69 protein-coding genes, 1 tRNA gene and 1 riboswitch (2 of these 71 cut by a window edge) are annotated in these 55520 nt (G+C 40.3%); of the genes, 14 read left to right on the forward strand and 56 right to left on the reverse strand.

The genetic code is table 11. The features are described 5' to 3' along the window. The 8 genes from WA338_RS05300 to WA338_RS05335 form a co-directional block, all read left to right on the forward strand. A protein-coding gene (locus WA338_RS05300) for an ABC transporter permease (RefSeq protein ID WP_336092768.1) crosses the window boundary here: on the forward strand, positions 1–272 show its end. Its footprint begins 805 nt before the window's first position; only the last 272 of its 1077 coding nucleotides appear in the window; its start codon lies beyond the left edge, outside the window; the stop codon is at positions 270–272. A 55-nt stretch (positions 273–327) separates the two neighbouring features. Continuing rightward, the gene (locus tag WA338_RS05305; RefSeq protein ID WP_336092451.1) at positions 328–810 is read left to right on the forward strand and encodes a TlpA family protein disulfide reductase; all 483 of its coding nucleotides are present in this window, start codon (positions 328–330) and stop codon (positions 808–810) included. Further along, a complete protein-coding gene (gene tpiA, locus WA338_RS05310) occupies positions 807–1556 on the forward strand; it encodes a triose-phosphate isomerase (protein WP_009779278.1) in 750 nt (249 codons plus the stop codon). Before WA338_RS05305 ends, tpiA begins: the two co-directional genes overlap by 4 nt. An 8-nt stretch (positions 1557–1564) precedes the next feature. Then, positions 1565–2401 (forward strand): 50S ribosomal protein L11 methyltransferase, encoded by an 837-nt coding sequence (gene prmA / locus WA338_RS05315; RefSeq protein WP_009779277.1) that lies wholly within the window; start codon positions 1565–1567, stop codon positions 2399–2401. Between the two features lie 25 nt (positions 2402–2426). After that, positions 2427–2702 (forward strand): ATP-dependent Clp protease adaptor ClpS, encoded by a 276-nt coding sequence (locus tag WA338_RS05320; protein ID WP_009779276.1) that lies wholly within the window; start codon positions 2427–2429, stop codon positions 2700–2702. Positions 2703–2876: 174 nt separating this feature from the next. Next, complete coding sequence (locus tag WA338_RS05325; protein ID WP_336092456.1) at positions 2877–3746, forward strand: M57 family metalloprotease; 870 nt, start codon at positions 2877–2879, stop codon at positions 3744–3746. Between the two features lie 137 nt (positions 3747–3883). Beyond that, positions 3884–3957 (forward strand) — tRNA-Arg (locus tag WA338_RS05330). A gap of 97 nt (positions 3958–4054) precedes the next feature. Then, a complete protein-coding gene (locus WA338_RS05335) occupies positions 4055–5260 on the forward strand; it encodes a site-specific integrase (RefSeq protein WP_336092459.1) in 1206 nt (401 codons plus the stop codon). Here the strand turns inward: WA338_RS05335 and WA338_RS05340 are convergent. The 25 genes from WA338_RS05340 to WA338_RS05460 all read right to left on the reverse strand — a co-directional run bounded on the left by WA338_RS05340 (position 5250) and on the right by WA338_RS05460 (position 24781). Next, the gene (locus WA338_RS05340) at positions 5250–7157 is read right to left on the reverse strand and encodes a hypothetical protein (RefSeq protein ID WP_336092462.1); all 1908 of its coding nucleotides are present in this window, start codon (positions 7155–7157) and stop codon (positions 5250–5252) included. The two genes, WA338_RS05335 and WA338_RS05340, sit on opposite strands and share 11 nt — an antisense overlap. Beyond that, entirely contained in the window at positions 7154–8212 is a 1059-nt protein-coding gene (locus WA338_RS05345; RefSeq protein WP_336092464.1) for a hypothetical protein, read from the reverse strand. Before WA338_RS05345 ends, WA338_RS05340 begins: the two co-directional genes overlap by 4 nt. Then, positions 8209–11121 (reverse strand): hypothetical protein, encoded by a 2913-nt coding sequence (locus WA338_RS05350; protein ID WP_336092467.1) that lies wholly within the window; start codon positions 11119–11121, stop codon positions 8209–8211. Before WA338_RS05350 ends, WA338_RS05345 begins: the two co-directional genes overlap by 4 nt. Then, positions 11114–11494, reverse strand: coding sequence for a hypothetical protein (locus WA338_RS05355; RefSeq protein ID WP_336092470.1), 381 nt, complete (start codon positions 11492–11494; stop codon positions 11114–11116). The genes WA338_RS05350 and WA338_RS05355 overlap by 8 nt, the downstream gene beginning before the upstream one ends. A 111-nt stretch (positions 11495–11605) precedes the next feature. Then, positions 11606–12028: a retropepsin-like aspartic protease gene (locus WA338_RS05360; protein WP_336092472.1), complete on the reverse strand. Its 423-nt coding sequence runs from the start codon at positions 12026–12028 to the stop codon at positions 11606–11608. Beyond that, the gene (locus tag WA338_RS05365) at positions 12025–12204 is read right to left on the reverse strand and encodes a hypothetical protein (RefSeq protein WP_336092475.1); all 180 of its coding nucleotides are present in this window, start codon (positions 12202–12204) and stop codon (positions 12025–12027) included. Before WA338_RS05365 ends, WA338_RS05360 begins: the two co-directional genes overlap by 4 nt. Positions 12205–12417: 213 nt before the next feature. Beyond that, entirely contained in the window at positions 12418–12726 is a 309-nt protein-coding gene (locus WA338_RS05370; RefSeq protein WP_336092477.1) for a hypothetical protein, read from the reverse strand. A gap of 24 nt (positions 12727–12750) precedes the next feature. Further along, the gene (locus WA338_RS05375; protein ID WP_336092480.1) at positions 12751–13005 is read right to left on the reverse strand and encodes a hypothetical protein; all 255 of its coding nucleotides are present in this window, start codon (positions 13003–13005) and stop codon (positions 12751–12753) included. A gap of 239 nt (positions 13006–13244) precedes the next feature. Continuing rightward, on the reverse strand, positions 13245–13775 hold the full coding sequence (locus WA338_RS05380; protein WP_336092483.1) for a hypothetical protein: 531 nt from the start codon (positions 13773–13775) through the stop codon (positions 13245–13247). Between the two features lie 21 nt (positions 13776–13796). Next, positions 13797–14339 carry a DUF4468 domain-containing protein gene (locus WA338_RS05385; protein WP_336092486.1) on the reverse strand — a complete coding sequence of 181 codons (543 nt, stop codon included), beginning with the start codon at positions 14337–14339 and terminating at the stop codon, positions 13797–13799. Further along, positions 14336–14593, reverse strand: coding sequence for a hypothetical protein (locus WA338_RS05390; RefSeq protein ID WP_336092487.1), 258 nt, complete (start codon positions 14591–14593; stop codon positions 14336–14338). The genes WA338_RS05385 and WA338_RS05390 overlap by 4 nt, the downstream gene beginning before the upstream one ends. A 148-nt stretch (positions 14594–14741) precedes the next feature. Then, positions 14742–14957 carry a hypothetical protein gene (locus tag WA338_RS05395; RefSeq protein ID WP_336092489.1) on the reverse strand — a complete coding sequence of 72 codons (216 nt, stop codon included), beginning with the start codon at positions 14955–14957 and terminating at the stop codon, positions 14742–14744. Positions 14958–15232: 275 nt separating this feature from the next. Beyond that, positions 15233–15604 carry a hypothetical protein gene (locus WA338_RS05400; RefSeq protein ID WP_336092492.1) on the reverse strand — a complete coding sequence of 124 codons (372 nt, stop codon included), beginning with the start codon at positions 15602–15604 and terminating at the stop codon, positions 15233–15235. A 114-nt stretch (positions 15605–15718) separates the two neighbouring features. Continuing rightward, on the reverse strand, positions 15719–16186 hold the full coding sequence (locus WA338_RS05405) for a hypothetical protein (RefSeq protein ID WP_336092494.1): 468 nt from the start codon (positions 16184–16186) through the stop codon (positions 15719–15721). Then, the gene (locus WA338_RS05410) at positions 16152–17033 is read right to left on the reverse strand and encodes a hypothetical protein (RefSeq protein ID WP_336092497.1); all 882 of its coding nucleotides are present in this window, start codon (positions 17031–17033) and stop codon (positions 16152–16154) included. The genes WA338_RS05405 and WA338_RS05410 overlap by 35 nt, the downstream gene beginning before the upstream one ends. Beyond that, positions 17026–17406, reverse strand: coding sequence for a hypothetical protein (locus WA338_RS05415; RefSeq protein WP_336092500.1), 381 nt, complete (start codon positions 17404–17406; stop codon positions 17026–17028). The genes WA338_RS05410 and WA338_RS05415 overlap by 8 nt, the downstream gene beginning before the upstream one ends. Before the next feature lie 13 nt (positions 17407–17419). Continuing rightward, positions 17420–17650 carry a hypothetical protein gene (locus tag WA338_RS05420; protein WP_336092503.1) on the reverse strand — a complete coding sequence of 77 codons (231 nt, stop codon included), beginning with the start codon at positions 17648–17650 and terminating at the stop codon, positions 17420–17422. A 17-nt stretch (positions 17651–17667) separates the two neighbouring features. Then, entirely contained in the window at positions 17668–18657 is a 990-nt protein-coding gene (locus WA338_RS05425) for a DUF6712 family protein (RefSeq protein WP_336092506.1), read from the reverse strand. Beyond that, positions 18654–20030, reverse strand: a complete 1377-nt coding sequence (locus tag WA338_RS05430) for a hypothetical protein (RefSeq protein ID WP_336092508.1) — start codon at positions 20028–20030, stop codon at positions 18654–18656. Before WA338_RS05430 ends, WA338_RS05425 begins: the two co-directional genes overlap by 4 nt. Then, positions 20027–20293, reverse strand: a complete 267-nt coding sequence (locus WA338_RS05435; protein WP_336092510.1) for a hypothetical protein — start codon at positions 20291–20293, stop codon at positions 20027–20029. The genes WA338_RS05430 and WA338_RS05435 overlap by 4 nt, the downstream gene beginning before the upstream one ends. A 293-nt stretch (positions 20294–20586) precedes the next feature. Further along, on the reverse strand, positions 20587–22311 hold the full coding sequence (locus tag WA338_RS05440) for a hypothetical protein (RefSeq protein WP_336092513.1): 1725 nt from the start codon (positions 22309–22311) through the stop codon (positions 20587–20589). Further along, the gene (locus tag WA338_RS05445) at positions 22286–22930 is read right to left on the reverse strand and encodes a hypothetical protein (protein ID WP_336092515.1); all 645 of its coding nucleotides are present in this window, start codon (positions 22928–22930) and stop codon (positions 22286–22288) included. Before WA338_RS05445 ends, WA338_RS05440 begins: the two co-directional genes overlap by 26 nt. Further along, on the reverse strand, positions 22927–23256 hold the full coding sequence (locus WA338_RS05450) for a hypothetical protein (RefSeq protein WP_336092518.1): 330 nt from the start codon (positions 23254–23256) through the stop codon (positions 22927–22929). Before WA338_RS05450 ends, WA338_RS05445 begins: the two co-directional genes overlap by 4 nt. Continuing rightward, complete coding sequence (locus WA338_RS05455) at positions 23257–23565, reverse strand: hypothetical protein (RefSeq protein ID WP_336092521.1); 309 nt, start codon at positions 23563–23565, stop codon at positions 23257–23259. Positions 23566–23692: 127 nt separating this feature from the next. Then, entirely contained in the window at positions 23693–24781 is a 1089-nt protein-coding gene (locus WA338_RS05460; protein ID WP_336092523.1) for a hypothetical protein, read from the reverse strand. A gap of 139 nt (positions 24782–24920) precedes the next feature. Between WA338_RS05460 and WA338_RS05465 the strand changes: the two genes are divergently transcribed. Both WA338_RS05465 and WA338_RS05470 read left to right on the forward strand, forming a co-directional pair. Continuing rightward, positions 24921–25232, forward strand: a complete 312-nt coding sequence (locus WA338_RS05465; RefSeq protein WP_336092525.1) for a hypothetical protein — start codon at positions 24921–24923, stop codon at positions 25230–25232. Between the two features lie 5 nt (positions 25233–25237). Then, positions 25238–25450, forward strand: a complete 213-nt coding sequence (locus tag WA338_RS05470; protein WP_336092528.1) for a hypothetical protein — start codon at positions 25238–25240, stop codon at positions 25448–25450. 266 nt (positions 25451–25716) lie between these two features. On the opposite strand, the gene WA338_RS05475 is transcribed toward WA338_RS05470, so the two are convergent. The 30 genes from WA338_RS05475 to WA338_RS05620 all read right to left on the reverse strand — a co-directional run bounded on the left by WA338_RS05475 (position 25717) and on the right by WA338_RS05620 (position 49435). Next, complete coding sequence (locus tag WA338_RS05475; RefSeq protein WP_336092532.1) at positions 25717–26541, reverse strand: hypothetical protein; 825 nt, start codon at positions 26539–26541, stop codon at positions 25717–25719. 54 nt (positions 26542–26595) lie between these two features. Continuing rightward, on the reverse strand, positions 26596–28791 hold the full coding sequence (locus WA338_RS05480; protein WP_336092535.1) for a hypothetical protein: 2196 nt from the start codon (positions 28789–28791) through the stop codon (positions 26596–26598). A gap of 22 nt (positions 28792–28813) precedes the next feature. Next, positions 28814–29701 (reverse strand): S49 family peptidase, encoded by an 888-nt coding sequence (locus tag WA338_RS05485; RefSeq protein ID WP_336092537.1) that lies wholly within the window; start codon positions 29699–29701, stop codon positions 28814–28816. Positions 29702–29852: 151 nt separating this feature from the next. After that, entirely contained in the window at positions 29853–30392 is a 540-nt protein-coding gene (locus WA338_RS05490; RefSeq protein ID WP_336092540.1) for a hypothetical protein, read from the reverse strand. A gap of 46 nt (positions 30393–30438) precedes the next feature. After that, positions 30439–30618: a hypothetical protein gene (locus WA338_RS05495; RefSeq protein ID WP_336092542.1), complete on the reverse strand. Its 180-nt coding sequence runs from the start codon at positions 30616–30618 to the stop codon at positions 30439–30441. A gap of 95 nt (positions 30619–30713) precedes the next feature. Beyond that, a complete protein-coding gene (locus WA338_RS05500; protein ID WP_336092545.1) occupies positions 30714–31322 on the reverse strand; it encodes a hypothetical protein in 609 nt (202 codons plus the stop codon). 175 nt (positions 31323–31497) lie between these two features. Further along, positions 31498–32091 carry an N-acetylmuramidase family protein gene (locus WA338_RS05505; protein WP_336092548.1) on the reverse strand — a complete coding sequence of 198 codons (594 nt, stop codon included), beginning with the start codon at positions 32089–32091 and terminating at the stop codon, positions 31498–31500. Then, on the reverse strand, positions 32088–32456 hold the full coding sequence (locus tag WA338_RS05510; RefSeq protein ID WP_336092550.1) for a hypothetical protein: 369 nt from the start codon (positions 32454–32456) through the stop codon (positions 32088–32090). The genes WA338_RS05505 and WA338_RS05510 overlap by 4 nt, the downstream gene beginning before the upstream one ends. Beyond that, on the reverse strand, positions 32453–32866 hold the full coding sequence (locus WA338_RS05515; RefSeq protein ID WP_336092552.1) for a hypothetical protein: 414 nt from the start codon (positions 32864–32866) through the stop codon (positions 32453–32455). The genes WA338_RS05510 and WA338_RS05515 overlap by 4 nt, the downstream gene beginning before the upstream one ends. A gap of 110 nt (positions 32867–32976) precedes the next feature. After that, positions 32977–35532 (reverse strand): hypothetical protein, encoded by a 2556-nt coding sequence (locus tag WA338_RS05520; protein ID WP_336092555.1) that lies wholly within the window; start codon positions 35530–35532, stop codon positions 32977–32979. Continuing rightward, positions 35529–35981, reverse strand: a complete 453-nt coding sequence (locus tag WA338_RS05525) for a hypothetical protein (RefSeq protein WP_336092558.1) — start codon at positions 35979–35981, stop codon at positions 35529–35531. Before WA338_RS05525 ends, WA338_RS05520 begins: the two co-directional genes overlap by 4 nt. Positions 35982–36707: 726 nt before the next feature. After that, on the reverse strand, positions 36708–37118 hold the full coding sequence (locus tag WA338_RS05530; protein ID WP_336092561.1) for a hypothetical protein: 411 nt from the start codon (positions 37116–37118) through the stop codon (positions 36708–36710). Between the two features lie 174 nt (positions 37119–37292). Then, positions 37293–37532: a hypothetical protein gene (locus WA338_RS05535; protein WP_336092564.1), complete on the reverse strand. Its 240-nt coding sequence runs from the start codon at positions 37530–37532 to the stop codon at positions 37293–37295. A 183-nt stretch (positions 37533–37715) separates the two neighbouring features. After that, positions 37716–37952 carry a hypothetical protein gene (locus tag WA338_RS05540; RefSeq protein WP_336092567.1) on the reverse strand — a complete coding sequence of 79 codons (237 nt, stop codon included), beginning with the start codon at positions 37950–37952 and terminating at the stop codon, positions 37716–37718. Positions 37953–38342: 390 nt separating this feature from the next. Beyond that, positions 38343–38633 (reverse strand): hypothetical protein, encoded by a 291-nt coding sequence (locus tag WA338_RS05545; RefSeq protein WP_336092569.1) that lies wholly within the window; start codon positions 38631–38633, stop codon positions 38343–38345. After that, a complete protein-coding gene (locus WA338_RS05550) occupies positions 38630–39121 on the reverse strand; it encodes a hypothetical protein (RefSeq protein WP_336092572.1) in 492 nt (163 codons plus the stop codon). The genes WA338_RS05545 and WA338_RS05550 overlap by 4 nt, the downstream gene beginning before the upstream one ends. Next, on the reverse strand, positions 39111–39386 hold the full coding sequence (locus WA338_RS05555) for a hypothetical protein (protein ID WP_336092573.1): 276 nt from the start codon (positions 39384–39386) through the stop codon (positions 39111–39113). Before WA338_RS05555 ends, WA338_RS05550 begins: the two co-directional genes overlap by 11 nt. Beyond that, positions 39386–39775, reverse strand: a complete 390-nt coding sequence (locus WA338_RS05560) for a hypothetical protein (RefSeq protein ID WP_336092575.1) — start codon at positions 39773–39775, stop codon at positions 39386–39388. Before WA338_RS05560 ends, WA338_RS05555 begins: the two co-directional genes overlap by 1 nt. Before the next feature lies 1 nt (position 39776). Beyond that, positions 39777–40049: a hypothetical protein gene (locus tag WA338_RS05565; RefSeq protein ID WP_336092578.1), complete on the reverse strand. Its 273-nt coding sequence runs from the start codon at positions 40047–40049 to the stop codon at positions 39777–39779. Between the two features lie 12 nt (positions 40050–40061). Then, a complete protein-coding gene (locus WA338_RS05570) occupies positions 40062–41258 on the reverse strand; it encodes a phosphoadenosine phosphosulfate reductase domain-containing protein (protein WP_336092580.1) in 1197 nt (398 codons plus the stop codon). 11 nt (positions 41259–41269) lie between these two features. Next, positions 41270–44377 (reverse strand): CHC2 zinc finger domain-containing protein, encoded by a 3108-nt coding sequence (locus WA338_RS05575; protein ID WP_336092582.1) that lies wholly within the window; start codon positions 44375–44377, stop codon positions 41270–41272. A 2-nt stretch (positions 44378–44379) separates the two neighbouring features. Beyond that, positions 44380–46275, reverse strand: a complete 1896-nt coding sequence (locus tag WA338_RS05580; protein ID WP_336092586.1) for a DNA cytosine methyltransferase — start codon at positions 46273–46275, stop codon at positions 44380–44382. A gap of 6 nt (positions 46276–46281) precedes the next feature. Then, positions 46282–46431: a hypothetical protein gene (locus tag WA338_RS05585; protein WP_336092588.1), complete on the reverse strand. Its 150-nt coding sequence runs from the start codon at positions 46429–46431 to the stop codon at positions 46282–46284. Positions 46432–46433: 2 nt separating this feature from the next. Next, positions 46434–46694: a hypothetical protein gene (locus tag WA338_RS05590; RefSeq protein ID WP_336092590.1), complete on the reverse strand. Its 261-nt coding sequence runs from the start codon at positions 46692–46694 to the stop codon at positions 46434–46436. A 38-nt stretch (positions 46695–46732) separates the two neighbouring features. Further along, positions 46733–47386 carry a hypothetical protein gene (locus WA338_RS05595; protein WP_336092591.1) on the reverse strand — a complete coding sequence of 218 codons (654 nt, stop codon included), beginning with the start codon at positions 47384–47386 and terminating at the stop codon, positions 46733–46735. 2 nt (positions 47387–47388) lie between these two features. Next, the gene (locus WA338_RS05600; RefSeq protein WP_336092593.1) at positions 47389–47811 is read right to left on the reverse strand and encodes a hypothetical protein; all 423 of its coding nucleotides are present in this window, start codon (positions 47809–47811) and stop codon (positions 47389–47391) included. An 89-nt stretch (positions 47812–47900) separates the two neighbouring features. Beyond that, complete coding sequence (locus WA338_RS05605; RefSeq protein ID WP_336092595.1) at positions 47901–48056, reverse strand: hypothetical protein; 156 nt, start codon at positions 48054–48056, stop codon at positions 47901–47903. Then, positions 48013–48408 (reverse strand): hypothetical protein, encoded by a 396-nt coding sequence (locus WA338_RS05610; RefSeq protein ID WP_336092597.1) that lies wholly within the window; start codon positions 48406–48408, stop codon positions 48013–48015. Before WA338_RS05610 ends, WA338_RS05605 begins: the two co-directional genes overlap by 44 nt. 10 nt (positions 48409–48418) lie before the next feature. Then, entirely contained in the window at positions 48419–49012 is a 594-nt protein-coding gene (locus WA338_RS05615; protein WP_336092599.1) for a hypothetical protein, read from the reverse strand. A gap of 159 nt (positions 49013–49171) precedes the next feature. Further along, positions 49172–49435 (reverse strand): hypothetical protein, encoded by a 264-nt coding sequence (locus WA338_RS05620; protein WP_336092600.1) that lies wholly within the window; start codon positions 49433–49435, stop codon positions 49172–49174. 137 nt (positions 49436–49572) lie between these two features. On the opposite strand from WA338_RS05620, the gene WA338_RS05625 reads away from it, so the two are divergent. The 3 genes from WA338_RS05625 to WA338_RS05635 all read left to right on the forward strand — a co-directional run bounded on the left by WA338_RS05625 (position 49573) and on the right by WA338_RS05635 (position 52910). Then, positions 49573–49965 carry a hypothetical protein gene (locus WA338_RS05625; RefSeq protein ID WP_336092601.1) on the forward strand — a complete coding sequence of 131 codons (393 nt, stop codon included), beginning with the start codon at positions 49573–49575 and terminating at the stop codon, positions 49963–49965. A gap of 220 nt (positions 49966–50185) precedes the next feature. After that, a complete protein-coding gene (locus WA338_RS05630) occupies positions 50186–50413 on the forward strand; it encodes a hypothetical protein (protein WP_273016641.1) in 228 nt (75 codons plus the stop codon). A gap of 70 nt (positions 50414–50483) precedes the next feature. Further along, positions 50484–52910 carry a DUF4982 domain-containing protein gene (locus tag WA338_RS05635; protein ID WP_336092604.1) on the forward strand — a complete coding sequence of 809 codons (2427 nt, stop codon included), beginning with the start codon at positions 50484–50486 and terminating at the stop codon, positions 52908–52910. Here WA338_RS05635 and WA338_RS05640 read toward each other — a convergent pair. Beyond that, positions 52907–54805: a tetratricopeptide repeat-containing sensor histidine kinase gene (locus tag WA338_RS05640; RefSeq protein WP_273016639.1), complete on the reverse strand. Its 1899-nt coding sequence runs from the start codon at positions 54803–54805 to the stop codon at positions 52907–52909. The two genes, WA338_RS05635 and WA338_RS05640, sit on opposite strands and share 4 nt — an antisense overlap. A gap of 110 nt (positions 54806–54915) precedes the next feature. Here WA338_RS05640 and WA338_RS05645 point away from each other — a divergent pair, with 110 nt between their 5' ends. Then, positions 54916–55389 (forward strand): Na(+)-translocating NADH-quinone reductase subunit F, encoded by a 474-nt coding sequence (locus WA338_RS05645; protein ID WP_273016637.1) that lies wholly within the window; start codon positions 54916–54918, stop codon positions 55387–55389. Positions 55390–55438: 49 nt separating this feature from the next. Further along, a riboswitch (TPP riboswitch) is annotated at positions 55439–55520 on the forward strand; it runs 12 nt beyond the window's last position.

Here is a 55520-nt window from a genome sequence, read left to right on the forward strand (position 1 = left end):
AGATCGTATGGCGCCACGCGCTAAAAAATGCACTAAACCCTGTAGTAACGGCTGTTTCGGGATGGTTTGCTTCTATGCTTGCCGGCGCCGTTTTTGTAGAATATATTTTTGGGTGGAATGGTCTTGGCAAAGAAGTCGTAGATGCGCTCAACACCTTAGACCTACCAATAATTATGGGAGCGGTTTTAGTAATTGCCACCACTTTCATTCTCATCAATATTCTCGTAGACATTATTTACGGAATTCTTGACCCCAAAGTGCGTATTAGATAGTCCAAATGTTGTAGAATACGCCGACTAATCCTAATTTTATGTTTTATTTCATTTTATGAAAAATACGCTTACAATTTTAGCAATCCTGTTTATTTCGGTTGCCTTTTCACAAAAAAAATCATTTTCAGCTGAAGCTTTACAAGATCATCTACTGAATTTAGATGGAACTGAAATTACCTTTCAAGAAATACTTGAGCAACATAAAGGAAAACCTGTTCTTATAGACATCTGGGCTTCCTGGTGTAAAGATTGCATCGCAGGATTCCCTGATCTCAAAAAACTTCAACAAGATAATCCTGAAATTGATTATGTATTTCTTTCGCTAGATAAGGAAGAAGCCCGCTGGAAAGCAGGAATCGAAAAATATAAACTTGAAGGAGCACATTACTATATCAAATCAGGCTGGAACGGTCCGCTTTGCAGCAGTATCGATCTTGACTGGATTCCGCGTTACATTTTGCTCGATGCATCCGGAACGATAAAAGTTTACAGAGCAATAACCACAAAAGACAATCAACTACTAAATCAAATACAATGAGAAAAAATATCGTAGCCGGTAACTGGAAAATGAATACCGATCTTGCAGACACGCAAGAACTCATCGGCGGTCTTAAGAAAATAGCAAAAACTTCTGATGCAGAAGTGATTATCGCTCCTCCGTTCACCAATCTTTATACAGCTTTTGAGACCCTTAAAGATTCTGATATTGAGGTAGCAGCACAAAACATGCACCAATCTTCTTCGGGCGCATTTACCGGTGAGATCAGCGCATCAATGCTTAAAGGCGTAGGAATTAAAACGGTAATTCTTGGGCACAGTGAGCGCAGAGCGTACTTTGGTGAGAAAGAAGATCTACTTGCTGAAAAAGTAAATGCTGCTTTAGAAAATGAAATGAAAGTGATCTACTGTTTTGGTGAGGAATTGAAAGACCGAAACTTTGGAGAGCACTTTGAAGTAGTGAATAAGCAAATCAGTCAGGCGCTTTTTCATCTGGACGCCGATGCTTGGAAGCATATTGTATTGGCTTACGAGCCGGTTTGGGCTATTGGGACTGGAGAGACAGCTAGTCCTGAGCAAGCGCAAGAGATGCACGCTTTTATTAGAAAAACCATTGCAGACGAGTATTCTCAAGAGGTTGCAGATAATGTGACCATTCTTTACGGAGGTAGTGTAAAGCCTGCAAATGCAAAAGAGATTTTCTCTAAAGCAGATGTTGACGGTGGCCTTATAGGTGGTGCTTCTTTAAAAGCAGAAGACTTTATGGCTATTGTAAATGCATTTTAAATTTATCTATGGCAGAAATATATGCTGAATATGAGTTTAAGGTAGCGCCGGTAAATCCCGGTGCCGAAATTCTCATTGCAGAGTTGAGCCAACTTGACTTTGAAAGTTTTGACGAGACAGACGAGGGTGTAAAGGCTTACATCCTCGCTTCTTTAAATAAGGAGAATATACTCGACGACGTCAATATTCTCAACAATCCCGAATTTAAAATTTCGTATTCGGTTAATACTATAGAGCCGGTCAACTGGAATGAGGAATGGGAGAAAAATTTTGAACCCATTGAAGTAGACGGCATATGCTCGGTACGCGCGCCATTCCATCCCAAACCTGATATGGAATTTGATATCGTGATCGAGCCCAAAATGTCTTTTGGCACCGGGCATCACGAGACGACTCATTTAATGATTAAGCATCTTATTAAAATAGATGTTCAAGAGAAAAGCACGCTCGATATGGGTTGTGGCACCGGTATTCTAGCAATATTTGCCGCGCTTAAGGGCGCAAAACCTGTAGACGCTATTGATATCGATCCCTGGTGTTATGAAAATACCGTGGAGAATAAAGATCGAAATGATGTAGGGTTTATTAAAGCCTACGAAGGCGACGCTTCAATTTTAGGTGACACACATTACGATTTAATCATTGCAAATATTAATCGCAATATCCTAATCAACGACATCCCAACATACGCTAACTGTCTAAATCACGATGGAATTTTACTTCTTAGTGGTTTTTATACTCAAGATATCCCGGCAATTACGAGTATTTGTAACCAACACGGGCTAAATTTTATCATGAATTTTGAAAAAAATAATTGGGTAGCGTGTAAATTTGTAAAAAATTAATTCCCTGAACCTAAGTTTTTTACCTATGAGCACAAGAGAAAAGTTACAGGAAGAAGTTGATGTCCTCGAAGCTGAAGATCGCAACAATGAGATCGTAGTATATAATGATGATGTAAATACCTTTGATCACGTGATCGATACGTTGATTGAAGTTTGCGACCACACGCCAATTCAAGCAGAGCAATGTTCACTTATAGTACATTACAAAGGCAAATGCACAGTAAAAACCGGAAGCTATGAATATCTGGAACCACGTTGTTCAGCATTACTAGATGCCGGTCTAAGTGCCGAAATAATTTAAAAATTCTGCTAATATAAAATTCAATCAAAGCCTCTATTTTAGAGGCTTTTTTCTTACTCAAAAAAATTATTTAAGAAAATAATTGTCGATTAAAATCATATTTTATCGTTTAAAATTTGATTTATTGATTTTTTATAATAATTTACAAGTATTATTAATACTAACTATTATTATATGTTATCAGAAACATTTAAAAGAGTAGGCTTCTTTAGTCTAGGACTCTCATTGGCGATGACCTCTTGTTCAGAAGATGCTGAGCAAACTACATTGCCAGAAGCACAACCTACTTCCAACCTTGAGGTTTCTTCAGAAATCATCCAGCAAGTTGAAGATTTAGGTATGAACGCTAATTATGTGCGTTGGGATGATTTTTATTTTCCTGATGGTTCTTCTGAACCTCGACTATTTTTAGAAGAAGATGTTGTCGTAACTCCTGAACAATTATCCTCAATGTCCGCTAACGTTGAAGAATCAAAATCAGGAAAAGGTGATTCTAAACAATATCGCACTTCTGCTTTGGTAAGTCAGGGAAGAACGATTTCTATCATTGGTTATACCGGCGGTAGTCAGGCACTAAGCCAAAAAGAGCGTACCGCCTTACAATGGGCTGTTGCAAATTACAATCGGTTAAGCGGTGTAAGCATCAGTTTCAATTTGACATTTGGTACCGACTATCAAAACAAGGACATGGTGGTTTACAACAACACGGTAAATAACCCAAGTGGCGCAGGTGGTAGTGCCGGTTTCCCGAGTAATGGACTTCCGTATAAATTTGTTCAGATCTATGGGCTCGCTAACTACGACACCAATGTTGTTGAACACGTGATGACACACGAGATAGGTCATTCGGTTGGATTTAGACACACAGATTGGTTTAGTAGACAAAGCTGTGGACAGAACGTTTATGAAGGTGGTGACGCAAATCACGTTTCGGGAACTCCAACAGGTTACGACTCGACTTCAATTATGCTAGCTTGTTTTAGTGCCAATGAAGATGGTGAATTTAACGCCAATGATATTACCGCATTAAACAATATGTACTAGATACCGATTAGCCAAGTTAAAAGCCGTTTCTTACCAAAACGGCTTTTTTTCATTTTATATTTGCAGAACTATAAAAAAGGTCTATATTTGCACCCGCAAAATAAGGCAACTCTTAGTTACTCATTTTGATTTAAAAAGGCCTCGTGGCGCAACTGAATAGCGCATCTGATTACGGCTCAGAAGGTTGCAGGTTTGAATCCTGCCGAGGTCACAAAGAACACTACTTATCATTTTAAGACGAAAAGGTTTTGCAAGCGCAAAACCTTTTTACGTCTTGGTTTTAAAGGGCTCGCTTTAAAACTTACAAAATGTACACTTCAGTTGAACTTCGGGATTTTATCCCACAACTTGTCCCAAAGAATATGAGTGGGACAAAGATCATTACCGGAATTCGTATTAAAAAGGATTACGTGAGAAGCGATGGAACATCTGCGCTTTACCTCAGAATCTATGAATCCAGGAAACCGGCCAAGAAAATCGCACTGGATATCTATGTACCGATATCAAAATTTGATGAGAAGCGCCAACGCGTAAAAAAAACGCACCCTTTAAGTGGGGATTACAATTTGATCATCGAGCAAAAGTTGGCAGCGGTCAATGAAATTATGATTGAATACCGGCTTCAGAATGTCACCATTACTCTTGAGCGACTTATTGAAGAATTGAACAACCCTACTTCCCGTCTTGATTTTATTGTCTTCTATGAGCAAGCTTTGAAACTTGAAGAAAACAATTTGGCAAAATCTACCTTCAAACAGCAGGGCAGCTCCTTGAAGAAACTGAAGAAGTTTAGTCCGAAGCTTTCTTTTACTGATATAGACGAGAAATGGCTTAAGGAGTTTACAGGTCACCTGCGAACTAAAGAGAAGAATCAACGTGTCACCATTGATACGTGCCTGAAGAATATTAAAAAGTATCTCAACATCGCACGGAAAAACGGTGTGCGTTTTCCTTTGGATCCTGACACCATCAAAATCAAACAACCACGCAGTAACAGAACCTACTTATCGCTTAAGGAACTGGATAAGATGATGGAGTATATGAACGCCAGCTTCACCAACGAGGTGCATCAGATCATCTGCGCTAAATTTCTATTTTGCTGTTTTACCGGCTTACGCTTGGGTGACTTTATGCGACTCACTAAAGATGACATTATTGGCGAGTACATTTTGAACTACAACCATAAATCTGATTTTAAACAGAAAATTGAAATCACGCCTGTGGTTAAGGAACTCTTAGAACTGCCTTTTCTTTTAGAAAATATCTACACTGAAAAACACCTGAATGAAGAGATCAAAGCAATCGCAAAAGTATTGGGGATTAAAAAGCGTATATCCTGGCACGTAAGCCGTCATACATTTGCGATGAGTTACTTGGCCACCGGAGGAAATATCACGCGCCTACAACAGCTTATGGGCCACAGCGACATTAAAACTACTATGGTGTATTTACACGAGGACCGTGAAGGAACCAAAGAGGATCTGGAACGCTTTCACTCGAGGTTTAAAAGTTGAGAGACTCAGCGGTGATCTCAATGGTGGTGACACTTCCTTCTTCTGAAACGGTGTACTCTTTTGCCACGTAGGTCTGGTTATTAATGTAGAATGATTTGTTCTTTTTAAGATCATTAATTACTGCATCAGTAACCGGACCTTTAAAAATAGCCTCTGAAGCATTTAGACGAAATCGGTTCCAGTTCACCCAGTAGTTTTTATTGATACCATTTTCACCGGTAAAACTTAAGGACCTTCCATCATAGGATGCGATAGCCAACTGCTTTCCATCAACTAAATCAAAAATTGCTAAGCCTATTCCATCCTTATCCTTTAGCTCTTCATTATAACCGCTTATTCTTGTAGTTACCGGAAGGTATTTAAAAGCATTCTCAAACTTCTGAATATAGTTTTCCTCAAGTCCGCTTTCTACCCCTTCCTTCACAACCCGAATTGATTCATCCTCTTCATTAGCATATTTTAAAACCACACCTAAAATCCCTCCTTTACGATAATATTCTGATTTGAAATTATAGGATGACAGATCAATGGGCACATTATTAAGTAGGGCTTCTTGATTTCTTACAATTGATAGCGTCTTTTTGATCTCATCAATTCTGAAGTCAGTGTTGAACAATAGCGAAATCTCATTTAATAATTTAGCAAACGTCCAGTCTGGCACATATCTGGAAGTATCAAAGGTTGGATGAAACTGATAATACGGCTTATTGTTTTTTTTATAATTGATACTGAATTCTATACTTTCCGGAAATGGATAATCAACATCTGTTGTTAGTTGAAACGTTAGGGTTTGACCAACTTTCGATTCATCAGCTTCAAATTCATAGTATGATTCCATCACATTTGTGAGCTCATCATACCCATCGTTTACCTGCAGTAAATAATTTACACCGCCTCCAGTATCTGGAAAGTCCTCTTCAAAAATACCCGCTCCTGATTGAGAAACGTATGGGAAAAGTGAAATGTCTGTAATGGAAGGATCGATCACCATTCTCCCCTTAATTCTATAAGTACCCGCTGCAGGAATCACATAATCATAATCGTGCCAGTAACTTTCACCTGTATTACTAAGCTCTGGAGTTATTGTGGTGAAGTCCACTACGGTAGTATCGAAAACATTGGGGATTTCCACTCCTTGATTCTCATCTGAGAAAAAGAACAACCTTCTGGAAAATGAATCTATAAAATCACCTGTTAACGAATAGCCAAGACTATTTAAGCAACGTTTGATCGGAGTAAGTAAAAACACCTTTGGAAACAGCATGTTGTCATTACGAGGGAGCACGGTGTATTCATCGGCTTCATACAACGTATTTAGGATCGCGTGGTATGGTGTTGTTTCAGATGCGTCATTAACCCGGTTACGGATTTTAAACGCAGCTTTTGAATCGTAATAATCCCGATAAGAATAAATAGGAAAGCACCATTCGCGATTCGGGAAAAACAATGCATTATTTAAAGCCGTGAAGGCTTCCCATCCAGAATCATCGACAACCGTTTCGCTCGTCTCTGCGTAAGGTTCCGGATCTGGATTACCATTCACATCGATTACCGGCATAAAATCACGAATCTTCTTATCAAATAAATCAATCAAATCTGATTCGTAGATTATATCAGCTTTTATCGTATTAGCGTATATCTCACCAATCACGATCTTACCTTTATAGTATACACGGCCTTGAATCACATCACAACTAACAATAGATTTCGCATTTACGTTCTGCAATCTATCAAGCTGTAACTTTTCAATTACTGCAGGCGTTTTAATAATTAGAAAAGGAAATTCATTGTGCGCGATTTTCACACTATTACCAAATGCATTATTCGTTTCCTTAATTTGAAACGTGTCTTTTTTATACGGGATCTCAACACCGTCTATTTCGATGCGTAAACTCATACAACTTCAAATTTTTCTGAATTATCTTCAGGTGTGTTATTCTGAAATGCAAATTCCAAAGTATCACTATACAAAAACTCTCCATCAATAAACCCTGCAGATTTCTTACTAATTACCTGCACCATTTTATAAGTACCCTCATATAACATATACAGATCCAGTGCTTCGTTTATAGCTTTAACCAATGACAATTGCTGCTTGAATAAATGACCGGTATTGACTTTGATTGATGTTTCTGTTTTTACACTGAAGGTCTTATAGCTTTCATCGGCCAATTGATATTCTTCTTTGGTATGGTTGTACTCCACTTCTTGCTGACCGAACAAGGTTGCAGCCAAATAAATACCATTGCGGTTTTTAAAATATAATTGAGTGGGTGAATAAATCGAATTGAAAAAGGGTGTTAGAACCAACTGGTCAAAGTTGGTCGTACCGTCTCCTATTTTCAAATAATTTTTTGCCGTTAGTTCTATGTTGGTCAGATCGATCTGCGCGACATAAATTCCTGATGCAGCATTGCTAAGCGTGCCTGTTTTTAAAACTGCCTCTTTATCTGAAATCAGATTGTATTCTAAATCACTGCTTGTATTGAGGTAAAACGCAAAGGTCACTTTGGAGGTTGCAGAAACGTTAAGCGTTTTAAGTTGCCCTGGTAAGAATTGAAACTTTTGTAAATCATCGAAAACAAATGGAATTGCAGCCTGAATCATATAAAAGGTAGGCGCATCTACAGACTCGATCAAACTATCATCAACCAATAAATATTCATTGATAGTAACATCTACTTTAATTTTAAGACTGTCTAAACGTTGAAAGCCTTCTAGATCAAATGCAGGCAAGATCTCTGCAAACCTATTTTTATAAAAGTCCTTCAAATCAATACGCACTTCGTTATTGAGCTTACTCCAGCTTTCTTCGATCTCAACGGTGTCGTTGACAGTGATCACTACTCTAAAATAATGCGTGGCCCCATTATCTGTAGTTGCTTTAATGGTACACGGGTTTGCATTGAGCAACACGCGATTTTCTTTGGGATATCTGGTAAGTGTTATCATTCTGCTAAGGTTCCATTTTGGGCAGAGCGTTTGCGATCTGCCTCCATTTCTTCAAGTTTTTGTTGATCCCGGTACCCAATTGCCGCCACGGCTTGGATAGGCTGACTAAAGCGCTCCATCAACATTGCAAGTAGTGCGTTGTTCTTTTCAATATTCAATTGCATCGCTTGCTGTTGTTCTGTGACGGGCAGTTGTGAAACTGTAGCCTGTTGTGGGTATTTACCCATCTCATAACCACGCACACCTGAACGTACATTGAGAATGTGACGCACCACCGTAGGATCTAAGCGACGAAATGTAGCATTATCCACAACCAACTCAGGGCCGCGCTCCCCTGCCATGTAATCATCGCTAAAGTGTGTGGGCTTTGATACAATACCCGTGCGGGTGCGACCGCCGTACTTTACATTAAAGGTTTTGCCGTCTGTACGTGTTAAAGGATATAAACCATCTTCGTAGCCGCGTACTCGCCCGGCTTGCTGCCCCTTTTTAGTAGCCGATTTAATGGTCTTTACCAATCCGGCAACTGTTGCCGCAAAACCAATAATCAAGGGAATGTTAGCAGGAAACGGAACTGAAGAAGCTGTTTTCGCAGTACCTTTCGCAATGTCTGTAGCGGCTTCTGCAGCATTAAGATTTGCTTTGGCTGTGAATAATCCTAATGCGATCGCCTGTTCCTTAAGTGCGAAGAGTTGTTTTACGATAAGCAATGCCTGCCCTACTTTTGTTTCTGCACCGGCGGCTTGTATGGCTGCATCTACAGACTCTTGAAACAAGGCTTTTCGTTTTTTTACAACGGCCTCTTCGTCTTTGATCTTCTTTTCACGCCATTTATTCTCAATCTCTGCAATGGCTGCGTTTTGCTGCTCGGTAAGCAGTTTTAAAAGCTCGGTTTTTTGCGCTTCATTAAGTTGCAGGCGTTCCAGTTCCTGCTCCAATTGCAGCTGTGCTTTTTCGTTTTCCTGCTGCTGTTTTAATATTTCTCGCTCCTCTTCGGATGCCGCATTCTCCAACGCAATTTGATTCTCTAGTTCTCGCTTACGATTCTCAAAATCTAATATACCTTGCAACTCTACTTCTTCATCCCTGGCACGAGCTTCATCGATCTTAATTTTATGTTCGTCTTCAATCAATTGCAAAACCTCTTTGTTTGCCTTGAGCGCATTAGCTTCAGCTAAAGCTCGTTCCATTTCAAGCTTTGCGCGTTTCTCGTTAGAATTTGCAAGACGGTTTTCTTTTTCCGTTATATACTTTTCTTCTAACCGTTTTATAGCCTCTTGCCGTTGTTTCTCGGCTTGTTTTGCAGCTTCTATTCTAGCCTTTTCTTCATCTGACAGTGTTGGTGAATCATTATTGGTATTATCAGGCACATCAACTACAGTCTCACCTCCTGCTCTCATAGCGCCACGAAACCCTTTATTAAAAGCTTCACTAGCATTTGCTCCAACTTTTTCAAACTCACTTGACACTGTTTTTAAAGCAGCTGTCACACTAGCCTTAGAACCCGATAGGTCAAAAGGATCAATCTTTATTTCACTTATAGCAGATAATGATTTAACAAATGGAACAAAGTCATTCATTAAACTGCGAACTGCAGCCCCAATGCCTGATAAGCTTGCGCCTATTATTTGCAAAGTGGTGCCAAAGACCTGTATCCCCGGTGTACTAAATATATCTGCGAGTTTTGAGAATAAGGAATTGACTACAGGTATATCTGCAATTAAATCTCTAAAAGGTTGTGTCACGTTTTTCAGTCCAACCCATAGCACCTTTATCCCAGAATTAAGAGTGGTCACGCCTATAGAAATTCTGTCAATTTGATTGGCTAAAAATGAAATCACACTATTGCCAGAGGTTGCAGAACCAAACAATTTACCCAGATTCAATTGTAAATTATCTAAGGCCGCATTCCATCTTGCTGAACCGCTTGCAGCTTCATCCAGGATATCACCAGCCTCTGCAACTTCACGTTTGGCAATATTAGCAACGGCCTGTACAAAATTTGGTGTTTTCTTCAACTCTTCATTGAGCGCTGCTGTTGAAATACCCAGGTTATCAATTCTTAACAAGGATTCTTTGGACAACCCTTCTACTAAACTATCTCTAAGTTTATCTACCGACTCACCAGTCTGCGTTGCTCTAACTATTAAAAACTCAAATAAAGCATCAGCATCATCTAGTGGGATATCAAAGTTTGCTAATTCTACTAAAGAGCGTTTGATGTCAAGATCTGACAACGTACCTCTTGCAGCTTGCTTCACTCTATTAAATGCGTCTTCTCCAGTATCACCTAAAGCTTTAAAGGCAAATTCGATACCTCTTGATTGATCCACAAGCTCAATCCCTTCAGCAATAAAATCTTTTGCCCAAGTTATTGCTCTACGCCCAATCTCTATTGCAGCACCAATACCAGTTGCCATCCCAAGCCAACCTGCTGCATTGTCCAACAGCGATTTTTTTTGAGCGCCCATTGCATTGGTGGTATTGCGCATTTGAGCGTATACCTCACGCTTACGAGCCACAACCTCTTGAAGCTCTTTATTGTATTTATGCCATTGAGGTGTATCCGGGCTAAAGCTACCCATAATAGCTTTAAGGCGTTTTTCTTCCTGCGCGAGCTGTCTGGTGGTTAATGCTGATAGCCCCATTTCTTTGCGCAAGGTATTTTGCTCCTCCCTATTGGCTTTTATGGCTTTGTTGTTTTCAGTGAGTTGTTTGGCCAGATTCTTATATGCTTCAGTTTCCTTTTTACCCTGAGCTACTAGTTTAGCTTTTTGCTTCTGGATCTCTGCATTCTCCTTTTTGAGATTACGCTGTGCTTGCTGTAAATCTCCAAGTTGTTTTTGCGCTTCATTCCCATTGAGCACAATATCCATTCGTAAAGTTTCGTCTGTGAGTCTCTTAGCCATTGATATCGATGTTATATCGCTGGGCGATGGTTTGACGAATGGTTTCTGTAAAGCCGTACGCGATCTTACCGGCTAGAATATTGAACTCTCCCCAGATCTGAGAATTGTAAAGTTGTACCTGACGTAAGTTTTTCCAGCGGGGCTTCATATCGAGAAAGCGCATTTCAATATTATGCGATAATGATAGTTGTCCCGGAGTAACGTGATATTTACGGGTGCGAAGAATATCATCTACATCAACTGTAGAATCTGCTGCAACGCGTTCTTGACGCTCATAGATTTCTTGAGCGGTTTCTTGCAATACCTGATCGATGTACTTCTGCACTATAAAGTTCGCCGGATTGCTGTTTTGTAGTTTTTGCACTGCACTCATACCACAATGATAGCGAGTACAGTTGCTTAGTATGTGGACAGCGGCGCGGCCGCATCGAAATAAAAAAAGCCCCGCAAATTACGAGGCTTTTAATTCAATTTAGATATTAATCTAAAATTCTAATGTAATCATATGTTTAATATAATCTACAGTAAGCTTTGAATGTTCTAAAAAACCTTCTGTACCCAAAATAGGTGGGTATAAATTATTTCGACCATATTTAAACTTAACGGTAAGTGTATGCACTATGTTACGCATCGTGACGTCTAAAACATCTACCTGCAAATCATACTCGTATGTTTCCAAGGCTTTACCCGTTACCCCTTTAATATTGCTATTACTTTTATGAGCATCATCAAAAGGAAGTCCTAAATAATTAGCTAACATCATAGGTAACATACAAACATCTGCTCCAGTATCTATCAAAGCCTTTACCGCTTGTGATTTACCTGTACTTGGATTAGATATTCTAATGTGGGCATCAATTAATCGTTTGCCCTTTCTTTGAAGTATTGGAAGGTTACAAGTTTTCAAAATATGAAGCTATGATTTTCAGGTTGAATGGTTTCAACATAAAAATCAACTCCGGAAGTTTCCGCTTCTTTGAAAACTTCATCATAATCTGTTCCTTTAGAGATAATTTCTCCTGTAAGAATGTTTACAGCAGAAAGGATCGCCTTTTCTTCTACTTGATTGCTGTTTGATTTCATTTTCTGCGGGTTTTATAAGTTGGGTAATTAAGTGCTCAAATGTACTAACTAGCTTTTAATTAATAGTTAACTACGTCCTAAAAACGACGTGTTTCATCGAAATAGACTTGATTTTTAACATATAATCCCACTCAAAGTGTATTTTGTCGAGTTTTTTAACGCTAAAAAGCCCCGCAAATTGCGAGGCTGATGATTAGTAGTGTGATGTTTTTATTAATTCGCTATGCGATGTCGCTCTGGGCTTACGATGATTTCACAATGATCAAGCTTGTCAAAATTAAGGCTCAACTCACGAAGGAGTACTTCTTCTGGTAATTGCTCTGAATCGTAACAGCTACCAAAATGCAAATCTTGATAATACATTATCTCTCCATCTACGATTAAAATAGAGGGTGTAGGCTCTTCTTCTTCGTAAGCCTCTGCGCGGTTAACGTATTCCCACACATCTTTAAGTGTGGCGTTATACATTGCTACGACGGTGTCGTTGTCCCAAACGATTTGAATTTTTTTATAATTTTTCATTGTAACAGGTTTAAAGATTGATGATTAAGATTGCGGGGTAAACACCTCGTTATTGAGTTCTTTAAGTTTTGAGAAGAATTGCATATTCTCTTCGTGGGCCACCATAAAACTGGTGCGCACCTGATGATCATCTGCAATAGGACTCCTTAAAAAAGCATCAAACAAAGTATTGTGATACTCGCGCCAAAATTTAACCCCGCCTTCATCCAGGCGTATTAAATCTTTAAGTGCTGCTACAACGTGCTCGTTGTTCTGGGATTGTGATCTGTTATTGGACATAACTTTTGATTTAAATACCCGCCACGGCCGTCCAATAACAGATCAATGAAGATAGTACCACCGGATTGATTACCGGTGAGCCAATGGCGGGCGTTCTTTAAAATTTTCTTTGAAATATTCATATAATCTGTTTATTGGACATTTCAAATATAGTCAAAAATCCTTAATCACAACAGATTGTAAAAATAAAGCCCTGTGAGATACAGGGCAATAGTATAATTGTATAGGTTTAAAAAAGCCTACCAGTCATCCAAATCAGTTTTACCGTTCAAATAGTTCTCAAACTCCTTCATGTTTTTATTGATAAAATCATCTGCTGCTATACGGATATCTTCAACCCGCTTCCTTGGTTCTCCCCTATTGTTATAAAAACACGAATCAAAAGCACCGCCTTTGTAAAAAATGGGCATTCCAGCAACTAGAACTGTTGCATCTACTATCTCATACTTAACACGCCCCTCTTGAAAACGCCAATCCATAAGCAATTGTATGGACGCTCCCACAAGGCTTCCATTTTGGTAAAACTCGACTTTATTTATATAAATCCCCTGCCAACGTAGAATCTTACCGGGTAATTTATTTTTTATAATTGAATCTGGTTGCTTAAAATTTAAATGCAAATATTCTAAAGATTTATTGTAAAGATCCTCTGCACTTCCAGGAGCTTTTAAAACTGCATATCCATTAAGACCATTTGGAGTGATGTAAAGAGAGTCAACTTCTTGAGCGAAGCATACTGTTGTTAATAGTAAAAAGTAGAGTAGTTTCATATTAGATTTTTTTATGATTATTTACCAATCGTCTTTAGGACTTTCCCCCCAGAGCATCTTTTTAATGGCTCGCAATTCGTTATTAAAATAGTTTTCAATATCCGCTTTTGATTCTTCCAGTCGCAAATCTCCTTTTTTATTATAGATTGGATACCCCTTCCATATACTTCCCGAGAAATACAGTGGTCTACCACCATTTTGCGCTGTCATATTCAAGGAGGTGATCTCATATCTTACACGACCATCCTTAAAACGCATTTCAATAAAGTAACGCGCATCAATATCAAGTTTGAAACCTGCATTATTGACCACAGTTAAGTTAGGTTTAAAGGTTTCTATTTTTAAATATTCTCCTTCAACTTTTCCTTTATAAACTTCCTCAGGGTCTCGGTAATTCATTTCAACATACTTGATCGCTCGATTAAACAATTCGTTAGCTGATATGGTGTCTGCCTCAATAACAAGAAAATCACCATATTCATCGAATTCCAACCCGTCTGGAGTTACTTCAATTTGAGCGAAGCACGCTGTTGTAAAAAGTAAAAAGTAAAGTAGTTTCATCATAGCGACTCTTTAATAATTTTTTCGATTTCTGCTTTTGCTTCTTCACTATCAGTTTCAATTTTTAAATCAAAGTTATGATAGTCCCCAACAACTAAAACAGTTGCATCGTACTTATGAGAAATAACCGACAGATTCTCTTCAAGAATTGGAAAGAGGGTATTAACTGCTAACATTACTTCTTGATTAATATCAACCATTCCAGAAACACCTGTGTCTGGTGACATTTTTTTTAATTTATTTTTTACCGTTATCATTGGGTATTTGATTAGTAGTGAGCTACTAAGATAAGTAAATCTATTTTATAAGTGTTTACGGAATTCCGTATGGAGCAAGACAAAAGAATGCTTATGAAGGGAAGTGGATATAGTTAGCCCCGATTAGGGCGAGGCCTTGTTAAGCAGTTTAACCTAAGTGATCTAGGCTATTAAAGAACTGGATAAGCTCTTCATTTGCTGCAAGCACACGCAGGCGCGTAGGTTTGTGATCTGCAGTGTCATCGCGCAAGAATGCAGCTTCTAATTGCTTAAGGTGTGAGATCCAATAGTGAGCAGCCGTATCGTCTACGGCTATTAATTGGTTAAGGGCTTCTTGGGTTTTGGTGGTTTTGTTAGGTTTCATAAAATAGATTTTAGCCTAAGTTATGAATTAAGCATTTTAGCAGTTAGCCGCTTCCCAGTCGTTGAAGTCAGACATTGAAATCCCCATAGTTCTCAAATTTGTCTGAATGTGAAAGCGTGGAATCTCTTTTTCTGCTCCCCTAAAAATAATAGAGCGTAAGCAATTTGGGCATTTCCACTTATCATGTGAAGCTCTAGTACTGTTGTAAGAGCAGCCTTGAGATTTAAGAAAGTTTTCCCAACATTTTGTTTTTACCGGTTTATTATACTGCGTCATTAAACTGCCATTTCTGCGGTAGAAAGCTCTACATCATCCGGTAAGTTGAATTCCTTTTTAATGTCGTCGTAAGTAGTATCACTTAAATCAACAGAAAGCTTTTTCTTGAAATAGCGGTCTCTGGACCATCCTAACTCGCGCATTGTTTTATAGAATAAATCGGTACCCTTTTTAATATTAAGGCTTTCAAAAAAATCTTGTAGCGTCTCTCGCATCATCAAATGAGCTTCTTTCTCATCTTTGCCATAACTAGACATTTGTAAGCTAGGTATATAAAGTATGAAGAAATCTCCTTCCCAGAAGTTTATAATCTGAAACTTACCATTCACCTTTCCTTCTGAAGGATTCAATTTGATTGTGTCTTTACGCATTTCCCGATACTATTTGACAATTGCACAGTTACAATAACAGTGTAACACAATATTAGATTAAATTTAGAAACTGTACAAATTCTGTACTTTTCCTTAACTATTGATTAGCAAATCTTATGCCGTTCTATATGAAGACTTAAGGCTGATACTTATATCCCAACCGTTAGTCTGGTGAAAATTTTCTACCGGCAGGATCTGGAGGGTGCTCAACTCAAAATACTTAAACACGCAATGCGCCGGGAAGGCTTTGATTTGCTTCACCATAAGATCTACAAACTTAAGCGCCGCATCTTGAGTCACACTAAACGCCTGCTCATACACTTCGTCACCTGCGGTTGTATCCAATTTACGAATGATCATAAACGAGAGTGAATTTGCAAAGCGCAGGTTATCTTCATTATTGCCAATGGGGCGTGCACCAGGTAATAACGCTATGAGATAGACATCATCATCCACGTGGCGTATATCACGGGCGTAACGCACATACCGGTCTTCACTGGCTGTGATTAAATCACCGGTGATCTGGTCATTGTCGGCTTTGGCGAGATTAACGAATTCCCGCAGTTCGCTTACTTTTAGCATCGCGTTTTAGTTTTTCGGCCTCGTGGTGTTTGGTTACCAAAAAGACCAGGATTTCAAATAAGTTATGTGCGGCGGTCTGGTTGAGATCGCCAAAGACTTGGGTTTCGGCCAGATCATAAAGTGTACTCTTAAGACCTATTCCCGGAACGCCAGTAGTGTTGCTTTCTGACTTTTTAAAAAGCACGGTGAGATCTACCAGATGCCCGCCGCCAATATCAAGGGCGTTATTAGTCGCTATCCATTGTTGACAGGCTTGAAAGAATAAACACACGCCATACTTCACGGCTACATCAATCTGCGCAACAGCTTCCAATCGCTGATCTACAAGTTCCGGATTGTAATGCTTCCCTTCTGGGACGTATAAATGGGCAACTAAAAGGTCTAAAAACTCAACGTCCTTGGTACTGTGAAAATCGTGAAACGCATCATTGCCCGCTAAGTATTGCCCAAAGCTGATGTTTGCCAAAGCTGCTTTTGGTCCGCGCCACTTCTGATCACCCACTTCGATAATCTCTAAATGGTTGTCAATATGATCCAGTTGGACCGCACGGGCTTTTTTACCTTTAAAAATCTTCAGCTCATAAAAAGACTCGAGCAATTCACTAATGCGCCAAACATTCTCCGCAACCTGCGCAGCTTCTTCAGATTGCTTCTTTAGGTTCACTTTGCGCTTCATGTCAAGCAGCTTATACAGTAACTGTACTTTCAACTCTGAAAAGTTGATCAATCCGGTAAAGAACTTAAAGTTCAAATCTGTGAACATCAGGTATTGTTCCCGGGTACATTCTGCAATGCTCTCGGGAAATGTAAGCGTAAGGCCCGTTTGTTTGATTTCAAGCTTATGCATGCTCTACGCGCATTTTCTTTTTATTGATCTTGAGCGCACTGCCTTTTAAGGCTTCGCGGTTCTCCCCTTCGACAGCAGTGGCCAACTGGTGGTTGCTGAGTTTACGTTTTGCGATGGAAGCTTTGCGTTTAGGATCAAAGGCGATGATGCGCTTGTTCTTTGACTTCTTATTAGAAGATTCAACCACTTTAAGCGTAGCAGCTGCTTTTTTATCACCAATGTGCTGACCAAGGTTCTGAAGCGATTCTGCAAAAAATTCAGCCTCCTTTTTTTCTTTTCGGCGTTTGATCATTTTTTTAATTCCGCCGATGGTAAACCAACGCTTTAGAAAAATGACACATTGACCGCTGTAGTATTGTAGATAGAATTTCATTGATATATGGGTTTTATAATTTATTAAGTGTGAAATGGCGCAGTACTACTTTGTAGCGTTCTTTCTTAGTTTCAATCGTGTAGATGTATTCAATACCACTATCCCGTACATCTTGCATACTGATTAGTTCATATTTCCCGAAATATTCATCGACCAAATCCTTTGCTTGACCAATACTTTCGGCTACTCCTACGATTACTGATTTATCATCAGCATCAAATGCTTCAGCTACTACTACATTCATTTTATTGCGTTTAAATTTTACATCGACACGAATCCCGTGCCTTCTTTTAATCCACTGAATGGATCGCGTTGCACGGTGTCTTTAGTTTGATTCATTTCGGCTAAATGCTGCTCTAAGTTGCGGGTATGCAATTGCGCTTTCGCACGAAGCTTTTGCACCTTCTCTTCAATGATACCAGCGCCATCCTTGGTGAATTCCTTATAGCTCACCTGATCAGGAAACATCTCTATGGGATGCATCTCATATCCATCTGCCAACGCATTAAATGCAATGGCTTTACGTGCGTAGTTAAGTAAGATCTTGTCAGTGGCGGTAAGCGTACTCTCATCACGAGCAGCGATTGAGGTTTGTAGTACGGTATATTTATCTGCTCCCAAGACTTTTGAAACCACTTCTAGTTCGGCATCTTCCATAAACGGCGTTAGGCGATGGTACAACTGCCCGCTATCGTTGATAGGATAAATCGCGTCAAGAATACTCGTATTATAAATGAGTAAACCTTTAGCCTTCTTATATGCCTCTGATTCGGTCCACGATTCGTGAGCGAGTTCGTCTAACTTTTCAAAAAGAATATCCAGCGCACGGTAAGCGCGTTTCATATGAGCGGCGTTATCGGCTTGAATTTGCCATTCCCAAGCGGTGGTCTGGTTACCTGTCTTATTCTGAAAACGCCCAGCGCTGCTGTGTTCCAGATCACCGCTTTGCATATAGTTAAGCGCGGCCATCGTAAGTATATACAACTGAATGTTTTTTACGATCGCATCCTGAAGCTCGTCCTTATCTGCAGGAATATTTGGATCCTGATAATCATTTGGAAGGGTTGTAGGATCATAATGGTACAACGCTACTTCATACGCCTTTTTACCAATAAATTTGATCAAGAGCGGCGTCTGCAGTTCAATATCTGTAATTAGATTGTCAAAGTCGAATTGCGCATCAAAGTAGCCTAGAAGCTTTTTAAGCTCCTGATGCCCGTTGCTGTTTTTATCGAAAATTAATCCTTTCATATCGTGGGTTCTTGAGATTTAGGCCGCTGTGAAGCTGTCGTAGCTTGAAGGGGTTGCACCAACTTATGGAAGAAACCTATCTTAATATTCTCTCCAAAATGTGCTTTGATCGCATCATTAAAAGGTTTGGTCACGTAATACTCCGGAAGCATCACGCTGGTATTTTGATGATTGAGTACCGCATAGACCAACTCTGCACCGCTATCGCTTTTGCCGTCTGCACCCACATTAGCCAGGGCACTGTGAAGTCCGAGAGCAGTTAATAAGGCGCGATCGGCTTGAGCTGCGACTTCTAATTGGGCGGTAACATACTCTTTAACCTTTTGCTCAATAGGCTTAATCTTCCAGCCTTCTTCGACAGCTTGGCCGCCAATCATACGCACTACATAAGGGTTGTGCCAAAATTTGCCAACATTATCAATCCCTGCGAGTATTTTGGTGAGTTTGCCCAAGATCTCTTCCCGTAGATCATCTAACATCTTTTCAGAATAGACCTCTCCGGGTTTCAGATTCTGCTTGATAGTTTTCTTTTTTTCATCCCAGAATGTAGCGGGAGACTCGATGTGCCAACGAATAGACAGCGAATTATCTGCAAGCTTCGCAATGATCTTTGGGATAGCTGTGGAGTTTTTTATCCAAGGGATCGCACCTAATATTTCAGGAGCAGAATAGTAAGGAACCCCGAAAGAACGGCGCACCGTGTAGTGAATTGATATGGCGTGTTTAAAGGGTTCTTTTGGATCAAAAATGGGATATACTTCAAAAGTCTCATTGCGCTTATTCTTGAAGTCCCCCACAATGATATGTGTGGGTTTAGGCAGATAAGGCCTTGTGAATTGCTTACGATACGCTAAGCGACATTCAGTAGCGCTAAGTGGCTCAACATCTGCAAAGCCGGTCTTACCTCCTATCCTTGCAGCACGATTGCGAGACATCTTAGTGAACTCTAAACTCACGTGATAGAACTCAGCAGCTAAGTAATGTAGCTTTTCTTGATAGCCCAGCTCTTCAAGCCAGTTGGTTATTTCTTCATTGATTACCGGTGTACGCACGAAGTTAGTGCCGTCTGCCTCCTCTTTGTAAAGGTAAGGCCCCTGCTCAATCAGTAACTCGATCTTACGATTCTGAATGCGTGGCGCAAGGTGATTGGGATAAATGTTATCAATGATCTGATTAGGTATGTCATCGGCATCACCAAAAGGAATATACTCGTAATCGCCAATATTGAGCGGGCTATCCTTCCAGTCGGTGAAGTTCTCGCCTGTCTGGGTGGCAGTTTGAGTTTCACCACGTCCTGTGATCTCAAAGAAGTAAGCGTTAGCTTCATCTACTGAGAGGTATTCTTTAGTATTAATTCTAGTTAATGCACTCATCGCTGTAGCTTGATCTTAATGTGATTGACTTCCATAAGGCCGGTAATGTGAACACTACGGCGCTCTTTATTCTCCAGGTTAAGAAATGGAAGGATGTGTTTTTTATTCCCGCTGGAATTCATTCGACCCAGCTGGGCACGATCTACATAACCGGTTGATCCATCTGCCTTGCAGTAACGCACACTAAAAGCTTTGCCTTGCGAGGTTAGTGTTCTCATTGTCTCAATGGCCTGCTCGTAACTTGGGAATGATTGATTTGACATAAGACAATGATAGCAAGCTGTAACTGATGGTATGTGGACACCACAGGCAAACGCACGATTATAAGGCATTTATAGCGTCATATTTCTCAAAATCGGGATCAAGTGTCAGGACACATACAGGACAGGGCGTGGCGATATCTCGAAAAACTGATCGCTTTTAATTTTTTAAACCAAGCGGGATTAAACGCTGATTTTCAAATCAATGCATTTGAAACTTGATATGATTAGCTGTCAAATCGAACAAAAAAAGCCCGTAATCAAACAATTACAGGCTAATAATTACACAAAACGTACTAATGAATGCTAGGATCTCCTCCAAAACTCACAGTTTCCCCTGCAATCAATTCTAGATTTTCAATGGTTGTTACATAATACTTTAATGCATCCGTTGGGTTAGTAGAATAAAACGGTAGCATATCATTTGGAAGACTTTCAGAAGACTTGTCTTTGTGTAAGGTTTTCTCTCCCTTTCGATTGATTTTCATTATCAATTCAGTACGCTGCATTGCAGATTTTAAAGGCGCACATTCATTCTGATCAATCATTAGGAGCGGCAAACCTGCAGTGTTATTTTCAACCATCATTTGCAGCATCAATTCATATTCTGTCTGGTGATAAATTGTTCCGCGCTCACGGTTCATCAACTGGCAATCCCAATCGGTTCTATTTCCTTCCAGGTCGTATTCAATCGCCTTCTTGAACTTTGTTGCATGGTCCTCACCTACGCTTTGCCATTGATTGTTTGCCGGATCGTGCCAAACTTTGATCACTTTATTTCGATGATGCTTAAAAAATACCCGGAACTGCTCCCCAAGCTCCGGAAGAAACTCAGGCGGAAGTGTATGGAAAAACTTCAGGATCCGTTCAATCTTCAAACTTTCTTGCTGACCAATAACCAAACTACACATCTTCCCGGTATCAAGCCCGGCCTTGAGGGGTTGATCTGGATTGCAATATTTAAGATCCAGACTATTAACTTCTATATCACGGCCATCGTTTGACTTATCAATATTGCTGTACTTATACCCATCACTATAAAAATTCTTTGCCCCTAGGTTCGGATAAAACATTTGGCCTTTTTCAAGGGTTGGAGGGATGGACAAAATAGAAGTCAGGATTTCCCGCACATTCATTTTCTTGAGAATGGTCTTAAAGTATGCAGCTCTCAGGATCGCCACATTCACAAAGCTACTCGCCACATAAAAGAACGTGCTGTCTTTTCGTGCCTGGCGCCAAAGCTTATCCCACTTCTCAATATCGCGATCGGCTTTATCTAGCGCATCCTGATCATTCGCTTCATCTGCCGCCATTCTTGCAATACGCGCTTTGTTCAATTCGTCTGCAGCATACAATATGGCTTTGATCTGTTGCTTACGCATTGCTTTTTTGTGACGTAAAAACCAATCGTGCTCCCCGTGATTAGGGTTAGGCATATCGGTAGTCATTGTGGTACCACCATAATATGGTGAGTGCCCAAAGCGCACGAACTCCCCACGCAGGGCCGGACTCAACTTATTAAACTTATTCTCTGCCTGGTATTTAATCTCATCCGCAATGATGTGCTGATACGAATCACCCGCTCCGGTAGATGGGCGATCCTGAGAGATGAGTTTGAAGTGTGTGCCGGTAAAAACGGTAATGGTATGCTTCCAAGAGATGGGCGGTTTATAAGGTGGACCGTAACCTTTAGGATAGAAATTCTTAGGAGGTCGTACGCCTACTACAAAGTGAATTCCCTCAATCCAACCGTTACGCTCCCAACCTTCAATAATAGATGGCAGCACGTTCTTAACGGCATTCATATACGTATCACTGGAAATTGCGATATATGCCCCAGGCATATCATAAGAAATATCCATTGCACGTTTTGCGATGATATCTGTAGTCTTACCGGTACCACGCCCTAGAATTAGCACTAGATGTGTGGAAGCGATCATCGCAACCGTCTGACTCAGCCAACTACCAAAAAGCTTCTTAACGCCCTCAAAGGCCTTATTTATTCTCCTCCTCCTGCTCATCCCAATCAAAGATTTGTTTTGCCCCTTCGGTGATATCTGCTTCCATTTCCAGTCGTTGTATTTCTTCAGCAGGGAGCGGCAATCCCCGTATCATAGCTTTAATCTCCGCCTGGGGCTGCTCTGGTAATCCTAAATCGGTGATCTTGTTGGTAAAGAGCATATAGCGCTGCTCATAGACTTCAGGCGGCAGTTGTTCTTTTTTCTCTGCGTAAGCACCTCGTAGTGCTGCAGCTTCTTTCCAGATCTCCTTCACTTTCGCCAGATCTGAAGCACTTTCTGCAGTGCGTATCGTTGCGATCGCTAATTTATCCATGCGATCTGCATAAACATTCGCCCAGGCTTCTTGAGTGATATCCGTGTCTAAATAGAAATGATTGATCGCATCGGCATAGATCTGCTTTGCACGGCTTCGGTTTCCGTTGAATTTATGCGGGTAATGAGTAAGCAGGTTATCAATGATCTCTGCTTCCAGTGCCATTGTTTGATGCCAGTGATAACAACGCTCCAGCATTTCCATATAGCCTACAAGTTCGTCAGGCATATCCTGATGCTCACGCGTAGCAACCCAACTTTGTAATGTGGCTAAGGTTACTTCATTAAAATCACTTTCTAAACTCATATACCAAACACCTCTAAAATCGTATTCTTAAAATGGGCTTCCCTTTTTCGGTTTTGTGAAATCTGAATCGCAGTCAAATTCCCGCCTGCGATCTTATCGATCAGCGCATCTTCTTCACTAATCTCCAGTTGCAATTGGCCGCGTTTATATGCCTGGTATAACTCTGATTCTTTATTGCGAAACTCCCGCATAAAGCTGCGCGCATCAAAGTGCAGCATCTTGATCATATCCTTGCAGGCTTTGTTATTCCCTGCCATTTCTTCAATAACAAGCAAATCTTCTGAAGTGATCTCGCTGATATGTCTGGGTGGAAGTTTTTGAGACATTTACTTACTTTTTGAAGATCTAAACGGGCAAACAGGCTTTTGACCACAACACACCGGTCTAGGCTTACGATAGGAATGCTGTTTGTAAACAACCCCTTTGCAGCGCTTCTCGGGAGGTGGCGGTGGGTTTTTCATTCTGGGGACTCGACCTTTAGCAGAGGCTTTTTTGTAACCAGGGGCTAAGCATTTTGGAGGCTCAGGTATTAAAGAACCTCCGGGAAGCTTTCCTTTGTGACTGATTAACAAAAAAACAACCAGACCTAAGCAGGCAAACAATAACAACAAAGCAGCGATGGCGTGAATATTCATACTCGTGGTTTTTTATACTTCCGTTTTTCCTTACGCGCTAAATCACGCCTTTGAGCTCTCGTAAGATCTTCTTTTGCAAGAAATCGGGTCGGTTTGGTTTGTTTGATTATGAAAGGTTTACTTTCCATCACTTACGCTTTTCTAATTCCGCATTGGCAAAATCAAGCAGTTCCTGCTGTTTTGCAGCGAGCTCTGCGCTTTTCTCACGGTCCTCAGTACTTTTCTTTTCGTCTTTAGATTTCTTCGTGTTGCGCTTCACATTGCGGTCCAGTGCTTCAATTTTCTTGACTAGATCCGGAGTGGCCAAAGCAGCGATCTCAGCCTCTTCTTTTTGCTTTTCAAAAATGGGGTGTGCACCTAGGACTTCTTTATTCGACTGGTAGTGCTCCAGTTCGTCCCAAACCAACTTATTGATGGTGAAATTCTCTTTTACACTGTTTGCGATCGCTTTGCGATCTTCATCAGTTAGCGCATCGTGAAGTTTGGGCTGCGCATCCATATACGCGTGATAGGCGGTGATCATATCTGCAGTTAGGATCTTAAACACGTCTGGACAATCCTTTTCTCTCAAGAATGGAAACTGTTGCCACAGCCTTACTTTCTCCTTAGCTTCTACCGGCATTGCCGCGGTTTTCTGTGCGATTAGATCTTCGCGGGCTTTGAGAACAGCTAGTCCTATATTTGAAAGCTCCTCTTTTACTTTTGAGCTTTTAAGGTCTTCAATTGCAGCTTCTAAATCCGCTTTTTTCTTCCCTGTATATTCCCAGTCATTCTCACTAAGAAACTTCTTCATTGCTGCCATTCCTGGTAATCCCTTTTCAAATTCAGGAATAGCAAACGGTTTTGACTCAATACCTAGCTCTGGAGATTGTGAAGCTAATTGTGCCAATTCTTCCATTGACGCTTCTGGATCTAAAGCCAGCAACTTTTCTTCCGGAGTCAAAACAGGTTCTTGAACTACCTCCAGTTTTGCTTCCGGAGCTGCAACCACAGGTTTTTGCATTGCGATGGTAAGTTGGCGCTCATTGATCCCCACGCCTTTTGCGAGTTCGTAAATGATGCGCTTGACATTATCGGCCGTATTGGTCATTTTATTGAATGCCGATTGTAACGCCAGACTTTTGCGCGGTAGGCGGTTGTATAGGTTCTTGGCGGTGGCCAGTGTACGATCGTGGGCTAAGTAATGCTGTACTTCTTCTGCGGTAGTAGCTTTCATATCTCTAAGTTTGATACTCAAAGCTACCGTGTCCCGACATTTCTTAAGTGGACAGCCGGTGCGACCGGCAACGAAAAGAGCCGCGAGGGCTACGAAATAGTTTTTAGTGTTACCTTAGTGAATATTAAATGAAACAGTTATGATCACCATAGACTTACGTTATTCAGATAAAGATTTAGAAAGAATGGACGAATCGTGGAGGAAAAAATTTAATCACGTGGAGTTCAGTCGTTCTCTTTGCGCCCAAAGGGAAGAATATTTAATTAAGAACGCACTTCAAAAACACTTAGGAAGAAAACCTGAAGCCGTAGACAACTACTTCACGCAAAGAGTTTACTTGGAAGATAGTAATGATTATCAATTGTTCTATTGCGGGATTGAATTGGGTAAGATGGTTACTAAAGGAAGAGGGAGAGATCAGGTATTTGATTTTCTGGAATTAAAAAAATAACGAACATGGAAACCAAAACAACTGACCTCGATAACTTCAAGAAAACCTATAAAAGCTTTGGGATTGATTTTGGAACAATCAGTAACGATGACCAAAACACAATTGTAGTTGAACTTGCCGCAGGTGATCATCCAAAACTTAAAGGATATACAGGCTTCCACACTAAAGTGATTTTTGATAAAAACGGCAAATTCTTAGAGCAAATCTTCCAGGAATAAAAGCCCTAAAACAATATGTACCTAAAACCCGTCAAAAAATCGTGCAATCGTGCGCAAGATGTTAAACGCAGTGTTAAATCCGCATTATTACTGACGTTACAAGGGGTTGATTTTTGCACGATGTAACTGTGCGCATTTGTGGTAAACGCACGATTTAACACTTTTATCCTTCTCCTTTGGGAGAAGGTCTCGGGATGAGGGATAAAAAAAGCCCTCAGAAATGAATCTAAGGGCTTCTCTTCAAAAAAATAAAACCAATCAATCTATTAGCTTCTGCTTTCTTCTATAAACAAGAAGTTACCGCCATCCTGAGCGTATGCACGAACAGTAAGCGTCGCACCGGCATCGCCGGTCCATTCTACCGCACCAGCTAGAATAAAGTCGTTAGCAGCTGTGATACTGGCTGGGTTTTCACCGCCAGAACCAAGCAGGGTATAAACGCCTTGATTTACGGCATTGCTTAGCGTAGTGATCACCGTAGCAGCTGCGTTGTCACTTAATTGGTAACGCCCTTCACCAGCAGCAACATCTACATCGGTAGTATCTGCTGCAACAACCGGAGTTGTATCATAAGTGATGGTGCCATAATAACGACCTGGTAAGTTCTTACTTGGTGTCGCTTGCTGAAAACGTATGGTTTGCATACGCCCCTCGTTGTTGTCCTGACCTTCTGTGATCAAAAACAACGGATTGCACGGTGTACCATACACTTTATAATAAGCGCTTTCACCATCGCAGCCACCAATTCTAAAACCTACAGCAAGACTTTTGTTAGTCATATTAGCAACAAACTCTTCATACTCTAAAGAGTCTCCCGGATGCATAAATTCTGGCACTTGAGTAAACGCTACACGATCTTCATCACCTTCGCTACTCGCAGGAGGAATAGATATGGTACTTTGCGTTGCTTGAATGATCGTAGCATATTTATTAGGCTTCATTGTAATGTTACCTACCATTGCCACTTTCTTTCCGTCGCGTTGTGCCCAACTCGCTACTTCGCTAAGATCCCAAACCACCACATCGGCGCTTTTTCCTATTGGAGCACCACCGCCTGCAGCTTTATTTACATTAATTCTGATATAAGACATATCAATAATTTTTTAGGTTAAACAATAGCCCCCGCCGTGGCAGGGGCCTTTAGACTATCCGCGAGCGATTTCTACGAACTTGCTTCCGGTGTACTCAACCGTGATGAAAACACCATCAGTTAACGTAATTGCACCGGTTAAGAAGAAATTACCACCATTTGCAATGGTTGTTGCATTTGGAGTTCCGCCGCCACCTGTGATGGTGTAGCGCTCACCAGAAATGGCATTTTCTATCGTAGTTAAGGCAGTCGCCTGCGTATTTTCTGAAGTAACAAATTCAGTTCCATCTGCTGCATCTGCTGTGGTCGCATCTGGCGCAAGAATCACAGGTTCTGGGACTTCAACGGCTCCGCCTACTTTGCGAGAGATCTCAATGAACTTACCGCCTGCTAAGGCTTGCAATACCAATAGACTTCCTTTTGTCAACTCAAAGTCTCCATCTGCCAGAATAATATTTGCATTATTCTTAACTGTAGAAGTAAAATCAGTACCGTTACCATACAAGTAAACACGTTTACCGGCAGTGGCGTTGGTAAGGTTTGTGATGTCTGTATTTGCAGTATTGTTATCGCCAATGATCAAACTGTGGTGATGTTCTAGCGATGGTGTTGCATTGTTTGCACTTACCGGCACATACGAAGTGGTCAATACTTCTACATCATTAGAGAAGACTAACTGGTTATCAAAATCAAGAGCAGACTTGCCATACTCTTTTCTTCCGAAAGCAGCTACAAAGGCAGAAAGCTTGTAATCTCCATACGCACGCATATTACGTGGGTTATCCGCACCGCCTTTTTGGAACTGGATAAATCCATCCTCTCCCGGCTTATCGGTCAACATATACTCAATCCCTTTTGGAATGATGTACATAAAGTCTTCTCCTTCCATCTGATCGTAAGGAACCAACTCAATATTTGGGTATTTGTCTACAAAAGTACTTTTCCCGGTATAGTCAGTATTACCACCTTTAATGCGCTCACGATCTTCATGATACATACCCAACCAATACGGAGACATTTTCATAATCAGATCAGGTTGTATGCGGAACTCGTAAGGCAAACGATCTACCATCTCATTCACATAGTTGTAAATATTTAATGGTGTAGGCTTTCCGTTAAGGAATTTGTCACTAAGATCAAACGGGCGATACTTAACGCCACGAGCGTCTAGATATAATTTTAAGAATCCATCAAAGTTATTGATGAAGCTTGCAGGCGTATCACGATCGGCATCCGCAAAATAAACCCCACGACCGGCAACGATCTTGTCTTCTTTACGAGCGCGTTTCATAATTTCTGAAACTACATACATTACAAAGCGCTCTTTATGCGGATTAGAATCTGTGATTCCCAATTGAGAGAAACGCTTCAAATACGACTTCTCAAGCTTCTTCAATTCGTAACCTTCAAAAAGCATATCGATCTGGATGTCGCGTACCTTACCTTTTTCAGCCTCAAACTTGACTTTGTTTTTAGGTAAGAATTTCTTTTTAAGCGACTGGGTGATCTCACCGGTAATGATTTGGTTATGTACATACTCATCGCTTACACCAGAGATCATCTCCACATACTTCGGCATTTCAAAACCATCCAACATCAGGTTATGAATTTCATCAGAATGCTTTCTAAAGTAATCCTGAATATCACTATTCAGCTTATCAATGTTAGCCGTTTCTGTCCAGTTGGTTGCCGCGGTGATAGAGGTACCGCTCATTGCTTGTTTTGCAGCTTCGTTCCAGGGGCGTCCTTCAAACGCATCAAACGCATCATTGCTCGCAAACAGGTGCGTTTTGCTGTGTTTCACGTTAAGTTTGTTAAGATTTGCTTGTACGGTTTCCGGGGCCTCGTCTGCATCCGGTAATTTTTCGAGAGCGGCGATGTTCCCTTTTAGCTGCTTGTTTTCAGCTTTAAGTTTTGCGAAATCACCAGTTAGTGCATTCACTTTAGCCGAAAGTGTTCCTTCGTCTTCCGTGTTAAGATCGCCTGCATCATCACCCTCACCTCCTTCATCTTTTTGTGAAGAAGCGCTGGTGTCAATACCTTGTTCTTTCATAAAAGCATCAATGGCATTGCTGGCGTCTTTTGCCTCCAGCTCATCATTGTACTTTGCCATAAACTTGGCCGCAAAGCCTTCTTGCTTAGCAGCGGCGTCGAGCTTTTGTTGGTCTTCGTCAGAAAGATTTAACTTACCTTCTGCGAATGCGCTTAAGCCTAGGGTAACCAGGACAAAAGCTTTGAGTTGTTTCCACATAACTGTAGTTTTTGATTAATAATTAAAATTTGCTATTCATAAAGTCTGACACCGCGGCCAGTTCTTTAACTTTTTCAATGGCAGCTTCCATTGTGCCAATACTGTCTGCAAAACCATATTCAACCGATTCTTCACCGTAAAACAGTCTACCTTCCAGTATACCTTCTATACTGGTATTCAGCTTTCCGCCTCTATCGGCCTTTACGTGTTGTTGAAATTTCTCTGCAGCAGGATTAAGCAGGTATTTTTTGATAAGCTTATAATTACCTTTAAGCGCCTCTTTAAATTCTTTGTTCTTAAAGCTGCTAGGATCTGCATTGATCACGTGCTCTTTGATCCCGAGTTCTTCGTAGTACTTCTCATAACTCATCAGCGTAGCCATAACTCCTAAACTCCCCATCATACTACTAATGTCATTTTGCACTTGTATATGATCTGATGGTGATACGGTCCAGAGCCCGGCACTGGCGCACATATCTACACGGGACACTAATGGCTTTTTACGGTAGTTGTGAAAATCCCTAAACGGACCAACAGCCCCCAGAGCTCCGCCCGGAGTATCTACGATCCATAAATGACCTATGATGTTAGGATCTTCTTCAAAGCCTCGCGCCATCGCTACATATTCATCAGCACCATAGCAATACGGGTTGCCATACTTGATCATCTCGCCTACGATCTCGATCACGCCTATAGAATTCTTTGGCGTTTGTTCTAAACCTTTTGTTTCGATGGGATATCCGTCTTCGTTGATCACGTAGCGAACTGCAGCGTCTAATTTGGTGGAAGCTTCGCCCTGAGTTTCCCCGGCGAGAATTTTGTGAGCCAGTTGTAAACTAGCCATTGCACTAAATGGAGAGATGGCCCAAAGACCTGATCTGATTTCTTTTGCTGTTCTCGAAAATAACATACCCGGGGTTTAATGGGTTATGCTACAATGATAGAGAGATACAAATAATTATAAGTGGACAAACTTTAAAAGGGTCTGAAACGGGCTTAAAACACGCTAAAATGAGGTTTTATTGACTAGTTAAAAGAAGTGGACAAGTATTGGACACATTTTAAAGAAGTCCGTAAATCAAGGGCTTCGAGTTATATTTATTGCGCTGGCACATCTTTTTCCACGCGACAAGATTCTTATCGGTGTAGATCACGTGATTTTCTTCGCAGAAGTTTCTGATCGCGCGCGTGCGTACCCTGGCATTTTCGGAAGCGGTCAAACCTTCACTTTCGGCACCGCGCACATACAACAACAAATGACTTTTAAATACAGCCTTGAATTTACTTTCAATACTCGCGATGGCTTGAGAATTTAGGCTAATGAAATGCCGATGCACAACAATAATCTCGGGATCATTATTCCCGGCATAGTTGCTCACGCTAATAAAAAACGGTGATGCTTTGGAGTGGGAATGTTGGTACGGCTTATTTGCTGGACGTAATTGCTTGAGCAGGTAATGCCCAAACTCTGACTTAGAAGTGACCAGGAATGGATCATCATAAGTTCCTGATCGCAGTCGGCGAGGCTCTGCGGTCAACTTATTGCCAAAATAAGTTGCCAGGTACACAGGAAGCGGAAAAGGAATGATTTGCCGACTCATACCTTAAAAATAAAACTTAGTTACAAACTACCAAATATTATTTGTATTAGATGACTAACGGACTCAAATTTTCTATTCTGGCTCTGATAACTGCACGGCGATTATAACAATGGTATAGCTCTAAAAGTTTACGCAGTTGAACGATATCAGTCTGCGCATTGACGCGATTGATAAAGCTGATGGGTAGCTCGTTAATAATATCGTGAAGCGATTGATCTGCTGTCATTGGTTTGATAAAAATGGTGTATCTTGGCTGAAGAGTGAGGCAGAACCTTTCAAATGAGTGGATAGATTTGGTTTTTTATCCCTAATGTTCGAGTCTCACTCTTTTCTTTTCAAAACTTTATTTAGCAGATTGCTTATTAAAGAATCTGGCCTCAATTCTAAAATAAGACCACCAGCCAAAACCAAAACCACAAGAATGACCACAAAATAAATCCACGTGGGCCATCTGGAGGATTCACTATTGCTTGTGCGGCCCTTGTCTAATGTTTGTCCACTAGATGTCGAAGATTTGTCTAACTCTTGATTGCTTTGATCTGACTCAATTTTTGTAATTGAATCACGGCGATTCTCTGATTTTTGTTCCTGGCTTTTCCCGGAAGTCACCTTGGTATTTTTACCGGTGAAATTGAAACCACCTTTTCCGTCTGGTGAAACATTGGCATAGCCTTCCTGAGTAGGATCTATCAATTCAAACTGAATATTTTCATTTATAGATTTCCAGTCGGTTTCTTGAGTGGCAACTGCGGTACAATCTTTCTTTATGTCTTTTTTAATCTTCTCACTGGAGCTCTGCTCCGTTTCAAATGCGGTCCTGTTCTCGTAGCGATCTGTTGCCTTTTGCTTGCTAGCGCATTCGACACAGGTTAGACAAATGATAGACAACGCAATCATCGCAATAAATCTGTACACTATATACTTTTTCATCAGAATTGTTGTCTATAAAGGTTATCAATGCGTGACTGGATGAGTTCCCGGCGATCAGGATCTACTTCCCGTCTTTTCATTTCGTGAAGCTCAGTACTCTTTTCTGCACCTTGAACGCGTTGTACAAAGTCCGGATCTTGTTCGCTCAATTTTTCGTGGAGGGTTTGGTTTATGTTCATAGTCTAAACTTGTTATAAGCTGCTTCCAGCTTGATGTCGTATTTATTTTGAGCGTAGCCGGGGCCGTTATAGCCTCTGGCAAAAGCCGCCCAATTTTTTGAGCGTAAGTGTCTGGTAAGATTGTTAGCCTCACAAAATTTGATAAAGACTTTTAGGTGATTCAATTCCTTTTCAGCTAAAAAGAAAAACAGATCAAAGGCATCTTTAAAGCCTACCAACTGCGCGTTAAATCCCATCAACTGAAACGCTCCATAAGAAGCTGATTCAACTGCAGCGGTTTTCACTCGATCATCGTCGGTCATTTTATAAGCCTCTGCAAGTCGATCCCATTCTCCGGTGCCGCCTATGTATTCGTCACGCGTCCAATGTTTATACAATACATCGCGGTGCTCTTGCTTCAATATGCTGTAAGGATCAACTCCTTTTTTTACGAGTTGCCGCCAAAACACGTGCCCTTCAAAAAGTATTTTCAACCTACCATCAGGCAGAAACCCGCCATTGTTAGCTTCCACTTGGTGTACAGCTTTGATCGCTGCAACTTCGATATTGTAATCCTGAGCTACTTGCTCAAATTCAGCTTCGGTGATCATTTCTTTGAATAGGTATTAAAATTTGTCATTCGGTGAAAGGCATCGCGCAGGCTGTTGCAACGGTAAAAAGTGAATCCTTTCAACACGATGAGTCCGTCTATCCAGCCAATTATGTAAATGGGTAAAAACAGATCGAGCATACCAAAGCCTACATCACTTGCTTTCATAAACATATACAGCACGATCAGGCCGGTGCGTATCACAAAGTATACTTTGACGTGTGTCTTATGCTTGCGGCGTTCCATCCAGAAGCCGAAACACAAAAAAGCATACAGTATTAACAATAAGGCAAATGCGAGAATGTGCAGGATTTCCGGAAGGTCTACAAGGTATTGCTGAATGATGCTAAAAAAGTCCTCTCTCATTTCATTCGGTTTTTTGCCCAGTTCTTAACTTCAGAAAACAGATCGACGATCACTTTGATGCCGTTGTCGCGTATGGTGATCGCCAACTTGAGCGAGCCTAATCCCATCACAAACGAAGCCAACAAGCCAACCGCAAGCGGAAACTTAAAACTATGATGAAGCTCATAGCCCATCCATACGAATACAGCTGAAAGCAACACGGTGATGCCTATATCCCATTTGCCTGGGCTTTCACTGTTTTCGTCCTTGATCAACATATATACAGCCACCGGCGGCACCACAAGACCAAGTATCATAAACTTGATCACCGTAGGATCTAAGTGATGCTCAGCGATCGTGGTCGTACCGGCAAAGAGCAGGTAGTTCCACAAAAAGCTGAAGAGAAATAAAAATGCAGCTTTGAAGTTCATTAGGTGCTTGTTTAGGTGATGGTGCGTATATTTTTGTGCTCAATAGTCATAATACTCAGTGTTGCGGTCGGGTGCGCCTATAATTAAGGTTAAGATGAAAGTTAAACAGATCATATTCCTGCTGTTTTTATAAATTCCGCAACCAAATTCGCTACAACATCTTGCCCTGCTTGCGTCCAATGAACATTATCATATCGTAAACTACTCATTACGGTATCAACCGATTTTGTGTAAAAATCCAATTCTTGTATGAGCTTCAAATATTTCACACTACCATCATCTATGATATTCTGAACTGTTGCCCCAGGTGCTATCCCACTATTGTTCTCTTTAAGTTGTATTGTAATTTGCGTTTCGCTGTCAATACTTACAATTTCATACCCGTCGTTTAAATCTTCTCGTGCGTGAATTATACGCATCTGACCTGTTCTTGTAGGTAATGCTGACGCATCAGATGAATTTTCTGTTGCAAAATAAGTAGTATCGTTTACTGTAATCTGAACGTTAGCATCTATTGCAGGTTGTGTAAATGAAGAGGTAAGTTTGACGTTTTGAAAGTCGTAACGCTCGATTAAGCCTTCCCGAATATCAATATAGTTATTAGGAAAAGCCTTTTTAATTGCTTCATTTATAGATGTGATATAGCCGTAACCAACGTTGCCTGTAATTTCGTAGTTGAATATACCACCATTTACAACTGTTAATATTACAAAACGTTGATGTCCTAATGCGGAAACCATAGCTTTAAGGTCGTCTAATACATAGCTTTGCTCACTATAATTATTTCGACCTAAAAGAAAGACTTGTGTACGTTCAGGAGTTAGGCCAGAAAGGAATTGATCTCTTATGTAATAAGATTTTTTACCACCAAACTTATTTTGAAATACATTTCGCCCTAATAAAGTAGCTAAAGTAGTATTCCAACTTAAACCTAGTGAATCGCTCCATATTTCAATATCTGCCAAGGATGAAGAACCGCCGCCTCCGCTGCTTACATCTGCAACAGGTGTTGTAATTGCGTTAACTTCTGGAACAAAGCCATACTTAGTAAAATACTCATCCATTTGCGCATAAGAAACTTCGTTTTCAGAACCTATATTACCTAAATCTGCTATAAATACATTATAAAAATCAGCATCAAACTGCATCCCTGTTGTGTATGCTGATCCTGCTGTCTCAAAGAATAACTTATTTGATGCCTCTGTAATACTTGCATTAGTTGTCATTTCAAATTTTACAAAGCCTCTATTACCTACTTGAATACTTGAACGAAGAACAGCACTTCCTATGGTTGTAGGATTGTCAAATTTTGGGGTTAATCTAGGTGTAAAGTTATTATCAACCGCTCTAGAATCTATATTTACAAGTACTTCAAAAACTACGTAATACTTATGGTTAGCAATCAGATTAACCGGTGATTGGTAATTAAAATAAAAGGTTGCAGATCCTGATTCTTGTGTTTTTGAATAATTAACATCACTGCCAGTGACAACTTTAGTCATATTCGAGTTACTAGCAAGACCAGATAAATAATTTACTCCGTCTTGAATTGCAAAATTTTCAAATAGCTTTTCGTAAGTTAAATCATTGACTTTTGTTTGAGCTTCTAGTGTGTAGGTTTTTGCAATTTCCTCTTGAATTTTCGGAGATAAATATTCTGTATCTTTTTTTAATATTACATAAGGATTAGAAAAAGATACATTCACTCTATATAATCTTACATCCATTCTAACATAAGTAATATTTGTAACACCTACAGGAAGTAAAGACTTTAAATCATAAGATTTTGTAACACTATAAACACCTTCAACTGATGTTCCTGTGCTAATTCCTTCTAAACTTGTTGTTCCTAAGTTTGTTCCGATAATCAATGAAAAACTAGGATTAAAAGGTGCTGAGTAACCAGATGGAATTGAAAAACTACCTGAAATTAATATAGTGTCTGTTATTTTAGGTAGGTTTAGTAAACATTTATATGATAAGTTCTGATCTGCTCCAACGCTTGTAAGAGAAATAACACCATTTGAAATGGTATAAGTATTTCCAGAAACTAAGTCGCGCCACCCATCATCACCTGTTGCACTTGGGAATGTCAAAAACTTTTCATCTCTTATTAAGTTTTCTTTTTCATCTTTAACAAATTTGAAAACACTGTCAGCCTTTGCAACTTTATCGCCTTGCTGATCGTCGATGTCTCCGGTGGTGTCTGCACTTCTAATCACATCTTCAGGAATGGTATCTGGCTTTACCTGCTTGGTATACACATTGCCAACTTTGAAGATCACTACGGTGTTTCCATCAAGATCTGCACTGCTTACCACAATATCAACCGTACCACCGGCACCGTCATCAAAGCGATAGGTTTCCGCAGTTTGTGGGTAATATTTAAGATCTGCTGTTGGTGCCGCATAGGTTGGTGTATTGTCAACCTTAATACCGGCTAAATTACTCGACACTACATTAGGATATAATGGTCCTCCTTCGCCGGTGGCGATTGCTGAGAGCTCATTCTTAGTTGCCTTCACCTCATTCAACTCCTCCAGTGCGCGCACCATTTTATTGGCTTCGGCGGCAGAGGTCCAATATTTAGGATCTAAATTTTTAACCTGATCTAGTTTTTCGGGGAGATCTTCTTTTGGGTCAATATTTAAAGGGAATTCGCTCATGTCGTTGTTGCTAAAGTAATAGGATAGGTTTGTGGGTTTACGGCTTCTATTGCTTGAGAAAGATTAACCAGGTATTTGGGCGCGTTGATCGCCACAACGCTAAAGGTGATCTGAGTACCAAAGTCTTGAAAATTATATTCAGCAGCTGCGGGAAGTTCGCTTGAAGCTAATTCAAATAATTCGCGGTGATCGCTCTCAACGTGAAGCGCATAACGATCGCACACCAATGCATCCAGCGCGGCAAATTGCTCTTGGCCCATACCGGGGTAATCGAGTCTTAGTGTGGTTTCTACACGGTTTCCGGCAGCATCACGGCGTGCTCTGGTGGTCCAGCGTATGCTTGAGGGTGTGGCATAGATCTTTTGCCAGGTTCCGGTGATGGATCCTAACGGTTTTAGATACACGCGGCGCGCGTGGTGAATGAGTTCGTTGTTTCTTTCTGTAAGCACAAAACAAACATACTCAAGCCGCTACCTCCCTATGTGGACAGCGGCGCGGGCGAAGCGATAAAGAGGTTTTTATGCGCTCGTTAGCATCTGGGAAAAGAAGAAAAGTTGTGGTTTAAAAATACAATCGTGCAATCGTGCGCAAATCGTGCGCAAATCGTGCTGGCAAAAAACGAGCATTTATAAGGGTTTACAGCATTTTGCACAAAAGCACAGTTTTCTAATACTTTATACACTACGTTTTTTAAAAGTAAAAGATATACTATATGCGGTTTTTACACGAATGCACCATTTGTCTTTATTTGGGGTTATTGGGGGTGCGGGGGAAAATGAGAAAAAAAGAGTATCAAAAAAGGTAAAACGTCCGTGCCGGGCTCGTTTTCTCTGATACTCTAAAATAATTGGAAGTATTGCAGTAAAAGGTGCGTAAAAAGGACTGCACAGGAACGCTCAGGTTGAACGTTCTCAGATTTTTGATATACTGTTATATAAAAAATCCCCGCAGAGCTGTACGAGGATATGTGAGCGTAATCGATACGCTAACGTAGTATATCAATCATTAAAACGGATTGATATACGATAGTTAGCAGCAATAAAAAGGCGGAACCACTCTTGCTCTAGTAATTTTAAATTTACAATCACTACGCAAGCAACGCTCTTTAGAAACTGCGCCCTTCGGTTGCTAATTTAGCAGCAACACGCCATATCCAATGATATAGCGCATTGCTTTTATTTAATTTTAATCCATCTGTATTCGATTTGATCTTCAACGCTCAACCCGTTGTATAGTAATGCATATCCTTTTGAGCGTAGGTAGTCTATAGCAAATACAAATTCACCATAAGATATTGGGTCACCTAAAAGATCATAAATCCGTTTATATCCTGCACTTAACAATCTAGTGAATTCTTTAGATTCTTCCCAGTCAACGCACAATATAATTGCCAATTCTTTTATATCCTCGTTGTTTATATTTGAAAGGCTTCTTAGTTCTAAAAAAGAATACATTATGCCTTTTTGAATGTTTTGATGATTTAACCTTCGAAAGGTAGAGGGCTTGTCAACAGGTATTCCTGTTAAAACTTTTTGATCCCAATATTGAGAGAAAAACTTTGCTTTATTTTTTAAATTATTTTCCATAATTATAATTTTTCTGTCTGCTATCGCAGCCACGCCTTTTTACAGCAGCTAACTAACGATATAAAGCATACATTTTTAGTTAATATTCGTTGTTTTTGTATCTTATTTTTTTGGTTTTTAATCGGAAAATATTAGCGATATACCTACGCTTCATATCTTTACCGTTAGGGTGCATTAAGTTATAGTATTTCCAACATCATCATAGTCTTGGTTCTTGATTATTAACCCTGCAAATGGCTTATTTACATTTTCGGTAATATAATCAACCCTAAATTTGTCGTGTATTCCAATTCCGTTGTCTGGGTCTTCTTCATCGCCATTTGCATAGTGTAAATTCTGTCTGTAATCGTACAGGCATACGTCAGCGTTTTCTGGTAATTCTTTCAGTTTTTTAATTAAGTCTTTTACTTTCATAATAATTAACGCACCATAACGCTATATAAAATCAATAGCCCGTGTCGGTGTCTAACTTTTATGCTATTAATTGTTTGGTTAATTCTACGATTCAGAATCCTAACGGATTCTTGCGCTACTGTTTTTATATTTGGACGTTATACTGCAATAGGGCATCGAGCCCCGCAATCAGCCTTTTAATTATTACAAAGGGATTTTACGTGTGTTCATCGCTAACCATTGGTAAACCTTTTTGTCAAGTTCAATCGCAGTTGAATAATCTAAATGACAAGTTTCTTCAAATGGGAAGTTATCATTACAAACGGTATGGAAACCAGCTTCAGTCGGTATATTAGTGTTAGTTTCAACCTCGAAAATATCAGCATATACAGGTTTACCACAATTAGGGCATTTAGTATTGTCAGATTCTATTTTCACCATAATTAAAATTCTAAAATATTGCTTTAATTGCAGTATAACGGCAAGGTTAGAATACGCCTTGACCGTGGCTACTGCTTATTTAAAATAAATCCTGTTGCGCAGGTCGATTCTACTCTTTAGAGAAAGTTTAATATAAATTAATCAGTCTCACCCTTTGGTTTGTTCGAACAGGATTTATACTTTTTTTCTTATCTCAACCCTACAGACATATAACAAATTGTAAATACCATAAGGCGTATTTCATCGTGCTTATCGTAAGGCGAGAAAAACGCCTTACAGCACTTACAACCTTGCCGTTAGCTTAAGGCGTTCTTGGTTATTTATTCCAAATTGGTAGGAAACATTTATTGCATTTGTTGTCGGCCATTTCCTGATCAAAGGTTTCCAGGTCTACAGGACATTCACAGTGCGGAGTTCTGATTTTAAATCAAATAAATACACCGGTTTTTCTATATCATCTACAAAATGGGTGATGACATATGGCGGTTGCAAAAAGAAATTTGCGTTGATGTCTGGCTGATGCCAGCATTCTTTTTCAACGTCCCATCTGCAATTTTCCATAACGCCGCCCTGTGGAGTTTTAGGATTGCACGCAAATACATAACAAACAATAAACGGGGATATAAAGCCGTCGTAGCGCTGCGGCTTTCGTTCTTCGATGGTGGTCCAGTTTAATCTCATAGTCCTAACTCCGGATTATCTAATTTGTGCAGCTCTGCATCTACGCGAGCTTCGAGTTCTTTTGAGCGTTTAAGCGCTTCTTTATCGCGGTTTCTGAAGTAATTCTGTTGCCAGCGCCGCATATCTTTAACAAGGGTTTTGAATTCGTTCTTATTCTCGCTTGAAGAACTATTTAAAATTGAGCCTTGCACCCGGTTATTAAAAAGCCTTAGGAAGTTTCCTAATTCACGATCAAACTCCTCTTGAGTACACGGTTCTCCTAAATCTTCAAAGTACTGATAGGAATTAGTATCTATCAATCCTGCGATGCCTTTGTTTAACCCTGCTTTAAAATGATCATCCCGGGAAGTAATTTCAAACTGAAACACCTGGCAGGTGTCACCATCGCCATTTTCTTTAATAATTTTTGAATAGAGCCACCAGGTTTCAGAATCTGGACTATAAGAGTTTTTAAACTTGAAATAAATGTTCTTCGCTTCAGTTTTCATCATTACTATTTTTATCCGGTTGATTCATCAACTCCATAATTGCAAGATCCTGCTTTACATCTTTTAACTCCTCGTCCCCAAATTGTTTTGCCAGTTGCCTTCTATAATTAATTGTAGCCTGTTTTGAGGTGTGATCCATCAAGGTTCCCTGATCTTCATTAAAGGCTTTGTCAATTTCCTGCTCGTAGATCGTGAGCACTTGCATTATGCTCATCGCATCAATGGGACGCAAAAAGAATAATAAGTGATTTGGACAGTTTGCCATTAGTAATTGCGTTTTAGTGCCGGGAGGCGGTTAATACCTAGATCGTACAAATGTTGCGGGGCTTTGAGCGCCTGACCGTTTTTGTAGATCAATTCATAGTACGAGCTACCATTATGCATCTGGATCTTGCGAATGCCTTTTGCAGCACTTCGCTTTACCAGGTTGTAAATCCATTTTTGAGACGGAATGCGCAAATGCTGCAGTTCAAACAATTCTACCTCCAGCATAAAGCGTTCTTCTTGCGTTAGGCGCTTCTTAGTGTAGTTCAACAAATGGCGTTTTTTAAGCACATGCGCATACCGCTCTGGGACGGTTTTCACGTGTTCGTCTCCTAAGAAGATCTTGCAACCGTTTGTGGCGGGTTGTTTTGTCAATTTTAAATGCTTCATCCTAACTCGCTTCTTTTAATTGGTTTTCAGTGATAAACTGGGCGGGGTTTTCGTATGCGTTTACAGCTACCCAAATCAAGCCTTCACTAAAAAAGTGACTAAACTCTTGTTTATCTGTATGCTCGCCGGTGGTTGCAGGACCGCACAGCTGTGAGGGATTGATTTTGCTCTGTGTAAAGTACTGCACCCCAAACTTGAGGGATTTGGTTCTTTTATCAAGTACGTCACTTCGCTTTGCCTTGCGTAAGGTGATCTGTGCGGTTTTGGTTTCCATATGAAGATTGGTTTAATAGAATAATCGTTTCATTACACTTCCGTCGCTGTACATCTTATCGAGCGGAACGCTTGCTTTGGGTTCTGTGCCGTCCCATCCGTTTGGGTACACTTTATCTGCAATCATTTTTTTGATGGCTTTTCCCTCTTCTGAGTTGATCAAAAAGATCTTTGGCATATCGTTTTGCACAGCTTCCGCGTTAATCTCGTTTTGGATTTCAATAATCTTATCCAGGAAGAAACGTCTAGCTTCAATGGTAAGCGGCCCCATACGCTGTTGATTCTTGGCTAGTTTACCATCTTTTCTTCGTTGGCCACCTGCCTTTCTCAATCTATGCTGAGGCAGTTTCATTTCACGATAAATCGGCTTAAGGCGCTTTAATGGTTGTAAATATTTCCACTTATCGATCTTAAGTATAAGATCAAGGGCTGAATCTTTTGAAGCAAGCGGACAGCCGGCGCAACCGGTACGTGCATTCTTTTCTTCAGCTTCATCGCCTCCATAAGCATCAGCAAGTATTGAAGTGTCCCACCCGCCATATTTTGGCATCGGTGCAAATACCTTGAGCCAATCCCAAACATTGCAAACACGCCAGTGAAGTATGGGAGCAAGGGTTGAGCACATGTCATTTTTTAAACCTTCTTGATACCAACCTTGGCCACATTCTGCGCCATCTCTAGAACAGCTTACATTAATGCGTTGATCACGAATGGCACTTTCACCAAGACGCACTCCGGTAAGCATTAAAATTTTTTCATCAGTTTCATTCTGAAATTGTGCCAAAGCAGCTTCCATTGGTTCTACTTTGATCTGACCTGTGCACCATCTAAAAGTATTAGACGGTGGCGGAACACCACGCCCAAGGATGTAAACTAAAAAGCGATCGTGTATTGGCGCGGTTACAACTCTAACCTTTACACCACGTTCTTCAAGTTGCTTTGTGATGATTTGAGAGGAGATCCAAAGCGGAGGCAATTCCATTCTTGTATCTGCTGCGAAAATGGTGAAGGTTTCAGGCTTTGGTATTTGTCCGGTAGTGATCAGCTGAGTGATCAATGTCACCACGGTGGTGCTGTCTTTACCCCAAGACCAAGCAGCTGCCCAATGCTTATGCCTTGCACCGTATTCTTTCATACTCGCAATGGTCAATTCTATTGACTCTGCAACAGATATCTTTTCAGTCCCAAAAATGTTCAGTTGATCTTTCATTTAATTATTTTTTAGATGATACTATCTTGATCATTCTCAGCAATTTTCACCGCATCGAAATACGCCTCTTCAATCACTGCATAGAGTTCTTCATTTACGCCGATCTCTATATACTCCTTCCCTCCTGTTTTGATATCGCCGCCATTCATAGATGGGTTAAACAGGTAGCCTTTAAAGTCACAGTATTGCTTGAGTTTCTTTTTAAAGCTGGTGATGTTAGTATAGCGTGCAGAATGTGGTGCGCGGTCTTTAAAGCCTTCCCCGTGGGTTTTCACGTGATCCGGATTATTCTTAGGACTCTCATACATATCGTGTTTAGAAAGTCGGTCATTCAAATTATTAGGATTTGAGAAGTACTCGTTTGCCCAGTCCAGGAAGCTTTCGCCAAGTTCTTGACGTACGCGGCGTTTCTCGAGTTCTTCGGTTGGAGCTTCAATGATTCCGTATTTAAAGTATAGGTGCAAGCAGGTAGCCGCAAGGTTGTACACGAGGTTGTATTGCTCGTTGTCCCATTCGTCAAAAAACATACTCCCAAAATCATCAGTAGGCTTGTGCTTGTCGTTATACCAGTCAGAAAAACCTATCGTGATCTGGCGGTCTTTAAAACTTCCGCCCTCGCCTCTAATGGCGTGGTTGGTGGTGATGTAAAACTTTTGGGTAAGCTCTGACGCTAAGGTCATTTTACCCATTCCCTTTTTTTCTACCGTAAACTTCCCGGTGATGTATGGGAACAGCATTTCAAAATCAAAATTGATGCGCACATCATCAATGAATACCACCTCGGTGCGCTCGTCTACTTCTTCAAAAACAAAGCGATCATCAAGCAGATCCTTTTTCTTTCCGGGAATGGTCACGGTGGGAACCATATTTTCTAAAAAGATACCGATCAATGATTTTCCCGATCGCCCGTTTGAGGTGCCGACTTCACTCATTTTTACGTCCATCCCAATCACAGCTGCCTGACGTGAAGCATCACGATGGCGGTGCAGCATATAACCAATGGCGGTAAGCTTAGAAAGCAAATGCCGGTTGGTGTTCATCGCTTCGTCTATCTCATACTGATGCAATGGCTTATTGTTGAAGCGCGAAGTGTTGAGTAAGAATTGCAGGAAATCACATTTCTTTCCTTCTTCAGAAAAATCAAGCGTCCACTCACCTATGTATTTTTTAAGATCCGGAGCGTCTTTACAATCTTCTGCAGTGATCTGATGCAATTCGCTAAAGAGGCCGTTCTTGATCACTTCGGGTTCAAAGTCGCGCAGCTTGTCCTTCCATACGTGGCCCTGAATTTCTTTAAGCTTTGTAGGTTCAATTCCGTCTGCAGAAATCTTCCAATAGCTGTCTTTAAAATAAAGGTACTGAATGCCTTTACCCGGGCGATGCACATTTAAACCCGTGTATGCAAGGTTTCCCATCGAGTTAGGTCCCAAATACCGATCGCCACCGGAATACAATAAGTTCTCTACATCTTCACGCGAAATCTCCTTGGTGAAGTTGATCACATAATCTTTAATCTGGAAGGAATCAACCTCGGTCACTACGTTATCTTCAATGTGTATCCAAATGTACTTACCAGGCTTCACCGCATAGCGAAAGAATCCGCGGTTTTGAAGAAACGTATAGCAACGCTTATAATTAAAAGAAACATTGGTGCCTTTGCTGTTTTTATCTTCCTTCCAATACTGCTCGTGATCCAGTAGCGGCTGTGCCAGTTCTACTTCGCCATTCTCAGCAATACGCCACTTTACCTTACCAAATTTGAATTCCGGTAGATCTTTAAGCCGATCGCCATAATGTTTAACAAAGCTGTCTTTATTCTCCAGATGCCAGAAGGCCTTAAGCTTGTAATCGCTGTAACTGGTGATGTCGTGAAACTTGAGCCACTGCGCATCTCCTTCAGGATCTGTAAGTGCTTTAGCGCATAAGCTTTTTAGGGTGTCTTCCTTTCCGCGAAGCGAATTGGTTAAGAGATCATCGATCCCTTTGTCTTTTTCGGGATTGGGAAGCACATAACCAAAATAGATCTTAAGGTGAATATCATTATTGGTGAAGGCGTAAAAGTGCTTTTGAAAGTTGAGCACGGCCGTAAAGAAATTCTTTGGCCGCATATCTGCACTATGGTTGCTGTCTATCTTGCTGCTGAGTTGGTCCCAGTCAGAATCTAAAACGAAAACCACATTATCAACCTGGCAACGCTTAATGATCATTTCAAATTCGCGCGGCAACTTATTGTTGTAGGCGATGTTGTGAATCCCCATCACGCCCACACTGATCAAGCCGTGCTTGGTTGCTTTTTCGGCCTTTAATTCGCCTTCCTGAATGTACAACGTGGTAATCTTAGATTGCGCTTTGTACTTGTTACGTATCGCCTGCGGAATGTAGATCTTAGAATCACTGCCATACGGAGATTTGTATTTAGCCGCATTGCCATTCTTATCTTTGTGAAGCTCCGGGTTTTGGTATCTAATACGGCGAAACACACGCTTATTCCCGGTAGGATTACCGCGCTTGTCCCTGCGGTAGTAGTACATCTGATTTCCCTCAAGATCGTAGTAATCGATAATAATGTCATCCCCTGGAATGATCTCCCAATATTCATCAACCGTCGCAGCTCTAAAAGTAGGGACCAACTTATTTGTTTCAGCATCCATCACTACCGAAGCCGTGATATCTTCTGTGGTTAGTCCGCTTTCGGCGAGCTTATTTGCGCAAAAGGTATGGCGCGCAGCTTCTTGCTTCTCTTTAGAACGTACCGGCTTAGCTTTGGGTTTGTCTGACGAAGCGACTTTCTTTTTTGAAGTTCCTTTTTTTCGGGGCTTCTCTTCAGCAAGAGAAATGCTCTCGATCTGCGCTAAAGACTCCAACGCCTGTGGAAAGTCAAGACCGTGAAAGTTTTGCAAATAGTTTACAGGATCACTGGCGCCAATGTCGCATTTAAAACACTTGACAATGTTTTTTGCCGGTGAGAACTCCAGCTTCTCCTCAGTATGACATTTGGGGCAGGTGTATTTAATTTGAGATCCCTTTTTCTTACCGTCAGGATGATACGCCTTGAGGGTGTTGTCAAGCTGCGCGCGGTTTAGAATCTCTTGTTTTTTATCTTCGGGAATGAATGGCATAGTTAGGCGGCTATTTCTAAGTTTTCAAAATGTTCTACTAAGGCGTTGTCGTGCGCATCAAAAAGGGCGGTTGCCGTTTTGACTTCTACACTGTTGCCTATGAATTTTTTACGATCGGTTTGATTTCCTACGAGTTCATAATCTGGTGGAAAACCTTGTATTCTTAATAGTTCTTCTACGAGAAGCATTCTCATTTTTACATCGGTAATACCATAAGCAGCCATCAGCTTTTTGATCTTTACCATGGTCTCACATTCCCCATCATAAACTGGAATAGCAAAGCCAGATCCCATTTCACAAATAATTAAACCAAGAGGCTTTTTATCTTGACGTGCAATAATGACTGGACAAGGATTTTCTACAGAATTACCGGGATTAGAGAATTGCGGGTTGTAAATAAAACTTTCAGCCTCTACCAGGTTATGCTTGTCGTTATTTACGATGGTAGCCGCTGGAGCAGTAACCGGACGAATGAAACCACCATTTGAATAATTGAGCATTAAGTATTTCACTTTAGCAAACTTTGGATTTTGTGTGATGGTTGCCAAAGGCTGTTCTATGCTTGCAGGTTTTGATTGTCCATATTGTTGATCAATAAAAACTGTCTCAACTTTTCCGAAGCGATCTTTGGTTGGTATTACAGGACATGGATTTTCAAGGCTATGTGCAGCACCATTTCCGTAATATGATTGAAGAAATTGAGCTGCAACCAAATCCTGTTTCCCACCGGAAGCTGTTACTGTACGAGCAGGACCATTAACGGAAACCACTTTACTTTTTGGATCTCCTGAGTTGTGTTGTGTAATAAACTCATAGGTTGCTATCCCCAGTCTATTTTGACACGCAACCGTTGGGCAAGGCTCATCAGTAGATGGTGGGTTATGAGAACCATATTTATTGGTCGAGTTGTATTTCAAAATGAAATTGCAATGCACTAAAGCCTGACCATCTTTGCATTTTACTGTACCGGCGGGACCATCTGTTGAAATCACCTTACCCATTGGTCTTCCGGAATAGTATTTTTTAATGAAGGTCTCTTCTCCATTGGCTACAAACTTCACCAGACCCGCATAAATGCGCTTGAGTGTATTTTCTACAAGAGGCTTTTTACGATTGAATATTGAAACGCCTTCTATCGAAAAATCAAGCACTTCTTTTACAGCCTTGTATTTCTTCAGCTTGGTACCTTCTGGCTTTTTACTGTGAGTTGCATCTGGCCACGCAATAGGCAATCCATTAATAGCGAATTGTGCAAAATAGCGTGTGCGGGCAGTGTACGCTCCAAAGTCGGCACTATTAAGTAGTTTGCTCTCAAAGTCATAACCATACGCTTTGATCTGATTTACCCAAGGTTTATAAAAAGTACCTTTAAGTGCTTTTACAGGCACCATGGTAAATTTCACTTTCTTATTTTTTGACTTAGGATCAGGCTTTAAAGCGCAGTATTGATCCTTTTTTGATTGAGATACCAATTCTTTAATTCTCAATGGTCCCCAATCTTTAAACTCGCGCACATTCTCAATCATCAAATAGTCAGGCTTCAGTGCATCGAGATACATAAATAAGTTATCAGCAAGCGTGCGACTGTCAGCATCACGAGACAGACCGCCTTTAGCTTTGCTAAAATTGGTACATTCTAAAGATGCCCAAAGCGTAATGATGCAATCTGGATGTAGTTTGCGCAGTGCATCAACGCGCAGCTTTAAAAACCAAACTACCTCAGGGTTGCGGATGTCTTCAATAAAGTGTTTGCATTCTGGATGATTAAGGCGGTGGCTCTCGATCGCTTTAGCATCGTGATTCACACAAGCGATCACCTTCGCAGCACCTTTAGAAAGGTGAACCCCTGAACTGGTGCCACCTGCACCGCAGAATAAATCAATTACAAATTCTTTCATTATCAATTACTTTGTACCCCAAGGAGCTTTTTCGTTTTTGTTCAATTTGTTAAGGCGTTCTACATTTTGCTTGGTATTCCGATTAAAGGCACCTGGAATGATGTAGCCTGTGATCGGGTGAACACCGGTGTCCCAAAAGTTGTCTGTTGCATTCATAGTTATGAGATTAAACCGGTTATAATGCCCATCACATAAGAGAATAGAATGCCTAACATCGCACCGATGCAGACACCTAATGTGATCAACCATTTTTTATTTAAGTAGTAGTACTCCAGTGCGTTCTGGCTGAGTTTGCTGTTATGCTTTTTGGGATGCTCTTCCATTTTAAAACGCAGGGTAAGCACCACGGCCAAAAGCACCATTGCAGTAAAAAGCACGGCCCAAAAGTGATTTTCGATATAGGTAAAGAAGTTGTCCATTTTATAGATGTTAGATGTTAGACTTTAGATGTGAGAGGTTACTGATTGAAAGTTTCAGGTTTCTCGATGCGTTTAAAAGTGTAGACCCATACCCAGGGATTCAACTGTAACGAAGCGCGTCCATTAATTGACTCCCATAAAGAATAAAAGGAGAGTCCAGGTCCTGTAAACTCATATCTATTTGCCAGGTAATTCATATAGTTATCCGCAGCTACACCTTTATATCTGGTGGTATGAGAAATACCTTCGGCGATAGCATCCTCGCTAGAAATATCTTTAAGCCGCTCGACGCGCACGTTTGTAACTTCAAGAAATAGGCGACAGGCTTCTTTAGGCATAAATATGGAGGGATTCCATCTTACATTATGCTCATTTGCAAACTCTGCGTGTGCCTTATTAGCACGATATACAAATTCATTTTTTATATGATAATCAAAACATTCTGACTCTTGCCAAGTCTCACGCACCCAAAAAATTTCCTTTTCAACTGCCTTAGGAAATAAAAAATATTGATCAGATTTTTTATTGATGTTTTGAAAAATAAACTGATCTCCTTCTCTTCTGTCAAAAACCCACTGATCAGGATTCTTATTGATTTCTTCCAAACCCTGAGTTCTTCTTGTCTGGCTCTTTAAATCAGTTAGAATGGATTGAACCATTGGTGTACTGTATAAAATGGGAATGAACTTCATAACTATGCGTTTAAGATTTCGTTTTGGGTGTAGTAGCGGTTGGCTTGAAGTGCAGGCATCGTGTCGCTATGATCTGCTTCGCATTTGATGAAGATGCTGCGAAGCTTTATGGCTTTGGGTAGTTCATCAATAAACTCCTCATCGCATTCTATTGTGATGATGGTTTTGGGTGTAGTAAAAATCTCCTTATTTATAATCAGAGTTTCAGAGACTAAAAAAGAAGGTTTTAATGATATAATTCCCGTAGTCACATTATCAATGATCATTAAATCATTATCGGATTCAAGCTCTTCATAAGGAAATCTACTTTCGTTTAATTTTCTACCTGATATAAAAACCGGGTTATCAAAAGCCAGTGCCATTTGCTTTGCAAGACGGGTTTTACCGGTATTGGCACCACCAAAAATTATAATTCGTTTTTTCATGTTGATTTGATTAAAAACCAACCTCCTACTATAAATAAGAACACTACTAATCATTTATAGGACTCTGGGTTATGGAGGTTGGTCTTGGTTTATACTTCTTTGATTTGTTTATTGATGCGCAGGATTTCTTTAGCGAGCGCGTTTGTAGTTTCAAATTCCGGCTTAGGTTCATCAGGATCTACCAGATACTTAAGCCGTGCCTCAAGTTGCGCTTGCAGCTCGTTTCTGTGCGTCTTCTCGTTCATAGCGCTCTAACTTGCGTTCTAAAACCAGTAGATTAGATTCATACCGGGGCACCAAGATCTTGCGGTCATAATCGGTAAAGATGTCCATCACCTTAACCTGCTCGATATAGCCTTTAAGACGGTTGATCATACTCTGCAACTCCTTCACGCGTTTAGAACTAGTAACCAAAGGAGCCAGATGTTCTATATCTACATAGGTATTGTGCCCCTTAACCTTGCAAAAATGTTTTGCACTGGTGTGCCAGGGTGCCGTTAGAATTTCAGTCTCGATCGGGTCTGATAAAAATCCGGCTAGCGAAACCTTTTGATAAAAGATCACCGGTGTACCTGGTATGATTTCATCTACTTTCATAATTCAAGAATTAGCTTGCGATTAATTTTTCTTTGGCGGCGGCCATCACCAGACTCACAACATTGTCGGTGCCGGTCTTTTTAAAGAGGTCTGCCTTTTGCGAATTGTAAGTACTAATGGCGATGCCGAGTTTTTCGGCAGCGACTAGATTGGAAAGTCCGCTAGCGGCTACATCTATAATTTGAAGATCACGCTTGTTAAGCGGCTGTCTGTTGATGGTAAATTCTTTAGTATCAAAATGCACGGAAGGACAATCTTCCCCGTGACGGAAGTTTTCGCAGGGCTGCAGCACTCCGTTTAAAATATCGGGTTGATGATCAAGTGTGCCCCATCCAAAATAGGTAAAGAGTTCTACCTGACGGTTATAGTTTAAATTCCACGATTCAAGGTATTGCTTAGCACCTGCATCTTTTTGATAAGCGTTGGCCATAATCGTGAACAATTGCGGATGTAGCTCTTCCCAGCGTTTACAAACTCCGTTCTGGAAGAACATCACCGTCATATTTTTACGAATGGCAAAAAACTCAACGGTTGATTCGGAGTCGTTCTCACAGGTTGTGAAATCTTGTTTGAACGGTTTTAATGGTGTAGTTTTGGTGTGCATAATAATTAGATTTTAAAAGGGATTAATTATTGTGTTTGCCCGGGGTAGCCGCCCTGGGCATTTTTATTTTAAAAAGAAAGCAGGCCGGTAAAACCCAACTCATAAGCCCCCGCAAACGGAGATTAAACCGGCACTGCTTGTATGTAGGGGTGAAAGCCATTAGGCTGCGGGAGATTTTAACGAAGACTTGCGCTCTAATAATTTTTTGCGCTTTTTGTTGTACTCTTCTTCAAAGTCAATGAGATAACCTTCGATCAATAAATCTTCTTTCTTACCATTCCAGAAATCTGTGAGGTTCTGCAAACGAAAAGGACGTCCCCAGCCATTACGTATTCCCTTGTGATTCAGATAGTCTACAAATCTGGTCTTCACATTCTTACCAATGCGTTTTTCTAAAGCTTCTAAATCTGATTCTGAATACATCGTATAATTATATTATTGACCTTGCGGTGTTAATTCTGTACTTTTACCGTATTATTTCTGTAGTAATTCTGTAACAATATTACAAATAATTATTAGTAGTACAATTAATTATTTGTGATTTTCTAAATTTTAACATATTGGAAGATAACATCGTAGACCGTTTTTTGAGTATTCCCACGATGGAAGGGATAAGCAAAAACAAGTTTGAAGCCAGTCTAGGCAAAGCTTCAGGCTATTTTAATGTGTTGAAGAAAAATGGTAGTACCCCTAGTGCCGAGATACTACAAATATTTATTAGCGAATACCCCAAATATTCTTTGCGGTGGATTCTTTTGGGCGAAGGAGAGCCTTTGAGAAAAGATGAAAAGGTCTCTGATAAGATCATTATGATGGAAGAGCCTGAGAAATATGTTGGTCCAAATGGAGCTGCTGCATTATTTGTTGACCTTTTGATGGAAGGATTGAAAGACCCAAAAGTGATTAAGCGGATTCAAGAAATCACGGGTACTTCGCTGCAAAGTATCCCATAATTATCCCAATACATTTATAATATGCTGATTTTAAAAAAGATACCTTTTCAGAAAAACTCTGCCGAGGTCACAAAGTAAAAGCCACTCGTTTGAGTGGCTTTTTTCATTTAGAACTGTTTTTAAGTAGACTCTCCCTCTGATTTACATCGTGTTTAAGAGAAATTCTTTGAATACTACTTTGGCTTTCTTAATTTATGCTTCGAAAATTTAAACTCTATTCATGCTGCTTTTGATCCTTCCAAATGCTGAAATGTTTAAAACACTCGAAGCTCGTGTCGCTGCGCTATTAATTCCATCAGATTTTAAGGTTGATGAAGCGCTTAATGCACCTGTACTTCTTGATGAAGGAAAGAAACTATGTGGTGAAGCCGAAATCAACACCTATCTCGACTCGCTCGAAAAGTTTACTAAACAATGGTATGCCTGCCGATGCGATATGTTTCCGTAAGAAATCAAATAAAACGTATTTATTACATTTAATTATTTCTATTTTAGAGCACTATTTGCAAAGTCTTATTATGCTCAAAAAAAGTTCAATCTTCGTTTTTTTTCTCCTCTCCCTTGCTCTTTTTGCTCAAGAGCCTCGCAAAGTTTTAAACTTAGAAGACGGCTGGAAATTTTACAAGGGGGAAGCCCCTGATGCTGAAACTACTACCTTTGACGACTCAAAATGGCAGGATGTTACGGTGCCTCACGATTGGGCGACCTACGGGCCTTTTGATAAAGAGATCGATAAACAAACGGTTGCTATCACTCAAAATGGCGAAAAAGTTCCTACGGAAAAAACAGGACGCACAGGAGCGCTTCCATTTACTGGAACAGGATGGTATCGTAAAAATTTCAACATACCAGCAGCGGATCTTGATAAAAAAATCCTGCTGCTTTTTGAGGGTGCAATGAGTGAACCAGAGGTTTATCTCAATGGAAAAAAAGTTGGCGAATGGGCTTATGGCTATGCGTATTTCTATTTTGACATAAGCGACAAATTACTGGAGGGCAAAAATACATTAGCTGTAAAACTTTCAAATAAAGAATTTTCCTCACGTTGGTATCCCGGAGCCGGTCTTTACAGACCTGTGAGTTTAATTATCAAGAATCCTGAAAGCATCAATCAGTGGGGAACTACGATCACTACGCCGGTTGCTACTCAGGAAGTCGCGCAGGTAAATGTAAAAACCAACTTCTCAGGCGAAAATCTGAGACTAGTCACGACAATTTATGATGCATCTGGAAAAGAGATTGAAAACAATAAAACTTCCGAAGCGATTCAAAAGCAATTTGAACAAAACATAAAGATCCAATCACCTCAACTTTGGAGTCCCGAAAATCCTTATCTGTACACGGCAGTAACAAAACTATATGCTGGTGACGAACTCAAAGATGAAGTCTCGACTAGCTTTGGAATTCGCTCCATTTCGTATTCTGCCGCAAATGGCTTTCAGCTTAATGGTAAAACCAGAAAGTTTAAAGGGGTTTGTTTGCATCACGATTTGGGACCTTTAGGAACTGCAGTAAACAAATTGGCGCTTCGTCGTCAAATGCAAATTCTAAAGGATCTGGGTTGCGATGCCATTCGTAGTGCGCACAATATGCCTTCCTTTGAGCAACTGGAATTGGCAGATGAAATGGGTTTTATGTTTTTAGCAGAAAGTTTTGATGAATGGAAAAAACCAAAGGTCAAAAATGGCTACAATCGCTTTTTTGACGAATATGCTAAACGTGATGTAGAAAATCTGGTTAGAGCCACCCGCAATCATCCTTCTATTGTGATGTGGAGTGCAGGTAACGAAGTTCCAGATCAATATGGTAGCGCGGGTGTAAAACGCGCCCTTTGGTTACAAAATATTTTTCATCGTGAAGATCCTACCCGCCCGGTTACTGTAGGAATGGATCAGGTAAACGCGACAATGGAATCAGGTTTTGGAGCAATCCTCGACATTCCCGGGCTCAACTATCGCGTTCATCTTTATGAAGAAGCCTATGAGAAATTTCCGCAGGGATTCATTTTAGGATCTGAAACCGCTTCAACCGTGAGTTCGCGAGGTATCTATAAATTCCCTGCTGTTAAAGCTAAAATGAAAGAATATCCCGATTTTCAAAGTTCGTCTTACGATCTGGAATATTGCAGTTGGTCTAATCTTCCTGAAACCGATTTTATAATGCAGGATGACAAACCTTGGGTCATTGGCGAGTTTGTGTGGACGGGTTTTGATTATCTTGGCGAACCAACGCCTTACGATACGAGTTGGCCTTCGCGAAGCTCTTATTTTGGGATGATTGATCTCGCCGGAATTCCTAAGGATCGTTACTACCTCTACCGAAGTCGTTGGAATACCGAAGATGAAACGTTGCATATTTTACCGCATTGGAACTGGGAAGGTCGCGAGGGTAAGAAAACTCCGGTTTTTGTGTATACAAGTTATGACCGTGCAGAATTATTTGTCAATGGAAAAAGCCAGGGAATTCGCATAAAAAATGATTCAACACCTCAAACCCGTTATCGTCTGATGTGGAATGACGTTCTTTATGAACCAGGAACCTTAAAGGTTGTGGCTCTTGACAAAAACGGAATTAAAACTGCCGAAAAAACAGTTAAAACTGCAGGTAAGCCACATAAAATAAAACTAGAAGCCGATCGCACCACTCTTAAAGCAAATGGAAAGGATCTTGCTTTTGTGACCGTTTCAGTAGTAGACAAAAATGGAATCCCCTGCCCTACAGCAACAAACGAGTTAGCATTCAAGGTTTCAGGTAAAGGAAGTTTTAAAGCAGTATGCAACGGCGACCCAACGTCTTTAACTTCTTTCTATGCTTCTCAAATGAAATTGTTCAGTGGTAAGCTTGTCGTGCTTGTTGAAAGTACAGATAAAGCAGGAACAATGGAATTAAAGGTTACTGGTAATAAGCTCCAAAACGCTTCGCTTGAAATCAAAACTTCAAATTAGCGATTTGCCATATTGAATGACAATATAAATTCTGATCCTTCACCGGGTGTACTTTGCACATCGAGCTGGGCATCGTTGAGTTTTAAAAACTGTTTTACGAGCATAAGCCCTAAGCCGGTACCGGTTTCCATCGCGGTACCAATACTCGACAAAATTTGTTCTTGTGTTTGTTTAAGCGGCTCTAATTTATCTTGAGCTATCCCCATTCCCTGATCTCGAATATGAAGGTTTACCTTATTTGGCGTAATACGATATTCAATAAAAATCTTTTTCCCCTCGTAAGTAAATTTAATAGCGTTTGAAATAAGGTTATGAAGAATCACTGACAAATGCCCTGAATCTACCCGTATTAGTGGAATTTCTGCCACTGCTTTGTGAATGATCGCAATGTTTTTAAAATCGGCAGATACTTGATGAATTTCAATAATTTCAGCAACGGTTTTGGGTAAATCAATCGCAATAGGTTTGACTAAAATACCGTCAAGTTGTGACTGCGACCAGTTCAATAAGTTGTCAATCATCACCAATGTTTTCTCTACTTGCATTTTTAACTCGTGCTCTAGGTTTTTAGAGTCGGCTATATCGAGAACTCCTTGTTCTACCAGATCCAGCATTTGCTTTATAGAAAGCATTGGAGCTCTAAGATCGTGTGAGATTATCGCAAAAAATTTATCCTTGTTAGCATTGATCTTATTTAAAGCAATATTCCGCTTTAGAATGAGCTCTTGGTTGTGTTCTATGGTTTTATTTTTCTGTGCCAGTTCTTTGGCAAAAATTTCCTTTTGTCGGTTATTCTTCCACAGTAAAAACAAGATAAATAAAAGCAACAATGCTAAAATCACTAATCCTATAAGTTGCCAGCGGGTAACCTGCAATTCACTTTCCTTAAGGGCAACCTCAGAGGTTAGGCGTTTATTTTCATTTTCTTTTTCTTCTAACTGAAGAATGTTAACCAGTTGCAAAGTTTTCAAATCATAAAGCGAATCCCGGTATTTCTGACTTTCTTTTAATTGCTTATAAGCCTCTTCAGATGCTCCTTTAGCTGCGTAGACCGCTGCTAAAATTGCCGTGTTGCGTTCAAGCTCCCAAAGGGATTCTGAGCCTTCTGCAAATGCTAGCGCTTCTAAGCCATGAAATTCTGCCTTGCTAATAGCATTCAGTTTTAAATACGCTTGAGCAAGACCGGCGTGTGCGTATGATTTTTCCCAATCATTGGGTTCTATGGCGTGTTCTAAGACTGCCAAATGATGTTTTACTGCTGCTTGATATTGACCTGTCTGAAAAGCCACCTCTCCTGCCTTATTGTGATAATGATGTTTGATCTGCTCTAGATCATATTGATTGGCCAGATCAAAAGCTAGATTCAGAGCTTCCTGAGCTTTTATATAGTTTTTTAATTCAATGTAGGAAATTGCAAGATTAATATATGTCGGCGCCTTTCGCTCAGGCATTTTAATGGTAGTATAAATAGCTAGAACGCGCTCAAATAGCGCGATAGCTTCTTTATGACGATCAATAGCTTGTATAACTAAACCGGTTCCTATTAAGGATTTGGCAACACCTTTCTGAGCATCTTGCTGTTTAAATAAAGAGAGGCCTTCATTAAAGTGAATTAAAGATTCTTGATACTTTCCCTTTACATAATAAACCCAACCTGAAGTGTATAAAACTTCGGCAGTCAAAAGGTTATCTTCAACTTCTTTTGATAAATCGTACGCTTCTTGAAGCTTTAATAATGCTGCCGAAAAATTATCGTAAGCCAAGGCTTGAGACTCCTCGAGTAGTTGTTCTATTTGTTCATTATTATCTTCCTGCAAAACCGCTGCGGGTAAAACAGAGGTAGACAGCAGCAATAAACAAACAATAATGAAAGCTATTTTTCTATAAAAAAGCATTCAATAAGTTAGGGATTGAGTTAAGCGCTACTCAAAAATAGAGCAAATTTATAAGTATGACCTACTGAAAGCTAAAAAGATACCTCTCAAATTTTGTAACTTTATCAAAAATGAAAAAGATGATGCACGCTTCAAAAAGATTTGATCAAGCCATACAAAAACTCTATACCGCCTTTCACAATGAGAGTCTAAATCCTGAATGTTGCAAACATTGTGCTGTGGGTAATATTCTAGACAATACAGACAGTTGGAAGCATCTTACCGAAGGTCACGGAAGTCACAAATTGACGTACGTAGGCAAAGTGCATCAATCGCTGGGTAGAACTTTTGGAGGCTATGCTCCACTTGAATTGCTCCAAATTGAAGCTGCTTTTTTAAAAGGTTGTGGCTACAAATTGCCACTTTCAAGACGTTCTGAATCTAAAGTTGACCGTACTTCAAAAGAAGTTATGTTTATGGGTATGTGCGAAGCTGTTGCACTTATGTGCAAGCTTGATGGTATTGAGAATGTAATGGATTATTCTAAACTTTTTGAATTTGAAAACAAGCAACCCGTTCATCAACTTTTAGCAGCGCACGTATAGAATTATTGAAAATTCTTGGGCTGCATTCAGCATATAACTTTTATATTTGATTTGGCTTTAGGGGTATTCTAAATTTAGAATTGAGAGAGTCCCTTTGAACCTGTTTGGTTAACACCAGCGTAGGGAAAAGT

Source organism: Leeuwenhoekiella sp. CH_XMU1409-2, assembly GCF_037029365.1.
GTDB classification, from domain to species: Bacteria; Bacteroidota; Bacteroidia; order Flavobacteriales; family Flavobacteriaceae; genus Leeuwenhoekiella; species Leeuwenhoekiella blandensis.

What these genes read in the sequence shown, in the direction of transcription:
- WA338_RS05305 (WP_336092451.1), top strand. Translation starts at nt 328, where the DNA reads ATGAAAAATACGCTTACAATTTTAGCAATCCTGTTTATTTCGGTTGCC.
- tpiA (WP_009779278.1), top strand. Translation starts at nt 807, where the DNA reads ATGAGAAAAAATATCGTAGCCGGTAACTGGAAAATGAATACCGATCTT.
- prmA (WP_009779277.1), top strand. Translation starts at nt 1,565, where the DNA reads ATGGCAGAAATATATGCTGAATATGAGTTTAAGGTAGCGCCGGTAAAT.
- WA338_RS05320 (WP_009779276.1), top strand. Translation starts at nt 2,427, where the DNA reads ATGAGCACAAGAGAAAAGTTACAGGAAGAAGTTGATGTCCTCGAAGCT.
- WA338_RS05325 (WP_336092456.1), top strand. Translation starts at nt 2,877, where the DNA reads ATGTTATCAGAAACATTTAAAAGAGTAGGCTTCTTTAGTCTAGGACTC.
- WA338_RS05335 (WP_336092459.1), top strand. Translation starts at nt 4,055, where the DNA reads ATGTACACTTCAGTTGAACTTCGGGATTTTATCCCACAACTTGTCCCA.
- WA338_RS05340 (WP_336092462.1), bottom strand. Translation starts at nt 7,157, where the DNA reads ATGAGTTTACGCATCGAAATAGACGGTGTTGAGATCCCGTATAAAAAA.
- WA338_RS05345 (WP_336092464.1), bottom strand. Translation starts at nt 8,212, where the DNA reads ATGATAACACTTACCAGATATCCCAAAGAAAATCGCGTGTTGCTCAAT.
- WA338_RS05350 (WP_336092467.1), bottom strand. Translation starts at nt 11,121, where the DNA reads ATGGCTAAGAGACTCACAGACGAAACTTTACGAATGGATATTGTGCTC.
- WA338_RS05355 (WP_336092470.1), bottom strand. Translation starts at nt 11,494, where the DNA reads ATGAGTGCAGTGCAAAAACTACAAAACAGCAATCCGGCGAACTTTATA.
- WA338_RS05365 (WP_336092475.1), bottom strand. Translation starts at nt 12,204, where the DNA reads ATGAAATCAAACAGCAATCAAGTAGAAGAAAAGGCGATCCTTTCTGCT.
- WA338_RS05370 (WP_336092477.1), bottom strand. Translation starts at nt 12,726, where the DNA reads ATGAAAAATTATAAAAAAATTCAAATCGTTTGGGACAACGACACCGTC.
- WA338_RS05375 (WP_336092480.1), bottom strand. Translation starts at nt 13,005, where the DNA reads ATGTCCAATAACAGATCACAATCCCAGAACAACGAGCACGTTGTAGCA.
- WA338_RS05380 (WP_336092483.1), bottom strand. Translation starts at nt 13,775, where the DNA reads ATGAAACTACTCTACTTTTTACTATTAACAACAGTATGCTTCGCTCAA.
- WA338_RS05385 (WP_336092486.1), bottom strand. Translation starts at nt 14,339, where the DNA reads ATGATGAAACTACTTTACTTTTTACTTTTTACAACAGCGTGCTTCGCT.
- WA338_RS05390 (WP_336092487.1), bottom strand. Translation starts at nt 14,593, where the DNA reads ATGATAACGGTAAAAAATAAATTAAAAAAAATGTCACCAGACACAGGT.
- WA338_RS05395 (WP_336092489.1), bottom strand. Translation starts at nt 14,957, where the DNA reads ATGAAACCTAACAAAACCACCAAAACCCAAGAAGCCCTTAACCAATTA.
- WA338_RS05400 (WP_336092492.1), bottom strand. Translation starts at nt 15,604, where the DNA reads ATGCGTAAAGACACAATCAAATTGAATCCTTCAGAAGGAAAGGTGAAT.
- WA338_RS05405 (WP_336092494.1), bottom strand. Translation starts at nt 16,186, where the DNA reads ATGCTAAAAGTAAGCGAACTGCGGGAATTCGTTAATCTCGCCAAAGCC.
- WA338_RS05410 (WP_336092497.1), bottom strand. Translation starts at nt 17,033, where the DNA reads ATGCATAAGCTTGAAATCAAACAAACGGGCCTTACGCTTACATTTCCC.
- WA338_RS05415 (WP_336092500.1), bottom strand. Translation starts at nt 17,406, where the DNA reads ATGAAATTCTATCTACAATACTACAGCGGTCAATGTGTCATTTTTCTA.
- WA338_RS05420 (WP_336092503.1), bottom strand. Translation starts at nt 17,650, where the DNA reads ATGAATGTAGTAGTAGCTGAAGCATTTGATGCTGATGATAAATCAGTA.
- WA338_RS05425 (WP_336092506.1), bottom strand. Translation starts at nt 18,657, where the DNA reads ATGAAAGGATTAATTTTCGATAAAAACAGCAACGGGCATCAGGAGCTT.
- WA338_RS05430 (WP_336092508.1), bottom strand. Translation starts at nt 20,030, where the DNA reads ATGAGTGCATTAACTAGAATTAATACTAAAGAATACCTCTCAGTAGAT.
- WA338_RS05435 (WP_336092510.1), bottom strand. Translation starts at nt 20,293, where the DNA reads ATGTCAAATCAATCATTCCCAAGTTACGAGCAGGCCATTGAGACAATG.
- WA338_RS05440 (WP_336092513.1), bottom strand. Translation starts at nt 22,311, where the DNA reads ATGAGCAGGAGGAGGAGAATAAATAAGGCCTTTGAGGGCGTTAAGAAG.
- WA338_RS05445 (WP_336092515.1), bottom strand. Translation starts at nt 22,930, where the DNA reads ATGAGTTTAGAAAGTGATTTTAATGAAGTAACCTTAGCCACATTACAA.
- WA338_RS05450 (WP_336092518.1), bottom strand. Translation starts at nt 23,256, where the DNA reads ATGTCTCAAAAACTTCCACCCAGACATATCAGCGAGATCACTTCAGAA.
- WA338_RS05455 (WP_336092521.1), bottom strand. Translation starts at nt 23,565, where the DNA reads ATGAATATTCACGCCATCGCTGCTTTGTTGTTATTGTTTGCCTGCTTA.
- WA338_RS05460 (WP_336092523.1), bottom strand. Translation starts at nt 24,781, where the DNA reads ATGAAAGCTACTACCGCAGAAGAAGTACAGCATTACTTAGCCCACGAT.
- WA338_RS05465 (WP_336092525.1), top strand. Translation starts at nt 24,921, where the DNA reads ATGATCACCATAGACTTACGTTATTCAGATAAAGATTTAGAAAGAATG.
- WA338_RS05470 (WP_336092528.1), top strand. Translation starts at nt 25,238, where the DNA reads ATGGAAACCAAAACAACTGACCTCGATAACTTCAAGAAAACCTATAAA.
- WA338_RS05475 (WP_336092532.1), bottom strand. Translation starts at nt 26,541, where the DNA reads ATGTCTTATATCAGAATTAATGTAAATAAAGCTGCAGGCGGTGGTGCT.
- WA338_RS05480 (WP_336092535.1), bottom strand. Translation starts at nt 28,791, where the DNA reads ATGTGGAAACAACTCAAAGCTTTTGTCCTGGTTACCCTAGGCTTAAGC.
- WA338_RS05485 (WP_336092537.1), bottom strand. Translation starts at nt 29,701, where the DNA reads ATGTTATTTTCGAGAACAGCAAAAGAAATCAGATCAGGTCTTTGGGCC.
- WA338_RS05490 (WP_336092540.1), bottom strand. Translation starts at nt 30,392, where the DNA reads ATGAGTCGGCAAATCATTCCTTTTCCGCTTCCTGTGTACCTGGCAACT.
- WA338_RS05495 (WP_336092542.1), bottom strand. Translation starts at nt 30,618, where the DNA reads ATGACAGCAGATCAATCGCTTCACGATATTATTAACGAGCTACCCATC.
- WA338_RS05500 (WP_336092545.1), bottom strand. Translation starts at nt 31,322, where the DNA reads ATGAAAAAGTATATAGTGTACAGATTTATTGCGATGATTGCGTTGTCT.
- WA338_RS05505 (WP_336092548.1), bottom strand. Translation starts at nt 32,091, where the DNA reads ATGATCACCGAAGCTGAATTTGAGCAAGTAGCTCAGGATTACAATATC.
- WA338_RS05510 (WP_336092550.1), bottom strand. Translation starts at nt 32,456, where the DNA reads ATGAGAGAGGACTTTTTTAGCATCATTCAGCAATACCTTGTAGACCTT.
- WA338_RS05515 (WP_336092552.1), bottom strand. Translation starts at nt 32,866, where the DNA reads ATGAACTTCAAAGCTGCATTTTTATTTCTCTTCAGCTTTTTGTGGAAC.
- WA338_RS05520 (WP_336092555.1), bottom strand. Translation starts at nt 35,532, where the DNA reads ATGAGCGAATTCCCTTTAAATATTGACCCAAAAGAAGATCTCCCCGAA.
- WA338_RS05530 (WP_336092561.1), bottom strand. Translation starts at nt 37,118, where the DNA reads ATGGAAAATAATTTAAAAAATAAAGCAAAGTTTTTCTCTCAATATTGG.
- WA338_RS05535 (WP_336092564.1), bottom strand. Translation starts at nt 37,532, where the DNA reads ATGAAAGTAAAAGACTTAATTAAAAAACTGAAAGAATTACCAGAAAAC.
- WA338_RS05540 (WP_336092567.1), bottom strand. Translation starts at nt 37,952, where the DNA reads ATGGTGAAAATAGAATCTGACAATACTAAATGCCCTAATTGTGGTAAA.
- WA338_RS05545 (WP_336092569.1), bottom strand. Translation starts at nt 38,633, where the DNA reads ATGAGATTAAACTGGACCACCATCGAAGAACGAAAGCCGCAGCGCTAC.
- WA338_RS05550 (WP_336092572.1), bottom strand. Translation starts at nt 39,121, where the DNA reads ATGAAAACTGAAGCGAAGAACATTTATTTCAAGTTTAAAAACTCTTAT.
- WA338_RS05555 (WP_336092573.1), bottom strand. Translation starts at nt 39,386, where the DNA reads ATGGCAAACTGTCCAAATCACTTATTATTCTTTTTGCGTCCCATTGAT.
- WA338_RS05560 (WP_336092575.1), bottom strand. Translation starts at nt 39,775, where the DNA reads ATGAAGCATTTAAAATTGACAAAACAACCCGCCACAAACGGTTGCAAG.
- WA338_RS05565 (WP_336092578.1), bottom strand. Translation starts at nt 40,049, where the DNA reads ATGGAAACCAAAACCGCACAGATCACCTTACGCAAGGCAAAGCGAAGT.
- WA338_RS05570 (WP_336092580.1), bottom strand. Translation starts at nt 41,258, where the DNA reads ATGAAAGATCAACTGAACATTTTTGGGACTGAAAAGATATCTGTTGCA.
- WA338_RS05575 (WP_336092582.1), bottom strand. Translation starts at nt 44,377, where the DNA reads ATGCCATTCATTCCCGAAGATAAAAAACAAGAGATTCTAAACCGCGCG.
- WA338_RS05580 (WP_336092586.1), bottom strand. Translation starts at nt 46,275, where the DNA reads ATGAAAGAATTTGTAATTGATTTATTCTGCGGTGCAGGTGGCACCAGT.
- WA338_RS05585 (WP_336092588.1), bottom strand. Translation starts at nt 46,431, where the DNA reads ATGAATGCAACAGACAACTTTTGGGACACCGGTGTTCACCCGATCACA.
- WA338_RS05590 (WP_336092590.1), bottom strand. Translation starts at nt 46,694, where the DNA reads ATGGACAACTTCTTTACCTATATCGAAAATCACTTTTGGGCCGTGCTT.
- WA338_RS05595 (WP_336092591.1), bottom strand. Translation starts at nt 47,386, where the DNA reads ATGAAGTTCATTCCCATTTTATACAGTACACCAATGGTTCAATCCATT.
- WA338_RS05600 (WP_336092593.1), bottom strand. Translation starts at nt 47,811, where the DNA reads ATGAAAAAACGAATTATAATTTTTGGTGGTGCCAATACCGGTAAAACC.
- WA338_RS05605 (WP_336092595.1), bottom strand. Translation starts at nt 48,056, where the DNA reads ATGAACGAGAAGACGCACAGAAACGAGCTGCAAGCGCAACTTGAGGCA.
- WA338_RS05610 (WP_336092597.1), bottom strand. Translation starts at nt 48,408, where the DNA reads ATGAAAGTAGATGAAATCATACCAGGTACACCGGTGATCTTTTATCAA.
- WA338_RS05615 (WP_336092599.1), bottom strand. Translation starts at nt 49,012, where the DNA reads ATGCACACCAAAACTACACCATTAAAACCGTTCAAACAAGATTTCACA.
- WA338_RS05620 (WP_336092600.1), bottom strand. Translation starts at nt 49,435, where the DNA reads ATGTATTCAGAATCAGATTTAGAAGCTTTAGAAAAACGCATTGGTAAG.
- WA338_RS05630 (WP_273016641.1), top strand. Translation starts at nt 50,186, where the DNA reads ATGCTGCTTTTGATCCTTCCAAATGCTGAAATGTTTAAAACACTCGAA.
- WA338_RS05635 (WP_336092604.1), top strand. Translation starts at nt 50,484, where the DNA reads ATGCTCAAAAAAAGTTCAATCTTCGTTTTTTTTCTCCTCTCCCTTGCT.
- WA338_RS05640 (WP_273016639.1), bottom strand. Translation starts at nt 54,805, where the DNA reads ATGCTTTTTTATAGAAAAATAGCTTTCATTATTGTTTGTTTATTGCTG.
- WA338_RS05645 (WP_273016637.1), top strand. Translation starts at nt 54,916, where the DNA reads ATGAAAAAGATGATGCACGCTTCAAAAAGATTTGATCAAGCCATACAA.